Origin of the sequence: Pseudoxanthomonas sp. SGT-18, assembly GCF_003931645.1 — a bacterium.
GTDB lineage: Bacteria > Pseudomonadota > Gammaproteobacteria > Xanthomonadales > Xanthomonadaceae > Pseudoxanthomonas.
Genome location: NZ_RRYJ01000008.1, coordinates 107476 through 161889, shown reverse-complemented (window position 1 = coordinate 161889; position 54414 = coordinate 107476). Strand labels below are relative to the sequence as shown.

Here is a 54414-nt window from a genome sequence, read left to right as displayed (position 1 = left end):
TCCTCCAGGAAGACCACCCGGCGGGTCGCCTGGACGATGGCCGACACGTCCGAGGCCAGGAAGTTCTCGCCCTCGCCCAGGCCGACCAGCAGCGGGCAGCCCATGCGCGCGCCGACCAGGCGGTCCGGCTCGCGGCGGCTGAGCACGGCCAGGGCGTAGGCACCGGTCAGTTCCTTGACCGCCGCCTGCAGCGCGACCAGCAGGTCCTGGCCGGACGACATGTGGTGGTGGATCAGGTGGGCGATGACCTCGGTGTCGGTCTGCGACTCGAACACGTAGCCCAGCGCCTTGAGCCGCTCGCGCTGTTCCTCGTGGTTCTCGATGATGCCGTTGTGGACCAGCGCCAGCTCGCCGTGGCTGATGTGCGGGTGGGCATTGGCCTCGGTCACCCCGCCGTGGGTGGCCCAGCGGGTGTGGCCGATGCCGAGCACGCCGTGGAAGCCCTCGGCGAGGGCCGCCTGCTCCATCTCCGCCACGCGGCCGGTGCGGCGCACCCGGCGCACGCTGTCCGGATCGGCGACGGCGATGCCGGAAGAGTCATAGCCGCGGTACTCCAGGCGCTTGAGGCCCTCGACCAGGACCGGAACCACATCGCGATCCGCGATCGCGCCAACGATGCCGCACATGCCGTTCTTCCAAGCAGAAACAGGCCCGCGATTCTACCGGAGCGTACGGTCCGGCCGGCGCTGGCCCCGTCCGCCGCGCACGGGCGCAGTCAGGCGGCGGTAAGGCGCACGGCTGCCGCTGGCGCGCCGGCCCTGCGCCCGCAGTGCGCGCCGTGGCGGCGGTCGCATCCGCGCGGGGCCGACCGCGGCAGCCCGGGCCCGGCCCTGGATCCCGCGCGTGCCGCTCCGGCCGCGGCGCGCGTCCGGGTGTCCGCGCTCCGGGAGCAGTGTCCGGACAGCTGTCCGGCGGACACAGCGGACACCCGCGCCAGCGAAGACACGCTTACGGATCAATGGGTTGCGATTGGCACGCGTCCTGCTTTGGTAGCGCGTACCCAACACATCCGCCACCACACGATGATCCGCGACACCTCTGCCCAGGACCGTCCCCTCTCCCACACCGGCCGCGCCGCGGCCCTGCGCCGCTGGCTGCCGGCGGGCGCCGGCGCCCTGGTCCTGCTCGCGCTCGGCGGCTGGGTGGTTTCCGGCTGGAGCGCCGGCTCCCGTTCCTACGATGCCTCGCGCATCCGCATCGCCGAGGTCAAGCGCGGCGACCTGGTCCGCGACCTGTCGGCCGACGGCAAGGTGATCACCGCCAACAGCCCGGTGCTGTACGCGGTGGCCGGCGGCACCGTGTCGCTGAAGGTGGTGGCCGGCGACGTGGTCGAGAAGGGCCAGGTGCTGGCGGTGATCGACAGCCCCGAGCTGCGCAGCCGCCTGGCCCAGGAGGAATCCACCCTGGCCGGCATGGAGGCCGAGGCCAGCCGCGCCCAGCTGGACGCGCGCATCGCCAGCCTCAACGCGAGCAAGGCGCGGGACCAGGCGCAGATCGACCATGTCGCCGCCCAGCGCGACCTGGAGCGCTACGAGCGCGCCCATGCCGGCGGTGCGGTGTCCAACAACGAGCTGGCCCGCGCGCAGGACGAGCTGGAAAAGGCGCGCATCGGCCTGGATGCGGCGCGCAGCGACGCCCGCCTGCAGGAACAGGCCGCGGCCCTGGACGCACGCAACAAGCGCCTGCTGGCCGACCGCCAGAAGGCGGTGGTGGCCGAGCTGCAGCGCCAGGTCGAGCTGCTGACCGTGCGCGCCCCGTTCGACGGCCAGGTCGGCCAGGTGCAGGTCGCGCAGGGCACCAACGTGGCGATCAACGCGCCGATCCTGAGCGTGGTGGACCTGAGCGAGTTCGAGGTCGAGATCCGGGTGCCGGAGAGCTTCGCCCGCGACCTGGGCATCGGCGTGCCGGCGCAAGTCACCAGCCAGGGCAAGCCGTGGCCGGCCAAGGTTTCGGCGGTGTCGCCGGAGGTGGTCAACGGCGAGGTCACCGCGCGCCTGCGCTTCGACGAGGGCCAGCAGCCGCCGGGCCTGCGCCAGAACCAGCGCCTGTCGGTGCGGATCGTGCTGGACACCCGCGAGGACGTGCTGATGGTCGAGCGCGGCCCGTTCCTGGAGCAGGGCGGCGGCGGCTACGCCTGGGTGGTCAACGGCCGCAGCGCCGAACGCCGCCCGGTGCAGACCGGCGTCAGCAGCCTGGGCTACGTGGAGATCGTCTCCGGCGCCAGGGAAGGCGACCGCATCGTGGTCTCCGGCGCCGACCAGTTCGGCGATGCCGAGAAAGTAGCCATCCGTTGACGGCCGGTGATCCGTCATTGGTGACGGGTGATTCGAAGGGGCGCAGGCAATGGCGCAACCCGGTCACCAGCCAACCCGGGCCACCAATCGAATCACCAATCGAATCACCAGTCGAACCACCAATCACCAATCACCAATCACCAGTCACGAGGACAACGCCATGCTGGAAATGCGCCAGGTCTCCAAGGTCTACCGCACCGCGATGGTCGAAACCCATGCGCTGCGCTCGCTCGACCTGCACGTGCGCGAGGGCGAGTTCGTCGCGGTCACCGGTCCCTCGGGCTCGGGCAAGACCACCTTCCTCAACATCGCCGGGCTGCTGGAGACCTTCGACTCCGGCGACTACCTGCTGGACGGCGAGAACGTCCGCGGCCTGTCCGACGACGCCCGCAGCCGCCTGCGCAACCGCAAGATCGGCTTCATCTTCCAGGGCTTCAACCTGATCCCGGACCTCAACCTGTTCGACAACGTCGACGTGCCGCTGCGCTACCGCGGGCTGCCGGCGGCCGAGCGCAGGCAGCGGATCGAGAAGGCGCTGTCGCAGGTGGGCCTGGCCTCGCGCATGCACCACTACCCCTCGGAGCTGTCCGGCGGCCAGCAGCAGCGCGTGGCCATCGCCCGCGCCCTGGCCGGCGAGCCGCGCCTGCTGCTGGCCGACGAGCCGACCGGCAACCTGGACTCGCAGATGGCGCGCGGGGTGATGGAGCTGCTGGAGCAGATCAACGCCGAAGGCACCACCATCGTGATGGTGACCCACGACCCGGAGCTGGCCGCGCGCGCCCAGCGCAACGTGCACATCGTCGACGGCGTGGCCACCGACCTGTCGCTGGAACCCGCCCAGGGCCGGCTGCACCGCGCCGCGGTCGCCTGAGGAGGCCGCCATGTTCGCCTACTACTTCAACCTGGCCCTGCGCAGCTTCCGCCGCGACAAGGCCCTGACCGCGCTGATGGTGCTGGCCATCGCCCTGGGCATCGGCGCGTGCATGACCACGCTGACCGTGTTCCACGTGCTGTCCGGCGACCCGATCCCGACCAAGAGCGACCGCCTGTTCTACGTCCAGCTCGACCCGGCCGAGATGATGGGTTACACCCCCGGCGAGGAACCCTCCGCCCAGGTCACCCGCTACGACGCCGAGGCCCTGCTGCGCGAGAAGCGTGGCCTGCGGCAGGCGATGATGACCGGCGGCAACGTCTCGGTAACGCCCGAGCGTGACGGCCTGCCGCCGTTCCTGGGCACCGCGCGCTACACCAGCGCCGACTTCTTCCCGATGTTCGAGACCCCGATGCAGTACGGCCAGGGCTGGAGCGCCAACGAGGACGAGGCCCATGCGCGGGTCGCGGTGATCTCGAAATCGCTCAACGAGCGCGTGTTCGGCGGCGGCAACAGCGTCGGCAAGCAGCTGCGCCTGGACCAGGCCGACTTCACCGTGGTCGGCGTGATCGACGAATGGCGGCCCACGCCGCGCTTCTACGACATGTACAGCGACCAGTACGGCCAGCTGGAGGACGTGTTCCTGCCCTTCAGCACCTCGCGCGACCTGAAGATGTCCCGCAGCGGCAGCATGGACTGCTGGGGCGACACCGGCGGCGACTCCACCGGCCCCAACGCCCCCTGCGCCTGGATCCAGTACTGGGTCGAGCTGGAATCGGCCGGCAAGGCCGGCGAGTACCGCGACTACCTGGTCAACTACTCCGACCAGCAGCGCGCGGCCGGCCGCTACAAGCGCCCGACCAACGTGCGCCTGCGCAACGTGATGGAACTGCTGGAGTTCAACCGGGTCGTGCCTCGGGACGTGGTGATGCAGCTGTGGCTGGGCTTCGGCTTCCTGCTGGTGTGCCTGGTCAACACCGTGGGCCTGCTGCTGGCCAAGTTCCTGCGCCGCGGCAGCGAGATCGGCGTGCGCCGCGCCCTGGGCGCCTCGCGCAAGGCGATCTTCGCCCAGTGCCTGGTCGAGGCCGGCACGGTCGGACTGGCCGGCGGCATCCTCGGCCTGGTGCTGTCGCTGCTCGGCCTGTGGGGCGTGCGCCAGCAGCCGGCCAGCTACGCCGAACTGGCCCACCTGGACCTGGGCATGCTGCTGCTGACCTTCGTCCTGGCCGTGGTCGCCAGCGTGCTCGCCGGGCTGCTGCCCGCCTGGCGCGCGATGCAGGTCGCCCCGGCGATCCAGCTCAAGTCCCAGTAACCCCCACTTCCACGACGGGAGGCCGCGCGGCCTCCCCGGAGACAGACCATGGAAATCCGTCCCATCCTGTCCACCCTGCGCCGGCACAAGACCGCCGCCGCGCTGATCGTCATCGAGGTCGCGCTGACCTGCGCCATCATCTGCAACGCGCTGTTCATGATCAGCGACCGCATCACCGAGGTCCGCGAGACCAGCGGCCTGGTCGAGGACGAGCTGGTGCGCATCCAGATCACCAGCGTCGGCAACGACCCCGAGGAGGACGCGCGCACCCGCAGCGACCTGGCCGCGCTGCGCGCCCTCCCCGGGGTCAAGGCCGCCACGGTCACCAACCAGGTGCCGTTCGTGAACTCGTCCTGGGACTACGGCGTGCGCCTGGACGCCGACCAGCAGCAGGTCACGATGAACGCGGCCATGTACATGGCCGAGGAACAGTTCCTCGAGACCCTGGGCCTGAAGCTGGTCGCCGGCCGTGCGTTCACGCCTGACGAGTACAAGGACGCCGCCAGCCTGATGGCGGGGCTGTCCGAAGGCAGCCTCCCCTCGGCGATCGTCACCCGCAAGATGGCCGAGCGGCTGTGGCCGGGCGAGGACCCGATCGGCAAGGGCTTCTACAGCGGCGACGAGCAGCCCACCCGCGTGGTCGGCGTGATCGAGCACCTGGTCCGGCCCAGCCAGCTGGGCGGCCCCAGCGCGCGCGAGTACTCGGTGATCCTGCCGCTGCGCCCGCACTACAACATCGGCGGCAACTACGTGATCCGCACCGATCCCGACCGCCGCCAGGAGGTGCTGGAGGCGGCCAGGAAGGTGCTGCAGGCCAATGGTGCCGACCGCATCATCCTGGAGGACCAGACCAAGACCTTCGAGGAGCTGCGCTCGGATTACTACCAGGGCCCGCGCTCGATGGCATGGCTGCTGGGCATCGTCTGCGTCGCCCTGCTGCTGATCACCGCGCTGGGCATCATCGGCCTGGCCAGCTTCTGGGTGCAGCAGCGCACCAAGCAGATCGGCATCCGCCGCGCGCTTGGCGCCACCCGCGGCCAGGTGCTGCGCTACTTCCAGACCGAGAACTTCCTGCTGGCCTCCATCGGCATCGCCCTGGGCATGCTGCTGGCATTCGCCATCAACCAGGTGCTGATGGGCAAGTACGAGCTGGCGCGGCTGCCGCTGTACTACCTCCCCGCCGGCGCGGTGCTGCTGTGGGTACTGGGCCAGCTGGCGGTCTACGCCCCCGCCCGGCGTGCGGCCTCGATCCCGCCGGCCACGGCGACCCGCAGTGTATGAGCCGCCGCGCGCGCCAGCGGACGGCACGCAACGAACGCGCGACCCTCTGGTGCGCGGTCGCCGCGGCGGCGGTCGCCGTGGTGTGGCTGGCCTGCGTGTTCCCGGCCTCCACGCCCGGCGCCGCCACCGACCGCCCTGGCGCTCCCCGCCTCGCCGACGCCGGGCACGACCGCGGGTCGGATCGCGGCCACCCGCCGGCCGCGAGCAGGTAGCCTTTGCGGCACGCAAACAGGATCCGTCCCGAATACATGTCCACCATCCTGGTCATCGACGACAACCCCGCGGTCGCCACCGCGCTGGAAGTGCTGTTCTCGCTGCACGACATCGCCACCGTGCATGCCATTGGCCCGGAGGAAGGGCTGGCCCTGCTCGAGCGCGAGCCGGTGGACCTGGTGATCCAGGACATGAACTTCACCGCCGACACCTCCTCCGGCGACGAGGGCCGCGAGCTGTTCGCCGCGATCCGCGACCGCCACCCGGACCTGCCGGTGATCCTGCTCACCGCGTGGACCCATCTGGAAAGCGCGGTGGAACTGATCAAGGCCGGTGCCGCCGACTACGTGGCCAAGCCCTGGCAGGACGCCAAGCTGCTGGCCACGGTCAACAACCTGCTGGAGCTGTCCGAGGCGCGGCGCGAGCTGGACCAGCGCCGCCACGGCGAGCGCCGCCGGCGCGAGGACCTCACCCGCCGCTACGACCTGCGTGGCGCGGTGTTCGCCGACCCGGCCAGCGAGCGCGTGGTTGCGCTGGCCTGCCAGGTGGCGCGCTCGGAACTGCCGGTGCTGATCACCGGACCCAACGGCAGCGGCAAGGAGAAGATCGCCGAGATCATCCAGGCCAACTCGCCGATGCGCGACGGCCCGTTCGTGACCCTCAACTGCGGCGCGCTGCCGGCCGACCTGATCGAGGCCGAACTGTTTGGCGCCGAAGCCGGCGCCTACACCGGCGCCAACAAGGCGCGCGAGGGCAAGTTCGAGGCCGCCGACGGCGGCACCCTGTTCCTGGACGAGATCGGCAACCTGCCGGCGGCCGGGCAGATGAAGCTGCTGCGGGTGCTGGAGACCGGCCGCTTCGCGCGGCTCGGCTCCAACCGCGAACGCCAGGTGCGGGTACGCGTGGTCAGCGCGACCAATGCCGACCTGCCGGCGATGATCCGCGAGGGCGGGTTCCGCGAAGACCTGTACTACCGGCTCAACACCATCGAGCTGTCGATGCCGCCGCTGGGCGAGCGTCCCGGCGACGTGCTGCCGCTGGCCGAGCACTTCGGCGCCGGCGGCAAGCCGCTGTCGCCGGCGGCGGTCGCCGCGCTGCAGCGCCATTCCTGGCCGGGCAACGTGCGCGAGCTGCGCAACGTGATCCAGCGCGCGCAGCTGCTGGCGACCGGCCCGCGGATCGAGCCGGACGACCTGGCCCTGCCACGCGCGCAGGCCACCCGCCCGGGCCCGGCGCGCGAGCCGGAACGCGAGCAGATCGAGGCCGCCCTGCAGCGTGCCGGCGGGGTGATCGCCCAGGCCGCCGCGGAACTGGGCATGAGCCGCCAGGCGCTGTACCGGCGCATGGAGCGCCATGGCCTCAAGAGTCCCTGACCCGCGATGGTTCGCCGCACCCTGACCCTGCGACTCTTCCTGCGGCTGCTGCCGGTACTGGCGCTCGCCGCGGCGCTGCCGTGGGCCTTCGCCTACTGGATCAACCACGGCTGGATGCTGGCCGCGCTGTCGGTCGCGATCCTGCTGGCATTGATGTGGTGGAGCCTGCACCGCGCCCTGGCGCCGCTGCGGGCCCTGTTCCGCGCACTTGCCGGCAGCGTCAATACCTACCGCGACGGCGAGTTCAATTTCGGCGTGCACTGGGAGAGCCGCGACGAGGTCGGCGACCTGGTGCGCGCCCACTCCGCGCTGGGCGAGGTCCTGCGCCAGCAACGCCAGGAACTGGCGCAACGCGAGCTGCTGCTGGACACCATGGTCCAGAACACGCCGGTGGCGATGGTGCTGTGGGCCGAGGGCGGCGATGGCCTGGCGCGGGTGGTCTACGCCAACCTCGCCGCGCGCAAGCTGCTCAACGACGGCCGCAAGCTGGAAGGACAGCGCCTGGAGAGCGTGCTCGAGGGGCTGCCGGCGGAGCTGCGCGAGGCGGTGGCGCGCGGCGGCGACAGCCTGTTCGGGGTCAGCCCGGAAGGCGCGGAGGACGACGCCGGGGAAGAGGTCTACCACCTCTCGCGCCGCCGCTTCACCCTCAATGGCCGCCACCACGAACTGCTGCTGCTGCGCCTGCTCACCCCGGAACTGCGCCGGCAGGAGGTGCAGACCTGGAAGAAGGTGATCCGGGTGATCAGCCACGAGCTCAACAACTCGCTGGCGCCGATCGCCTCGTTGGCCCACTCCGGCGCCGAGCTGGTGCGGCGCGGCCGCCACGAGCGCCTGGCCGAGGTGTTCTCCACCATCGAGGACCGTGCCCGCCACCTGGAGGGCTTCATCCGTGGCTACGCGCGCTTCGCCAAGCTGCCGCAGCCGCAGCTGCAGGCGGTGGACTGGGAGGACTTCCTGGCGCGGCTGCAGCGCCAGATCGGTTTCGAGCTGGACGGCATGGCCGCCGACCTGCGCGCGCGGGTGGATCCGGCGCAGATGGAGCAGGCCCTGCTCAACCTGCTGAAGAACGCGCACGAGGCCGGCGAGGAAGCCGGCAACACCCAGGTCCAGGTGCGCCTGCGCCGGTTGCCGGGCTGGACCCGGCTGGAAGTGCTGGACCGCGGCCCGGGCATGAACGAGGCGGTGCTGCAGAACGCGCTGCTGCCGTTCTACTCGACCAAGCGCAACGGCACCGGCCTGGGCCTGGCCCTGACCCGCGAGATCGTCGAGGCCCACGGCGACCGCCTGTCGCTGCAGAACCGCGCCGACGGCGGCCTGTGCGTGGCGGTGATGTTGCCGGAGCAGTGAGGGCGCGGCCCCGGATGCGGCTTCCGGCCGTGCCGCCGCGCCCCTGGACCGTGGCGAGGCCCGGGCCGTCGCCACGGCCCGGCCACCTTGAAGCGCGATCCTCTACGCCTTCGGCTTCTTCACCGGACGCTTCCAGCCTTCGACCGTGGTCTGGCGCGCGCGCGAGACGGTCAGGGCGTCGGCCGGGGCGTTGCGGGTGATCACCGAACCGGCGCCGATCGTCGCGCCGGCGCCGATCTCCACCGGCGCCACCAGGGCCGAATTGGAGCCGATGAAGGCGCCGTCGCCGATCACCGTGGCCGACTTGTTCACCCCGTCGTAGTTGCAGGTGATGGTGCCGGCGCCGATGTTCACCCCCGCGCCCACCGTGGTGTCGCCCAGGTAGGTGAGGTGGTTGGCCTTGCTGCCCACGCCCAGCACCACCTTCTTGGTCTCCACGAAGTTGCCGATGCGCACGCCGTCGGCCAGCACCGTGCCCGGGCGCAGGCGCGCGAACGGGCCGATGTGCACGGCGCCCTCGGTGACCACGCCTTCCAGGTCGCAGTGCGCCAGCACCTCGGTGCCCGGGCCCAGGCGCACGTCCTTCAGGCGCACGAACGGACCGATGCGCACGCCGTCGCCCAGCTCGACCTCGCCCTCCAGCACCACGTCGACGTCGATCTCCACGTCGCGCCCCACCTTCACCGTGCCGCGCTGCTCGACCCGCGCCGGGTCCAGCAGGCGCGCGCCGGCCAGGCAAAGTTCGCGCGCGCGCCGCAGCTGGTAGGCGCGCTCCAGCTGCGCCAGCTGCCAGGGGTCGTTGGCGCCCTCGGCCTCGATCGGATCCTCGACCAGCACGATCTCCGCCGGGTTGTACTCGGCCGCGGCCATGGCGAACACGTCGGTGAGGTAGTACTCGCCCTGCGCGTTCTCGTTGGACAGCCGCGCCAGCCAGCGCTTCAGCGCGTCGGACTCGGCGGCGATGATGCCGGTGTTGACGATGCCGATGCGGCGCTCCTCGTCGCTGGCGTCGCGGTGCTCGACGATCTTCGCCACCCGCCCCTGCGGGTCGCGCACGATGCGGCCGTAGCCGGTCGGGTCGGCCGGCTCGGCCACCAGCACGCGCAGCAGGCCGTCGGCCTGCAGCAGGCGGCGCAGGGTGTCGGCCGAGGTCAGCGGCACGTCGCCGTACAGCACCAGCACGTCGGCCAGCTCGGGGATGCCGGGCATGGCCTGCTGCACGGCGTGGCCCGTGCCCAGCTGGCGGGCCTGCTCGGCCCAGGCCAGGTCGTCCTGGCCGGCGAAGGCCGCGCGCACCGCGTCGCCGCCGTGCCCGTAGACCACGTGGATGCCGGCCGGCTGCAGCTGCCGCGCGGTGTCGATCACGTGCGCCAGCATCGGCCGCCCGCCTACCGGCTGCAGCACCTTGGGCAGGGCCGATTTCATGCGCTTGCCCTCGCCGGCGGCGAGGATCACCACGTGCAGGGGCTGGGTCATGGAGCGGCGTCTACTGTGCGGAAAGGGCCATGATTCTATCCCTCGCGGCGCGGCGACCCCACGGTTCACGATCCGCGCAGGGCGCCGGTTTAGACTTCGCCCCGTCTCCAGCCTCCGGATCCGCCGTGCGAACGCTCCTCCTGCGCCAGGGCAGCCAGTACATCGCCTTCGGACTGCTGCAACTGGTGGTCGACTGGGCGGTGTTCGTGGCCGCCACCGCGCTGGGCCTGCATGCGGTGCCGGCCAACCTGCTGGGCCGCACCACCGGCGCCATGCTCGGCTTCTGGCTCAACGGCCGCTACACCTTCGCCGGCGGCGACGGCGCGCGCCTGGGCTGGCGCCGCTTCGGCCGCTTCGGCCTGCTGTGGATCACCATGACCATCGCCAGCACCCTGCTGGTCAACACGGTCGAGCAGCAGCTGGGCCTGCGCTGGGCGTGGATGGCCAAGCCGGTGGTCGAGGGCGGCCTGGCGGTGGTGACCTTCTTCCTGCTGCGCCGGGTGGTGTACCGCTGAGGCGCCTCTAGCGCTGGAGGAAGTTGCGCAGCAGGGCGTGGCCGTGCTGGGTCAGGATCGACTCGGGGTGGAACTGCACGCCCTCCACCGGATGCTCGCGGTGGCGCAGGCCCATGATCTCCTCCATCGAACCGTCCGGGTTCTCGGTCCAGGCGGTGATCTCCAGGCAGTCCGGCAGCGAATCCTTCTCCACCACCAGCGAGTGGTAGCGGGTGGCCTCGTAGCCGTCCGGCAGGCCGGCGAACACGCCCTTGCCCTGGTGCCGGATCGGCGAGGTCTTGCCGTGCATGATGTTGCCGGCGCGCACCACCTTGCCGCCGTAGGCCTGGCCGATGCTCTGGTGGCCCAGGCACACGCCCAGGATCGGGGTGGTCGCGCCCAGCTCTTCGATCACCTCCAGCGACACGCCCGCCTCGTTGGGCGTGCACGGACCGGGCGAGATCACGATGCGCTCCGGCGCCAGCTTCCGGATCTGGTCGACGCTCATGGCGTCGTTGCGCACCACCTCCACCTCCGCCCCCAGCGCCTGCAGGTACTGCACGAGGTTGAAGGTGAAGCTGTCGTAGTTGTCGATCATCAACAGCATGGTGGTTCCCTCACAGTCCCTGCGCGGCCTGGGCCACGGCGCGGAACAGCGCGCGGCCCTTGTTCATGGTCTCGTCCCACTCCTTCTGCGGGTCGGAGTCGTAGACGATGCCGGCGCCGGCCTGGACGTGCAGGCGGCCGTCCTTGATCACCGCGGTGCGGATGGCGATGGCGGTGTCGGCGTCGCCGTGCCAGCCGATGTAGCCGATGCTGCCGGCGTAGACGTTGCGCTTGATCGGCTCCAGTTCGCGGATCACTTCCAGCGCGCGGATCTTGGGCGCGCCGGACACGGTGCCGGCCGGGAAGGTGGCGCGCAGCACGTCGGCGTAGCTCAGGCCCGGCAGCAGCCGGCCGGTGACCTCGCTGACGATGTGCATGACGTGGCTGTAGCGCTCGATCACGAAGCGCTCGCCGACCTCGACGCTGCCCGGCTCCGACACCCGGCCGACGTCGTTGCGGCCCAGGTCGATCAGCATTACGTGCTCGGCGCGCTCCTTGGGATCGGCCAGCAGCTCCTGTTCCAGGGCCAGGTCCTCCTCCGGCGTGCGCCCGCGCGGGCGGGTACCGGCGATCGGGCGCACGGTGACCTGGCCGCCCTGCAGCCGCACCAGGATCTCCGGCGAGGAGCCGACCACCTGTACCTCGCCAGTGTCGAGGAAGTACATGTACGGCGAGGGGTTGAGCGCGCGCAGGGCGCGGTACACGTCCACCGGACGGGCGTTGAACGGCACGCTCAGGCGCTGGCTCAGCACCACCTGGAACACGTCGCCGGCGCGGATGTATTCCTTGGACTTCTCCACCGCCTCGATGAAGCCTTCGCGGGTGAAGCCGGAGACGAAGTGGCTCTCGTCCAGCACGTCGCGGCGCAGCGGCGCCGGGTAGTGGCCGGGCTGGCGCAGCTTGGCGACCAGGGCGTCCAGGCGTGCCTGCGCGGCGTCCCAGGCGCCGGGCTGGCGCGGGTCGGCATGCACGATCAGGTACAGGCGGCCCTTGAGGTTGTCGAACACCGCCAGTTCCTCGGACAGCATCAGGTAGATGTCCGGAGTGCCGATCTCGTCGCGCGCCACCGCGCCGGCCAGGCGCGGCTCGATGTAGCCGATGCACTCGAAGCCGAACCAGCCGACCAGGCCGCCGGTGAACCCCGGCAGGCCTTCCAGCTGCGGCACCGAGTACGAGGTGCGCAGGGCCTCGACCTCGGCGAACGGGTCCTCGACCTGGCGGCTGTCCACCACCTTCCCGTCCTCGCGCACTTCCATGGCGTGCCCGCGGAAGCTGACGGTGCGGCGCGCCGGCAGGCCGATGATCGAATAGCGGCCGAAGCGTTCGCCGCCCTCGACCGATTCGAAGAGATAGGTATGCGGCGCGTCGGCCAGCTTCAGGTAGACAGAAAGCGGGGTATCGAGGTCGGACAGGACCTCGCGGACGACGGGAACGCGGGTGTAGCGGGCTTCAGCGGCGTGGCGCTGGAACTGTTCGGACGTGATCAAGGCAGGCTTCCTTCCGGCAATACGGGGCATGGCAAACGACGGCATGGGGCCGCCATCGCCAAGCCTGGCGCGCGGAGGAGCGGTGGAGCCTGATCGTCTGGCCGAACATGCCGCCCACTTTACCCGCATCGGCGCGCGCGCGCAGCGCCTGCGCGTGGCTCAGGAAGGTTGCGAGAGCAACGGGCTGCCGGGCGGCAGGCGCATGCGCAGGCGCCCGGGCACGCATTCGACGCGGAAGCGGCGCGCCTGCAGCGGTTCGCCGTCGAGGTTGAGGGTGAACGGCCCGGCCAGCCCTTCCAGCTCCACCCAGGGCAGGCGCGTGCGCACCGCGATCCGTTCCAGCGCGGCACGCTGGCCGTCCCTGACCAGGGTACCGAGGGTGGAGGCCAGCTCGCCGGACAGCTCGGGGATCACGGTCAGCTCCAGCAGGCCGTCGTCGATCCGCGCCTCCGGGCACAGCTCGCGCCCGCCGCCGGCCTGGCGGCCATTGCCCAGCCCCAGCGCGATCAGCCCGCCCTCCCAGGCGAACCGCGGGCCGCGCACGCGTACTTCCACCGGTTCGATCCGGCCCAGCTTCGCGATCCCGGTCACCAGGTAGGCCAGTCCGCCGAGCAGGCTCTTGAGGCCCTCGTCGGTTTCCACCGTCACCTCGGTGCCGAAGCCGCCGCTGGCCAGGTTGGCGCACCAGTGGCGGCGGCCATCGGCCTCGATCCGGAGCAGGTCCACGTTCACCGCCGGTGCCTGCAGGGCCAGGTCAAGCGCGGCATCGGCCTCAGCGGGGATGCCGGCTGCGCTGGCGAAGTCGTTGGCCGTGCCCAGCGGCAGCAGCGCCAGCGCCGGCAGGGCATCGGCACCGGCGTCCTGTTCGGCCAGGGCCTGCGCGACCTCGCTGAGGGTGCCGTCGCCGCCGCCGGCGACGAGGGTGGCGGCGCCGGCCTCCAGCGCCTCGGCCACGTAGCGGGCGGCGTCGCCGTCCTCCCAGGTCACCCGCACGGCAACCGCGTGCCCCTGCCCGCGCAGCGCGGCCACGGCCTCGCGCACGGCGTCCTCGCCGGCGGCCTTGCCGTTGAGGACCAGCCACAACGCGGGGGGATGCGGATCGGCTGCAGGCATGCGGACACCCGTGGGAGAGGTGCGCACGCTAGCAACACCGCGCGCCGCCGGGCGTGAAGCCGCGGCCGTCATGCCCCGGTCATGCGTGCAGGGCACGCTCGGCCGTGCAGGAGGCCAGCCGGGGATGGACCCCCAACCGGGCCGGCGGCGCCGGCAGGGCGTGGCCGGCTGCCTGGCTCAGCCGCGCGCGGACTCCACCGCGGCCTTCATCCGCCCGATCACCTCGGCGTAGTGCGCGCGGGTACGCGGCTCGGCGAAGATCGCCGAGCCGGCGACGAAGGTATCGGCGCCGGCGGCGGCGATCTGGCCGATGTTGTCGGCCTTGACCCCGCCGTCGATCTCCAGCCGGATCGGCTTGCCGGTCTTGTCGATCATCGCCCGCACCGCGCGCAGCTTGTCCAGGCTGGAGGGAATGAAGGCCTGGCCGCCGAAGCCCGGGTTGACCGACATCAGCATCACCAGGTCCAGGTCCTCCAGCACCCAGTCCAGCACCTCCACCGGGGTGGCGGGGTTGAGCACCAGGCCGGCCTGGCAGCCGTGCGACCTGATCAGCTGGATGGTGCGGTGGACGTGGCGACTGGCCTCGGGGTGGAAGCTGATGAGGTTGGCGCCGGCGGCGGCGAAGTCCGGGACGATGCGGTCCACCGGCTCGACCATCAGGTGCACGTCGATGAAGGCCTGCACCCCGTGCTTGCGCAGCGCCCGGCAGACCATCGGACCGATCGTCAGGTTGGGCACGTAATGGTTGTCCATCACGTCGAAGTGCACCCAGTCGGCGCCGGCGGCCAGGACGTTGTCGACCTCCTCGCCCAGGCGGGCGAAATCGGCCGAGAGGATGGACGGGGCGATGACGGTGGGCTGCATGGTCGGCTCGCGGATGAAGGCGGACGGGGCCCCGGGCGCTCAGCGGCGCTTGCGCAGGGCGCGGATGCGGTCGTAGGCGGCGTTGATGGCGCGGGCGCGCTCCTCGGCCTGGGCGCGCAGCTCCGGCGCGGCCCCGGCGACGCGGTCGGGGTGGTACTGGGACATCAGCCGGCGGTAGGCCTGGTCGACCTCGGCGTCGCTGGCATCCGGCTCCAGCCCCAGCTCGGCGTAGGGGTTGCCGTGCCGGCGCAGGGCGAACCAGTCGGTATCGAAGGCATGGCCGACCAGCAGGCCGATGACCGCGCCGAACAGCGGATTGGGCCGGAACAGCAGGGCCCCGGCCACCAGCCCCAGCAGTTTTCCGTACCAGCGATTCATGCGGCGGCGCGCCCCGGAGGGGTCCACGTTGGGGAGCATGCGATTGTACGGCACAGCCGCCCCGGCTCGCCGTACACTGTGCGACCCGCCGCCGGCCGGGTACCGTTCGCGGCGGCCCCTGTCAACCTGAGCACTGCCCGGAGACTGCGTTGTCCACGACCCTGCTCCAGTCCGACCTCCCCGGCCTGCCGCTGCGCCACCGCGGCAAGGTGCGCGACGTGTTCGACCTGCCCCGCGAACGCATTCCCGACGCAGCCCTGGCTGCCGCCGGCCCCGGCGCCGTCTCGCCCGACGGCTACCTGCTGATGGTGGCGACCGACCGCCTGTCGGCGTTCGACGTGGTCCTGCCCGACCCGATCCCGGGCAAGGGCGAGATGCTTTGCCAGATCTCCAACTTCTGGTTCGCCAAGACCGCCCACCTGATGCCCAACCACCTCACCGGCATCGACGTGGCCGCGGTCCTGCCCGAGGGCGTGGACCCGGCGCTGTACGCCCGGCGCGCGGTGGTGACCCGCAAGCTCAAGCCGGTGCCGGTGGAGGCCATCGCCCGCGGCTACCTGATCGGCAGCGGCTGGAAGGACTACCAGCGCACCGGCAAAGTCAGCGGCATCGCCCTGCCCCCGGGCCTGCGCCAGGCCGAGCAGCTGCCCGAGCCGATCTTCACCCCCTCGACCAAGGCCGCCGTCGGCGACCACGACGAGAACATCGACTTCGATGCCATGGTGCGCGCGGTCGGCGCCGACCTGGCCGAGCGCGTGCGCGACGCCACCCTGCGCATCTACAAGTTCGCCGCCGCCTACGCGGCCGAGCGCGGCATCCTGCTGGCCGACACCAAGTTCGAGTTCGGCACCGACGCCGACGGCCGGCTGTACATCATGGACGAGATGCTGACCCCGGATTCCTCGCGCTACTGGCCGGCGGACGAGTACCAGGTCGGCATCAGCCCGCCCAGCTACGACAAGCAGATCGTGCGCGACCACCTGGAGACCCTGGACTGGGACAAGACCCCGCCGGGCCCGAAGCTGCCGGCCGAGGTGATCGAGCGCACCCGCGCCCGTTACGCCGAGGCGCTGCAGAAGCTGGCCGGCATCAGCGTGGACTGAAGCCAGCACCGCGCCCGCGAGGCCCGCAACCGCGGGCCTCGTGCTTTCCGGGCCCGGGGCGGGTGCGTACATGCGGCCGCCTGCCAACGGATGCAGGCGCCGCCGGCCGGGACGCAGCGCCGCGGCGCCGGGCCGGACTCTACCGGCGGTGTCGCGACGCGGCGGGAGGCGCGGCACATAAATGGCTATGCTCGCGGGCCAGCCACGCCCACCGCAGGTGAGCCCATGAGCCAAGCCCCGCATTCCGGGCCGACGCGGGCGATCGACCGCTACTTCGCCAGCTACTCGGCCGACCACCGCCACCCGCTCAACCAGCGCATCCACGTGGTCGCGGTGCCGGCCATCCTGTGGTCGGTGGTCGCCCTGGTCTGGTGCGTGCCGGTGTTCGGCACCTGGACCCGCACCGGGATCTGGGCGGCGCTGGCGATGTTCGCCGCCTGGTCTTTCTACAACCGCCTGTCGCGGCGGCTGGGCCTGGGCATGCTGGCGCTGTTCTTCTTCTGCGGCTGCGTGTGCCGGCTGATCGAGATGCGCCTGGGCCCGGGCGTGCTGCTGGCCGCCGCCGCGGCGGTATTCGTGTTCGCCTGGGTCGCGCAGTTCGTCGGCCACCACTACGAGGGCCGGCGTCCCAGCTTCCTCACCGACCTGGTCTACCTGCTGATCGGCCCGGCCTGGGTCATGGCCAAGTGCTACCGCCGGCTGGGCTGGCGTTACTAGGCGCTGCCGCGGCGCAGCACGCGGAGAGCACGCCGCCCGCTGCTAAACTCCCGGGTTCACCACGACGGCCCCCACGACCGCACGGATGATCCCGTTCCTGGAAGTCCTCCTCGCCCTGCCCTTCCTAGCAGCGGCGCTGCTGGCCCTGCTGCGCCCCCGTTCGCGGGCCGCCGCCGCGTGGGTGGCCGGCGCGGCCCCGCTGCTGGGCCTGGCGGTGCTGGGCTGGCTGACTCCTTCGGTGCTGCAGGGCTGGATCGTGCGCGGCGAGCACGCCTGGATCCCGCACATCGGCCTGGACTTCGACCTGCGCCTGGACGGGCTGGCCTGGATGTTCGCCGGGCTGGTACTGGCGATCGGCGCGCTGGTGGTGCTGTACGCGCACTACTACCTCTCCGCGCGCGACAGCGCGGTGCGCTTCTTCAGCTACCTGCTGCTGTTCATGGGCTCGATGCTGGGCGTGGTGCTGGCCGGCAACCTGCTCCTGCTGCTGGTGTTCTGGGAACTGACCAGCATCAGCTCGTTCCTGCTGATCGGCTTCTGGACCCACCGCCAGGACGCGCGCGAAGGCGCGCGCATGGCCCTGGCCATCACCGGCGGCGGCGGCCTGGCCCTGCTTGGCGGCGTGCTGCTGATCGGCCGCATCGTCGGCAGCTACGACCTGGACGCGGTGCTGGCCTCCGGCGAACTGATCCGCGACAGCGCGCTCTACCCCTGGGCGCTGGGCCTGGTGCTGGCCGGCGTGTTCACCAAGAGCGCGCAGTTCCCGGTGCACTTCTGGCTGCCGCACGCGATGGCCGCGCCCACCCCGGTGTCGGCCTACCTGCACTCGGCAACCATGGTGAAGGCCGGCGTGTTCCTGCTGGCGCGGCTGCACCCGGCGCTGGCCGGCAGCGACCTGTTCTTCTACCTGGTCAGCGGCATCGGTGCGGCGACCCTGTTGCTGGGCGCCTGGTTCGCGATCTTCCAGCACGACCTCAAGGGCCTGCTGGCGTACTCGACCATTTCCCACCTGGGCCTGATCACCCTGCTGTTCGGCCTGTCCACGCCGATGGCGGTGGTCGCCGGCGTGTTCCACATCCTCAACCACGCCACCTTCAAGGCCTCGCTGTTCATGGCCGCCGGCATCATCGACCACGAGACCGGCACCCGCGACATCCGCCGCCTGGGCAACCTGCGGCGGGCCATGCCCATGACCAGCGCGCTGGCGGTGATCGCCTCGCTGGCGATGGCCGGCATCCCGCTGCTCAACGGCTTCCTGTCCAAGGAGATGTTCTTCACCGAGGCGCTGGAGATCCGCGGCCACGCCTACATGCGCCTGGGCATCGCCGTGGCCGCGCTGCTGTACGGCATCTTCGGCGTGGCCTACAGCCTGCGCTTCGTCTACGAGACCTTCTTCGGCAAGGGACCGCGCGCCCTGGACCGCGAGCCGCACGAGCCGCCGCGCTGGATGAAGATCCCGGTCGAGGTGCTGGTGGTGCTGTGCATCGCGGTGGGCGTGTTCCCGGCCTTCACCGTGGCCCCGGTGCTGCACGCCGGCGTCGGCGCCATCCTCGGCGCGGCCATGCCCGGTTACAGCCTGGCGGTATGGCACGGGCTGAACGTGCCGCTGCTGATGAGCCTGTGCGGCATCGTCGGCGGCATCGCCCTGTACTTCGGCCTGCGCCGCCTGTTCGACCTGCACGCGATCGTGCGCGGCTCGCTGGGCCGGAACGTGTTCCGCTGGAACATGGATGCCCTGTACGGCCTGGCCAACCGTTTCACCACCCGGATCGCCAACGGCAGCGTCCAGCGCAGCATGCTGCTGCTGGTGCTGGCCGCGCTTGCCGCCGGGGTGGCGCCGTTCGTCGATTCCCTCGGTGGCGGCGCGCTGCCGGTGCTGCGCGCGCCCTCGCCGATGCCGCTGCTGGGCTGGTTCCTGTGGCTGGTGATGGTGGCCTGCACCGCGTGGACCATCCGCCTGTACCGGCAGCGCCTGCTGGCCCTGCTGGTCGTGGGCGGCATCGGCCTGATGGTCAGCATGGCCTTCGTGTTCCTGTCCGCCCCGGACCTGGCCCTGACCCAGCTGCTGGTGGAGATGGTCAGCCTGGCGCTGCTGCTGCTGGGCCTGCACTACCTGCCGCCGCGCTCGCCGCCGGAGCGGCGCCCGGCGCGGCGCTACCGCGACATCGTGGTGGCCGCCGCCGCCGGCCTGGGCGTGGCGGTGCTGGCGTACGCGATGATGGCCCGCGACCCGAGCCCGGACGCGGCCAGCGTGGAGATGCTGGCACGCTCGCTGCCGGAGGCCTACGGCCGCAACGTGGTCAACGTGATCCTGGTCGACTTCCGCGGCTTCGATACCTTCGGCGAGATCACCGTGTTCGGCGTGGCCGCGCTGATCGTGCACGCCCTACTGCGGCGCGCGCGGATGGCCCCGGAGAAGGTCATGTCCGGCGGCCCGGTGAAGCTGCCGGTGCCGGCCGACCTTGCCCAGCTGCTGTTCCCGCTGACCCTCACCGTCTCGGTATTCCTGTTCCTGCGCGGACACAACGCGCCCGGCGGTGGCTTCATCGCCGGCCTGGTGCTGGCGGTGCCGCTGCTGATCCAGTACGTGATCCAGGGCGCGGCCTCGGTCGAGTCGCGCTTCGGCTTCGACTACATCCGCTGCATCGGCATCGGCCTGGTGGTGGCGGCGGCCAGCGGCGCGGCTGCGTTCCTGTTCGGCGTCCCGTTCCTCACCAGCGGCCACCTGGAACTGGAACTGCCGCTGGTCGGCACCCTGGAACTGGCCAGCGCCATGGGCTTCGACACCGGCGTGTACCTGGTGGTGTTCGGCGGCGCCATGCTCATCCTGTCGATGCTCGGCACCATCCGCCCCTCGCGCACCACGGTGGCGCGGCTGGGCGTGATCGAGCCGGGCCAGCGTTCGACCCGTACCGGAGAACTGGGCTGATGGAACTGGCGATGGCGAGCGCGATCGGCATCCTCACCGCCGCGGGCGTGTACCTGCTGCTGCGGGCGCGCAGCTTCGACGTGATCCTGGGGCTGACCCTGCTGTCCTACGCCACCAACCTGTTGATCTTCTCCAGCGGGCGCCTGGTGACGGGCAAGCCGCCGGTGCTGCGCGAGGGCATGCCCGCCGAGCCGGCGTACTACACCGATCCCCTGCCCCAGGCCCTGGTGCTGACCGCGATCGTGATCGCCTTCGCCATGACCGCGGTGATCATCGTGCTGGCCATCCGCAGCCGCGCCGACAACCACAGCGACCACGTGGACGGCAGCCGCGCCGAGGCGGAATTCCAGCGCCGCGAGCAGTTGCGCCACGACGAGGCACGCCTGGCCGCGCACGCGGCCGAGCTGGTGGCGGGCAATGAATCGGTGCCCGCCCAGGGCGCGGTGGCCTCGCCCGACCGCGAGGGCCGCGCATGATCGCGCACCTGCCGCTGCTGCCGATCCTGGTGCCGCTGGTGGCCGCCGCCCTGGCACTGATGTTCGAGCACCGCCGCTTCGGCATGGCGCCGCAGCGGATCGTGGCCTGGACCTCGATGGGCCTGATGCTGGTGCTCGCCGTGCTGCTGGTGCGGGGTGCAGCCGGCGGCGAGGTCGGCGTATACCTGGTCGGCGACTGGCCGGCGCGGCTGGGCATCGCCCTGATGGTGGACCGGCTGGCGGCACTGATGCTGCTGGTGGCGGCGCTGCTCGGCATCGGCTGCCTGCTGCACGCCTGCGCCGGCTGGGACCGCCGCGCGCCGCATTTCCATGCCTTCTTCCAGTTCCAGATGATGGGCATCAACGGCGCCTTCCTCACCGGCGACGTGTTCAACCTGTTCGTGTTCTTCGAGATCCTGCTGATCGCCTCCTACGGGCTGATGCTCAGCGGCGGCCGCGGCGAGCGCCTGCGCGCCGGCCTGCACTACGTGTCCTTCAACATCGCCGCCTCGACCCTGTTCCTGGTCGCCCTGGGCCTGGTCTACGGCCTGCTGGGCACGCTCAACATGGCCGAACTGGCGGTGCGGGTGGCCGAGGTCGGGTCGCAGGACCGCGCCCTGGTCCAGGCCGCCGGTGGCCTGCTGCTGGTGGTGTTCTGTGCCAAGGCGGCGCTGCTGCCGATGTACCTGTGGCTGCCGGAGACCTATACCCACGCCCCGGCCGCGGTGGCCGCGCTGTTCGCGGTGATGACCAAGGTCGGCCTGTACGCGGTGCTGCGCGTGGGCTCCCTGGTGTTCGGCCTGGCCGGGCCGCTGGCCGGCTTCGCCTGGCCGGCGATGCTGGTGCTGGGCGCGATCACCCTGGTGCTGGCGGCGCTGGGCGTGCTGGCCGCGCGCCGCCTGCGCTCGCTGGCCGCCTACCTGGCGCTCTCGTCGGCGGCGACCCTGTTCATCGCCTTCGCCCTGGATAGCGCGGGCACGGTCGGGGCCGGCCTGTACTACCTGGTGCACAGCACCTTCGGCGGCGCGGCCCTGTTCCTGCTGGCCGACCTGGTGCGGCGCCGCCGCGGCGCGGCCAGCGACCGCAAGGACGTGGTCGCCGCCCTGCCCGGCTCCACCGTGCCGGCCGCCCTGTACCTGGTGGCCGCGGTATCGCTGGCCGGCCTGCCGCCGCTGTCGGGCTTCATCGGCAAGCTGGTGATGCTGGAGGCGGTACCCGATGGCCCGCGTACCTTCTGGGTGTGGCTGCTGGTGCTGGGCAGCAGCTTCATGATGCTGGTGGGACTGGCGCGCGCCGGCACCCGCCTGTTCTGGCGCCAGGAGCCGTGGCCCGACGCTTCGCCCGAACAGGTCGCCCGATACGTGCCGCGCGAGCAGATGCGCGAGGCGCCGAGCCGCCCGCTGGAGACGGCCGCCACGGTCCTCCTCCTCGCCTACGGCGTGGCCATGGTCCTGGGCGCATCGCCGATGCTGGAATACACCCGCGCCACCGGCACCCAGCTGCAGGCACCGGAAGCCTACGTCGAACAGGTGCGGGCGACGCTGCCGCAAGGGAGGATCCCGTGAGCACCCGGGAGCGCAAGCCGCTGCTGCGCCGCATCGTCCCGTCGCTGCCGCTGGCGGTGACGGTGTTCGTGTTCTGGCTGCTGATGAACTCGGAAGTCAGCGTCGGCCATGCGCTGATGGGGCTGCTGCTGGCGCTGGCCATCCCGCCGTTCGCCGCGCGCCTGGACCGCGAGTTCGCCCGCATCGGCCGGATCAGCGGCATCCCGCGGATGCTGTGCGTGCTGGCGCTGGACGTGGTCCGCTCCAACATCACCGTGGCCCGCCAGGTGCTGGGGCCGGAGGAGGAGATCACCCCCGGCTTCATCTGGGTGCCGCTGGACATCGGCAACATCCACGGCATCGCCGCGCTGACCAGCATGATCACCCTGACCCCCGGCACGGTGTCGGCCGCGCTGTCGGACGACCGCCGCTACCTGCTGGTGCACGTGCTCAACCTCAAGGACGCGGACGCCGTGATCCATGAGATCAAGACCCGCTACGAGGCCCCGCTGATGGAGATCTTCCCGTGACCCCGCAGGCACTGGTCGGCTGGGCCATCGTCGGCACCATGCACGTGACCGCCTTCGCCATGCTGCTGGCGCTGTACCGCCTGCTGCGCGGCCCCTCGGTGCCCGACCGCATCCTGGCCCTGGACACCCTCTCGGTGGCCGCGATCGCCCAGCTGATCCTGCTGGGCATGCACCTCAATACCGCGATCTACTTCGAGGCCGCGCTGATCATCGCCATGCTCGGCTTCGTCAGCACCGTGGTGCTGAGCAAGTACGTGCTGCGCAGGGACATCGTCGAATGAGCTGGGTCATCGCCATCCTGCTGGTCCTCCTGCTGGCGGCCGGCGCCTTCTTCATCCTGGTCGGCTCGATCGGCCTGGTGAAGTTCTCGGATTTCTTCAAGCGCCTGCACGCGCCGACCAAGGCCAGCACCCTGGGCGTGGGCTGCGTGCTGGCCGCCTCGATCGGCTACCACTGGCTGGGCGAGACCGACCCGCAGCCGCGCGAACTGCTGATCACCGCGTTCCTGTTCATCACCGCGCCGATCGGCGCGCACCTGATGGCCAAGGCGGCGCTGTCGCTGCACATGGCCGAACGCCCGGCGCAACCGGGCAGCGAACCGGTGGGCGAAGGTCGCGGGCCCGGCGAGGACGCCTGAGCGCGGTTCAGAGCAGCGCCAGCTCCAGCACGATCCAGGCAGCGAACACCGCCACCAGGACGCCGCCCTCGCCGCGCGACAGCCGGCGGTCGCCGCGCAGCATCGGCCAGGCCAGGGCGGCCAGGACCAGCAGCGCCGGCAGCTCCAGGCGCACGAACGAGGCCGGCAGGGCCAGCGGCTGCACCGCCGCGGTGCCGCCGACGACCAGCAGCAGGTTGCACAGGCTGGAGCCAAACACATGCCCGGCGACCATGTCGCCCTGGCCGCGCCGCGCGGCGGCGATGGCCGCGGCGATTTCCGGCAAGGTGCTGCCGATGGCCACCGGCAGCAGGCCCGCCAGCAGCGGAGTCAGGCCCCAGGCCCGGCCCAGGTCCAGGCCGGCGGACACCACCCAGCGCGCGCCGAACCACAGCAGCGGGATGGCGATGGCCAGGCGCAGCAGGTTGAGCCACGGCACGGTGCGGGTGGCGGCGTAGCCGGCGATGCCCTGTTGCACCTCCGGCGCCTCGCGGGCGGCGCGGCGCAGGACATGGGCCAGCGCCACGATGAAGGCGGCCACCAGCACCAGGCCGTCGATGCGGCCGACGTAGCCGTCCAGGCCCAGCAGCACCAGCACCAGCACCGCCGCCACCAGCAGCACCAGCTGCGGCAGCAGCAGGCGCGCGTGCAGCAGCAGCGGCGCCGCCAGCGCGGCCAGGCCCAGGGTCAGGCCGAGGTTGGCCAGGGTACTGCCGACTGCATTGCCCAGCGCCAGGTGGCCCTGCCCGATCGCGACCGCACGCAGGTTGACCGCCAGTTCCGGGATCGAGGTGGCGAACGCCAGCAGCAGCACCCCGGCCACGAACGGGCGCAGGCCCAGTCGTTGCCCCAGCCCGGACACGCCCTTGACCGCCGAGTCGCCGCCCAGCGCCAGCAGCAGCAGGCCCAGCGCGAATCCCCCCAGTGTCGCCACCATCGCAGTCCTCCCCGCATCGGGCCGGTTCCATGCGCGCGGGCCTGCACGCGCCGGGCGCAGCAACGCTCAGCCGCAGCCCTCGACGTAGTCCACCTGCGGTGGCAGGCCCACGCGCCAGGACCGTACCTGGCCGTCGGCATCCACCTCGAACACCAGCACCGCCGGGCTGCCGTCGGCCACCACCCGCAGGTAGCGCCCGCCCTCGACGTACTTGTGCGGGGCTTCCTCCACCTGCCCCGGGTACAGGGCGTGGATCTGTTCCGCGTCCATGCCGATGCGGCCACCACCGGGGGCCACCGCGCCGGCCTGGTCCACGTCCACCCGCACGAAGCGGCCACGCTCGATCATGAAGGCCGTGCCATGGCCGTGCTGCGGGCGTGGCCGCGGGAACAGGTAGTAGCAGGCCTGCGGATCGGCCGGATCGGCATCGCCCTCCAGCCCGCCCTTCCAGAGTTCGCGCAGGGACTCGGCGCCCTCGCCAAAGCGCACCGGGCCGAAGCCCTCGAAGCTTGTGGCCAGCGTCGCCAGCGCGGAGGCTGCATGCGGCACGGTGGCCGGCGGCACGTCGGCGCCCTCGGGACCGTCGTGGCCCTCGTCCTGCGCGGACCGGGCCATCGGCTCCCAGTCCGGCTCCTCCGCCTGCGCCGCCGTGTCCGGCGGACGCGTGCACGAGGCCAAGGCCAGCGCCAGCATCAGCAGGCAGGCATCGATCTTCCTGGTCGACGACGACATGGTTCCCCCGGGACGCGTCCGCATGGCCGGAGGCTGCGCCAGCGCCCGTCAAGGCCGGGCGAAAGCGCCGGTAGACGGGTCCGGGTCCGGGTCCGGGCCCCGGCTCAGGCCGGGGCGCGGAAATGCTTGCGCAGCCCGGCCCAGCACTGCAGGTACTCGCGCTGGCGGTGCGGCGCGTCCATGGCCTGCGCGGTCGGACGCAGCACGGCGCGGGTCTCGAACATGAAGGCCATGGTTCCGGTGATCACGTCCGGCTTCGACAGGTCGGCGGCCGAGGCCTTCTCGAAGGTGGCCGCGTCCGGACCATGCCCGCTCATGCAGTTGTGCAGCGAACAGCCGCCCGGCACGAACCCTTCCGCCTTGGCGTCGTAGGCGCCGTGCACCAGGCCCATGAACTCGCTGGCCACGTTGCGGTGGAACCAGGGCGGGCGGAAGGTGTGCTGCGCCACCAGCCAGCGCGGCGGGAAGATCACGAAGTCGACGTTGGCCGTGCCGGGCGTGTCGCTGGGCGAGGTCAGCACGGTGAAGATCGACGGATCGGGGTGGTCGAAGCTGATCGAGCCGATGGTGTTGAAGCGGCGCAGGTCGTAGCGCCACGGCACGTGGTTGCCGTGCCAGGCGACCACGTCCAGCGGGCTGTGGTCGATCGGCGCGCGCCACAGGTGGCCCTGGAACTTGGCCACCAGCTCGAAATCGCCCTCGAGGTCCTCGTACGCGGCCACCGGCGCCTGGAAGTCGCGCGGGCTGGCCAGGCCGTTGGAACCGATCGGTCCCAGGTCCGGCAGGCGCAGCGGGGCGCCGAAGTTCTCCAGCACGTAGCCGCGCGAGGCGCCGTCCGGCAGCTCCACCCGGAAGCGGATGCCGCGCGGCACCAGTGCCACCTGCTGCGGCTCGACCTCGACCACGCCCAGCTCGGTGGCGATGCGCAGCCGGCCCTGCTGCGGCACCAGCAGCAGCTCGCCGTCGGCGTCGTAGAAGTAGCGCCCGGCCATGTCGCGGTCGGCGGCGTACAGGTGCACGCCCACGCCCGCCTGCGCCGCCGGCGAGCCGTTGCCGGCCACGGTGTACAGGCCTTCGATGAAGTCGGTGGGCTGCGCCGGCAGCGGCAGCGGGTCCCAGCGCAGCTGTTCCGGGGTCACCGGGCCGCTGCCGAAGTCGTTGTGGAAGCGCGGTTGCGCGAACGGGGCGAAGCTGCCGTGCATCGACGCCGGGCGGATCCGGTACAGCCAGCTGCGCCGGTTGTGCGCGCGCGGCGCGGTGAACGCGGTGCCGGAGATCTGCTCGGCATAGAGCCCGTGCGCCACCCGCTGCGGCGAGTTCTGCCCTTCCGGCAAGGTCCCGGGAATGGCTTCGCTGGCGAACTCGTTGCCGAAGCCGGTCATGTACTGCAGTTCAGTCACAGCGTTCATCCTCGTTCGCCCTTGCGAGCCCCTCCCCGTCCCGGGGAGGGGCTTCCCTGTCACGCTGTCAGAGGACCCCGCGGCGCATCTGGTCGCGCTCGATGCTCTCGAACAGGGCCTTGAAGTTGCCCTCGCCGAAGCCCTCGTTGCCCTTGCGCTGGATGATCTCGAAGAAGATCGGGCCGATCGCGTTCTGGGTGAAGATCTGCAGCAGCTTGCGCTTGCCGGTCTCCGGATCGGCATCGATCAGGATGCGGTTGCGGCGCAGCCGCTCCACGTCCTCGCCGTGGTCCGGGATGCGCTGGTCGATCACCTCGAAGTAGGTGTCCGGGGTGTCGAGGAACTCGATCCCGGCCTCGCGCATCTTCTCCACCGTGGCGTAGATGTCCTCGGTGAAGCAGGCAATGTGCTGGATGCCCTCGCCGTGGTACGCCTCCAGGAACTCGTTGATCTGCGACTTGGGGTCGGCAGATTCGTTGAGCGGGATGCGCACCATGCCGTCCGGCGCGGTCATCGCCTTGGAGAACAGGCCGGTCTTGGCGCCCTTGATGTCGAAGTAGCGGATCTCGCGGAAGTTGAACAGCCGCTCGTAGTAGTCCGCCCACTTGGCCATGTTGCCCGGGTAGAGGTTGTGGGTCAGGTGGTCGATGAAGGTCAGGCCGAAGCCGGCCGGCTTCAGCTCCACGCCGGCTTCGTACTCGTAGTCCGGGTCGTGGATCGTGCCCTTGGCGTCGTAGCGGTCGACCAGGTACAGCATGCAGTCGCCGATGCCCTTGATCACCGGCGCGGCCACCGCCTTGCTCAGCTCGTCCTCGGCGGCGAACGCCTCGGCGCCGTTCTTCAGTGCCTGGGTGCGCACCCAGTCGGCCAGCTTCTTCACCCGGATGGCGAAGCCGCAGGCGCTGGGGCCGTGCTTCTCGGCGAAGCGCGCGGCGAAGGAATCCGGGTCTTCGTTCACCAGGAAGGTGCAGTCGCCCTGGCGGTAGGTGGTGATCGGGCGGGTGCGGTGGCGGGCCACGCGCACGAAGCCCAGCTTGCGGAAATAGTCGTGGAGATGTCCGGCCTGGCCGGCGGGCGCGGCGAACTCGACGAATTCGAAGCCGTCGATGCCCATCGGGTTCTCGAAGGTCGTTACCGACATGCCCACGGCGGGACCGGTGGCGGACGAAAGGACTTGCGGTTGCACGCTCATGATGGCTTCCTGATCGCTCCCCGCCGGGGAACGGGGGTCTGGGATTAGACCCTTTATAGTTACGTGTGCAACCACATGCAAGGTACCCTGCCGCAATGACTGCTACTGCCAGCCAAGACGCCACCGGGTCCGTTCCCGCCAAGGACGCATCCGGCCACGCCCAGCTCGAACTCGAGCGTTTCCTGCCCTACCGCCTCAGCGTGCTGTCCAACCGGGTCAGCCAGACGATCGCCGACATGTACCAGAAGCGTTTCGGACTGGCGATCACCGAATGGCGCGTGATGGCCGTGCTCGGGCGCTTCCCCGACCTGTCGGCCAACGAGGTCGCCGAACGCACGGCGATGGACAAGGTCGCGGTCAGCCGCGCGGTCGCGCGCCTGCTCGAGCGCAGCCTGATCAAGCGCGACATCCACAGCGACGACCGCCGCCGCTCGGTGCTGTCGCTGTCGGAGGTGGGGTACACGGTCTACGACGAGATCGCGCCGATGGCGCTGGCAGCCGAGGCGCGCCTGGTGGCCACGCTGGACGAGAACGAACGGCAGATGCTCGACCGCCTGCTGACCAAGCTCGCCGGCCCGGGCCTGACCGCCCTGCGCGAAGGGCACTGAACGCCGCCGCGGGGGAACGCGGACCAGGCGGCAGGGGACTGGAATCGGGGAAGGAGCCGGCCAGGGGCCGGATCAGGGCGCCGGGGGCGCCCAGGTCTCGAGGAATTCCCGGATGCGCGCCACGTCGGCGCGGGCGTCGTCACGCAGCAACGCGGCGCCCGGGCCGGCATGCAGGACCTGTGCGTCGGCGTCCAGTACCACCAGGTACGGCGCCGGCACGTCGGCCGCTTCCGGGTAGGCCGCGACGAAGCCGGCATTGCCCGGCGCGCGGCGGTCCACCCGCACCCACACGAACGCCGAATTGCGGCGCGAACGCAGCGCCGCGTCGCCTTCGATCCCGGCGGCCAGCGCCTCGCAGGGCGCGCAGTCCGACTCGCCGAACTCCAGCACGATGCGGCGGTTGCCGCGGCGCGCCTCGACCTGGGCGGTTTCCAGGTCGTCGGCGGGGTTGCGGGCCGGGTCGAACGCGGCCCGCAACCCGGCCAGGGCGGCGACGTCCGCCGCCGCCGGGGTGTTGCCGGAGGCCACCGGCTCGGTGGCGTCCGGCGCCGGCGCCTGCTGCGGCGTGGTGTCGACCGGCTGTGGCGGCCCGGCCGGGTGCCGGGAATCAACCCCGCATCCGCACAGGGCCAGGGCCGAAGCCAGCAACGCGCCGCGGGCGCCGTTCATCTCACTTCACTCCGTGCATCAGCTTCTGGATCAGCGGCGCGACCAGGAACAGCAGCACGCCGGCGCCCAGCAGCGCCCAGAAGCCGAAGGTGTAGCCGGCCAGCGCCGAGGCGGTGGTCATGCCGCCCTCGCCGCTGACGCTGGAGGCGAAGATGCCCGACAGGTTGTTGCCGATGGCGATCGACAGGAACCAGCCGCCCATGGCCAGGCCGGTCAGCTTGGCCGGGGCCAGCTTGGTGGTCATCGACAGGCCGATCGGCGACAGGCACAGCTCGCCCACCGACTGGATCACGTAGACCATGAACAGGGTCCAGAACGGGATCTTCAGCGTCTGCGGGTCAACCAGGCTGGACAGGGCGAACATCAGCAGCAGGAAGGCCAGGCCGTTGAAGATCAGGCCCAGGCCGAACTTGCGCGGGATCGACGGATTGGCGCGTCCCATCGCCACCCACAGCCAGGCCAGCACCGGGGCCAGGGTGATGATGGCGATCGAGTTCACCGACTGGAACCAGCCGACCGGGAAGATCCAGCCGCCGAAGTCGCGGTTGACGATGTTCTGGGCCAGGAAGTTGAACGAGCTGCCGGCCTGCTCGAAGAACATCCAGAACAGCACGTTGAAGCCGAAGATGATCAGCATCGCGACCACCATGTCGCGCTGCACCTTGCCCTCGCGGATGCCCTCGACCAGCAGCATGATCGCCGGGGCGATGAACAATGCGATCAGGATCCAGTTGAGCAGGCCGGCGTCGATGGTCAGCAGCGAGTAGAACACCGGGATCGCCACGAATGCGCCGACGATCACCATCGCCACGCGCCCCAGGCCGGTGGCATTGGCCGGCGCCGCGCCGATGCCCTTGAGCTGGGCGCGGCCGAACCAGAACCACAACAGGCTGAAAAGCATGCCGATGCCGGACGCAATGAACACCACCTTGTAGGCCGGCAGTTCCGGAGTACCGCCAAACATGCGCTCGGCCAGCCAGCCGGTCAGGATCGGGGCGATGAAGGCCCCGAGGTTGATGCCCATGTAGAAGATGGTGAAGCCCGAGTCGCGACGCTGGTCGCCGGTCGCGTAGACCTTGCCGACGAGGGTCGAAATGATCGGCTTGAACAGGCCATTGCCGACGATGATCGTGGCCAGGCCAAGCTTCAGCATGGTCTCGCTGGGCGCCATGATCATGAACAGGCCAGCGGACATGAAGGCCGCGCCGACCAGGATCGAGCGCTGGTAGCCGATGAGCTTGTCGGCCACGTAACCGCCGAAGATCGCCGCCGCGTACACCAGCGCCAGGTAGGCGCCGTACAGCTCGCTGGCCGGGGCCTCGCCCCTGGCGTCACCGCTGTAGAACTGGGCCACGATGTACAGGACCAGCGCCCAACGCATGCCGTAGAACGCGAAGCGCTCCCAGAACTCGGTCATGAACAGCATCCACAGGGGACGCGGATGGCCCAGGGTCTGGGGGAATTCGGGTAGGGAGGGCGTCTGCGGCGGGACCGCGGCCTTGGGCTCGACGACGTCGGCGCTCATGGATTTCCTTGCAAAAGAACGGACGGGACTTCACGGCGACGGGCGCCGGAACCGGGCGAGAATCACCGACCGGCCCCGGGTCGTCAATCGGCAAGCGCGGCAAACCCGCTGGACCGCCCCCGGGATATCCATTCAAAATCAGTGCGTTACGGCTGAAACCGGCGCCATGAGCGGTGCCACCCGGAGCGTGCCATGCTCGCCCGGAACCCGACGCGGCTCAGGTCCCGATGCTGGTCCGGACTTCGAACAGTTCAGGGAAGAAGGTCAGGTCCAGCGCCTCGCGCAGGAAGCCCACGCCACTGGAGCCGCCGGTGCCGCGCTTGAAGCCGATGATGCGCATGACCGTGCGCATGTGGCGGAAGCGCCAGGTCTGGAACTGGGTTTCCAGGTCCACCAGGTCCTCGCTGAGCGAGTACTCGCGCCAGTAGCGGTCGGTGTCCTCGTAGATGCGTTCGAACACCTGGCGCAGCGCCGGGTCGCTGACGTGCGGCTGGGTCCAGTCGCGTTCCGGGCGCAGGTACTCGCCCGGCACCGCGTGGCCGAAGCGCGCCAGGTACAGCAGGAACTCCTCGTACAAGCTGGGCCGCTCCAGCTCGGCGCGCAGCGCCGCCTGGCCTTCCGGGTCGTGGGCGAACACCTTCACCATCTCGGCGTTCTTGTTGCCCAGCAGGAACTCGATCGCGCGGTACTGCAGCGACTGGAAGCCGGAGGACGGGCCCAGCAGGTCGCGGAAGCCCATGTACTCCGACGGCGTCATCGTCTCCAGCACCGACCACTGCTCCACCAGCTGACGCAGCACCTGCTTGCCGCGCGCCATCACCTTGCGGCACTGCCACACCTGGTCCTGCTGCATGAACGCGCGCGCGGCCTGCAGCTCGTGCATCAGCAGCTTCAGCCACAGTTCCGAGACCTGGTGCTGGATGATGAACAGCATCTCGTCGTGGTGCGCCGGCTCGGACAGCGGCCGCTGCGCGGACAGCAGGCGGTCCAGCTGCAGGTAGCCCGCATAGGTCATGCGGCCCTGCAGGTCGGTGTGGATGCCGGGTTCGAGCGGGCGCTGGTTCTTGTTCAGGGTCATCGGTCGCGGCTGGCGCGCGCGGGAGTGCGCGCAAGGGGGCAAAGCGTACCGCAGCGCAGCAGGGATAACGCGGCCGAGCCTGTCACCATTCAGGGGAACTCGACGACCGCGTCCAAGTCCATGTACTGCAAGCGTTGTTGCGCTGCACGGCGGGTTTTCCCGACCGAGTCCGTACCATGTGCAACTTTCCTGTCCGCAATCGCGCGCAAGGGTGACTCCCCCGATGACACTCGCCGCCAGCTTTGAAGTCCATTACCTGCAGTACCTCGACGCCGACGGGCGCCAGGTCCGCGACTTCCCGCAGGACCTGCGCGACCCCGCCGTGCTGCTGCCGCTGTTCAAGCGCATGCTGTTCGTGCGCGCCTTCGACAGCAAGGCCATCGCCCTGCAGCGCACCGGCAAGCTGGGCACCTATGCGCCCAGCCTGGGCCACGAGGCCACCCATGTCGGCATCGGCGCGTCGATGCGCCGCGGCGACGTGTTCGCGCCGTCGTACCGCGAGATCGGCACCATGTTCGAGCGCGGCGTGCGCCCGCGCGACATCCTGATGTACTGGGGCGGCGACGAGCGCGGCAGCGACTTCCCGCGCGACAGCGACGCGGTGGCCGACTTCCCGATCTGCGTGCCGATCTCCACCCAGTGCCTGCACGCGGCCGGCGCCGCGCTGGCGTTCAAGCTGCGCGGGCAGCCGCACGTGGCCGTGGCCACCTGCGGCGACGGCGGCACCTCCAAGACCGACTTCTACGCCGCGCTCAACTCCGCCGGCGCCTACCAGCTGCCGCTGGTGCTGGGGGTGATCAACAACGGCTGGGCGATCTCGGTGCCGCGCAAGGCCCAGACCGGCGCCCAGACCCTGGCGCAGAAGGGCATCGCCGGCGGCCTGCACGTGCTGCAGGTCGACGGCAACGACCTGGTCGCCGTGCTCGACGCGATGCGCCAGGCCATGGACCGCGCGCGCGCCGGCGAGGGCGGCTCGGTGATCGAGTTCCTCACCTACCGCCTGTCCGACCACACCACCGCCGACGACGCGCGCCGCTACCGCGACGACGCCGAGGTCAAGGCCGCCTGGCAGCGCGAGCCGATCGCGCGCCTGCGCACCTGGCTCACCGCGCAGGGCGCCTGGAGCGAGGCCGAGGAGGCCGAGTGGAAGGCCGAGTGCGAGCGCCAGGTCAACGCCGAGGTCGACGCCTACCTGGCCACCACCGCGCAGCCGGTGGAAGCGATGTTCGACTACCTCTACGCCGATCCGCCGCCGGACCTGCTCGCGCAGCGCGCCGCGGCCATTGCCCTGGAGCAGCGCCATGGATGACATCCGCAGCCAGCGCGCCGAAAGCAGCAGCCTGGCCGGCGCCCACGCCGCCGCCGGCGTGGGCGATTCGGCGCCCGTCCACGCCAGTCGTGGTGGAGAACAGCCCATGAGCCAGACCCCGACCGCGACGCCGATCACCCTGATCGAGGCGATCACCCGCGCCCTGGCATGGGAACTGGAGCACGATCCGTCGGTGCTGGTGCTGGGCGAGGACGTGGGCGTCAACGGCGGCGTGTTCCGCGCCACCGCCGGCCTGCAGCAGAAGTTCGGCCCGCAGCGCGTGCTCGACACCCCGCTGGACGAGACCACCATCGCCGGCCTGTCGGTGGGCCTGGCCGCGCAGGGCATGAAGCCGGTGGCCGAGGCCCAGTTCGACGGCTTCGTCTATCCGATGCTGGACCACCTGGTCTGCCACGCCGCGCGCCTGCGCAACCGCACCCGCGGCCGCCTGCACTGCCCGATGGTGCTGCGCGTGCCGTGGGGCGGCGGCATCCGCGCGCCGGAGCACCACAGCGAGGCCAACGAGGCGATGTTCACCAACGTCCCCGGCCTGCGCGTGGTGATGCCGTCCTCGCCGCAACGCGCCTACGGCCTGCTGCTGGCCGCGATCCGCGATCCGGATCCGGTGATCTACATGGAGCCCAAGCGCATCTACCGCCAGTACAAGGAACTGGTGGCCGACGACGGCGAGGCGCTGCCGCTTGACGTGTGCTTCGTCCTGCGCGACGGCACCGACGTGACCCTGGTCGCCTGGGGCGCGCAGGTGAAGGAGGCGCTGGAGGCGGCCGAGGCGCTGGCGGCCGAAGGCATCAGCGCCGAGGTGATCGACGTGGCCACCCTGCGTCCGCTGGACTTCGCCACCATCGCCGAGTCGGTGTCGCGCACCGGCCGTTGCGTGATCGTGCAGGAGGCCCCGCGCACCGCCGGCTTCGGCGCGGAGATCGCCGCGCGCCTGGCCGAGGAGTCCATGTACGACCTGGTTGCCCCGGTGCAGCGCGTGACCGGCTGGGATACCCACATCCCGCTGTTCCGCCTGGAGATGAAGTACCTGCCCAGCGTGGAGCGGATCGTCGCCGCCGCGCGCGCCGCGATGGCCCACGGCTGAACCGTGCCGCGCGCGACCCCGTCGCGCGCGGTCCGTTACCTTGATGCCCCGGGACGGCATGCCGCGGCCGCGTGCCGCGGCCCGCTCCCGCCCGTCGATCCGCGCGATCGACCGACCGATTGAGAGAGCGACACGATGAGCCAGACCAAGACCTTCCACCTGCCCGACCTGGGCGAGGGCCTGCCGGACGCGACCATCGTCGAGTGGTTCGTCAAGGAGGGCGACATCATCCGCCTGGACGAGCCGCTGGTCTCGATGGAGACCGCCAAGGCGGTGGTGGAAGTGCCTTCGCCGGTGTCCGGCAAGGTCCTGCGCCTGGCCGGCAAGGCCGGCGACGTGGTGGTCACCGGCGCGATGCTGGCCGAGTTCGAACCCGATGCCAGCCTGCCGCAGCGCGCCGAGGGCCAGGACACCGGCCACCACCACGGCGCACCGGCGAAGCCGGCCAAGGCCAGCGCCAGCGACGACGGCGGCGAGCTGCCGGTGCAGCCGGCACCGTCGGAGGCGCGCGGTGGCGACGCCGGCACCGTGGTCGGCGCGATGCAGAGCTCCGACGCCGTGCATGCCGAGCGTGCGATCGCGGTCGGCGGGGTCAAGGCGATGCCGGCAGTGCGCGCGCTGGCGCGCAAGCTGGGCGTGGACCTGGCCCGCGTTGCGCCCACCGGGCCCGAGGGCACCGTGACCCTGGCCGACGTGAAGCAGGCCGCGGCCGATCCATCCCGTCTCCTCCCCTCCCGCGCGGGAGGCACCGGGGTGGCACAGCCCACCGCAGCGGCTGCCGCCTCCGCGCCCGCTCCTGCCGTGCACCAGCGCACCCCCGTCTCCGCCTCCGGCCGGCCCATGCGCACCCGCCCGCCGGGCGCCGACGCCGGCGTGGCCGCCAGCGGCCAGCCCGAGCAGCTCAAGGGCGTGCGCCGCAACATGGCGCGGGTGATGGCCGACGCGCACAGCAAGGTCGTGCCGACCACACTGGTCGACGACGCCGACCTGCATGCCTGGATCGGCAAGCAGGACATCACCGCGCGCCTGGTCCGCGCGATCGTCGCCGCGTGCAAGGCGGTACCGGCGCTCAATGCCTGGTTCGACGGCGAGGCGCTCAGCGTCACCCGCCATCCGCACGTGGACGTGGGCATCGCCGTGGACACCGACGACGGCCTGTTCGTGCCGGCCCTGCGCAATGCCGACATGCTCGACGCGCGCGGCATCCGCGCCGGCATCGACCGCCTGCGCGCGCAGGTGGAGGACCGCAGCATCCCGGCCAGCGAGCTGTCCGGCTACACCATCTCGCTGTCCAACTTCGGCATGTTCGCCGGCCGCTACGCCACCCCGGTGGTGGTGCCACCGTGCGTGGCCATCGTCGGCGCCGGCCGCCTGTCGCACGACGTGGTCGCGGTGATGGGCGGGATCGAGGTGCACCGCCGCCTGCCGATCTCGCTGACCTTCGACCACCGCGCCGCCACCGGCGGCGAGGCCGCGCGCTTCCTGCGCGCGCTGCTGGACGACATGGCCCTGCCGAACTGAGGCCGGCCGCCCGGGCTCCCCCGCCCCATGCGCGGGGGCCGGGCGTGGCGCGTGGCCGGGGGCAGGAGGCGGCGGGCGCTTCCGCCGCTTCATCCGCACCAGCCCCGCGCGGCGCTATCGTCGGGCTCCATGCCCGCCGGAGAGAGCCGCCATGCCGCACCACAGCCGCCTCAGCACCCGGGTGATCGACTGCAACGTCGACGACCTGCGCCCCGCGCTGGAGTTCTGGAGCGCGGCGCTGGGCAAGCCCATCGCCGACCCGGACGAGGACGGCGACGGCCGCTACGGCGTGCTGGCCACCGAGGAGGACGAGCCGCTCATCCTGCTGCAGAAGGTGGCGCACGAATCGCGCGTGCACCTGGACATCGAGAGCGACGACGTCGACGCCGAGGCCGACCGCCTCGAGCGCCTGGGCGCGCGCAAGATCGCCTTCGTCAAGCGCTGGTGGGTGATGGAGGCGCCCACCGGGCACCGCTTCTGCGTGGTGCGGCCGCAGCGCGAGCGCTTCGGCCGGCACCTCAATGCCTGGGATTGACCCCGCCGCTCAGCCACGCCGGCGGCTGCGGTCCAGCCACACTTCCAGGCCCTGGGCGTTGAGCTCGATGTCCATGCCCAGCAGGTCCAGCACCCCGGCCTCGTCCAGCGGCACGCCGTGGGCCTGGGCGCGCTCCAGGTAGTACTCCGACAGCGCCGCCACCAGCGCGCGGTGGCGGTCCGGGCCGCCGTCGCAGGCCTGGGCCAGCGAGACCATGGCGTCGATCTGCTCGTGCAGGTCCGCGGCTAGGCGGCGCACCTCGCCCACCGGGCCGTAGTGGGTCAGGTACATGCGCTCCGGCGCGCTTTCCAGCATGCGCCGAATCGAGGCCTGCATCGCCTCCGGCTCGAACTGCACCGGCGAGGAGGTGGGCAGGACGAAGGCGCGGCCTTCGCTGTCCAGCTGCCGGTAGGACAGGCCGAAGGTGTCGCCGGTGAACCAGCCGCGGCTGCGCTCGTCCCAGATGCACATGTGGTGGCGCGCGTGGCCGGGGGTATCCAGGCAGCGCAGGATGCGCCCGGCCAGGTCGATGGCATGGCCGTCGGCGGCCACCACCACGCGCGATTCCGGCACCGGCTCCAGGCTGCCGTAGTGGCGCGCGAACTGCTCCTCGCCGTACACCGCCATGGCCCCGGCCACCAGCCGCTGCGGATCGACCATGTGCGGCGCCGCGCGCGGATGCGCGACCAGGCGTGCGTTCGGCAGCTGGCGCATCAGCAGGCCCGCGCCGCCGGCGTGGTCGAGGTGGGCATGGGTCAGCACCACCCAGTCCACCGCCTCGGCGCCGAGCCCGGCGTCGGCCAGCGCCTGCATCAGCACCGGCACGCTGTGGTTGGTGCCGCAGTCGACGAACGCCGCCCGGCCCCGCTCGACCACCAGGTACGCGGCGTCGAAGGCAGGCCGGACATAGCCGGTGTCGAGGGTATGGATGCCGTGCGCGGCCGCCAGCTGCTGTTGCTGCATCGGGGAGCGGGGATGTGGGGGCGATGCAGGGGAGCCTAGTCAGCCCCCCTTGCCCGCACGATCCGGCTTTGGTCGTAGACGGCCGCCGGCGGCAGGCCACCGTTCACCTTGGTCGCGGCTCAGCCCTGCGCCGCCCAGCGCGCGGACAGGCGCATGCGCAGCGGGATCGCCAGTGCCAGCACCGCCAGGAACGCGCCGTAGGCGTAAAGCACGGCCAGCACCTGGCGCCAGATCGGGCCGGCGCCGCTGTAGGCCAGGCCCTCGTGGTAGCCCCAGTGCATGCCGCCGATGCTCAGCACCAGCGCCAGGACCAGCACGATGGCGTCGAACGCACGCCGCGCGCGCGGGCGCGGCGTGCGCGGGAAGAACCAGTAAAGACCGCCCAGCACGGCGAACCAGGGCAGGAACAGCAGCAGCGACAGCCAGGCCATCAGCCGGCCTCCGCCTCGGCCAGCTGGCGCAGGGCCTCGACCACCGCGTCCACCCCGGCCACGTCGGCGCCCAGGGTGCCCACGCGCTCGCCCATCAGCCCGACCGCGCCCTGCTCCAGCGCGTGCAGGGCATTGATGCCCTCGCGGCGCAGCCGGGCGATGCGCTCGCCGGCCTCGCGCGGGGACTCGGAGCCATCACCCTGCAGCAGCACGCGGCCGTCGGCGTCGACCAGCTTGAAGTGGAAGCGGCCGTCGGCCTCGCGGTATTGCTTGAACTGCGGCAGGCGCGCCGCCGGCTTCTTCTTCGGCTTGCCGGAGCCGGCGGCGGCCGCCGCCTGGAAGCCGCCCAGGCCGACCGCACGCTGCAGGCCGTCGAGCAGCGGCACGGTGGTCTCGCGCGCCTTGCGCGCGCCCTCCTGCAGGATCTCCTCCAGCTGCGCCGGCCTGGCGATCAGCTGCGCGTACTGCTCGCGCAGCGGCGCCACCGCTTCCTCGATGCGCAGCACCAGGCGCTGCTTGGCGTCGCCCCAGCCGATGCCCTCGGCGAAGGCGTGGCGCATCTCCTCGGCCTGCTCCGGCGTGGCGAAGGCCTGGTACAGCTGGAACACGGCCGAACCCTCGGTGTTCTTGGGCTCGCCGGGCGCGCGCGAGTCGGTGACGATCGACATCACCAGGCGCTTGAGTTCGGCCGGCGGTGCGAACAGCGGGATGGTGTTGTCGTAGCTCTTGGACATCTTGCGGCCATCCAGGCCCGGCAGGGTGGCCACGTTCTCGTCGATCTGCACCTCCGGCAGCACCAGCGGCTCGCCGGACTGGCCGGTGGCCTGGCGCCAGGCCTCGCCGTAGAGGTGGTTGAAGCGCTGGCCGATGTCGCGCGCCATTTCGATGTGCTGGATCTGGTCGCGGCCCACCGGCACGCGGTGCGCGCCGAAGGCGAGGATGTCGGCCGCCATCAGCACCGGGTACATGTACAGGCCGGCGGTGACGCCGGCATCCGGGTCCTCGCCCGCCTCGTTGTTCTTGTCCACCGCCGCCTTGTAGGCATGGGCGCGGTTGAGCAGGCCCTTGGCAGTGACGCAGGTCAGCAGCCAGGTCAGCTGCGGGATCTCGGGGATGTCCGACTGCCGGTAGAACACGACCTTCTGCGGATCCAGGCCGCAGGCCAGCCAGGTCGCGGCGATCTCCAGGCGCGAGCGTGCCACCCGCTGCGGATCGTCGGCCTTGATCAGGGCGTGGTAGTCGGCCAGGAAGAAGAAACTCTCCGTGCCCGGTGCGCGCGAGGCGGCGATGGCGGGACGGATGGCCCCGGCGTAGTTGCCCAGGTGCGGGGTGCCGGTGGTGGTGATGCCGGTGAGGACGCGGACGGTCATGGTGCAGGCAAGGGGAAGAAACACGCCGATTCTACCCCCTGCCCCGGTTGCGGCGGGCGGACACGGAAAGGCCCGGGGCGGCGGATCGCCGCGCCCGGGCCCAAGGCACCGGCCTTAGTGGCGGTAGCGCTGGTCCAGGGTGGTCTCGAAGTCGCGGACCTCGCGCTCGGCGCGGTCCTTCTCCCAGCCATAGCGCTCCTGCAACTTGCCGGCCAGGTACTCGGCATTGCCCTCGGCCACGTCGAACACGTCGTCGGTGAGGTCGCCCCACTTGGCCTTCATCTGGCCCTTCAGCTGCTTCCAGTTGCCGGCGATGATGTCGCGGTTCATGCGTGCTCCTTGTTGGGGGGTCGGGACCCGGCGGTCGCCGGGTTGGGGCCAGCATCGCCGGTTGCGCGTTTCCCGGCGGTCCAGCCGCCGTGAGTGCGCGGTTACGCGGCGCCACGCGCGGCGGAGCATTCAGGCAGACAAAAAGGCGGGGCCTTGCGGCCCCGCCTGCAACTCCATCTGCGCACGTCCTGTGCCGGGCGCGTCCTGCGCTCACCGCATCCGTTCGAGCTTCCCGCTCAGCACTTGCCGTCCTTGCAGTCCTGGGCCTTGTCTTCGAGCTTTTCCCCGCCCCGCTGGATGTCCTTGCCCGCGCCGGCCATGGTGTTGCACGCGGTAAGCGCGGAAATCGAGAACAGGCTCAGCAGGGTCAGGGCAACGATGCGCTTCATGGTGGGCTCCCTTTTCGGTCCCGCGCGCCACGCACGGGATGGGCCCCACTTTTCCGGGAACGCCGTCGAACCGGCGTGAAACCGCGCGGCGACGGACGCGACTGGTGCTCAGTCGCGCATCAGCGTGGACTTGCCGAACAGGCTCTCGACCAGGTCCACCGCCAGCTCGGCGGTGGCGTTGCGGTTGTCCAGCACCGGGTTGAGCTCGACGATGTCCAGCGAACCCATGCGCCCGGTGTCGGCGATCATTTCCATCACCAGCTGCGCCTCGCGGTAGTTCACCCCGCCGGGCACGGTGGTGCCCACGCCCGGGGCGATGCCCGGGTCGAGGAAGTCCACGTCGAAGCTCACGTGCAGGTGGGTGTCCGCGTCCACGCCTTCCAGCGCCTGCTGCATCACCGCCTTCATCCCGACCTCGTCGATGTAGCGCATGTCGTAGATGTCCAGGCCATGCTGCTTGACCAGGCGCTTTTCCTCCGGATCCACCGAGCGGATGCCGATCTGCCGCACCTGCGCCGGGGTGATGGCCGGGCCCTCGCCACCGAGGCGGGTGAGCGCGTCCGGGCCGATGCCGCACAGGCAGGCCACCGGCATGCCGTGCACGTTGCCCGAAGGGGTGACCTCGCTGGTGTTGAAGTCCGCGTGCGCGTCCAGCCACAGCACCCGCAGCTTCTTCCCGGCCTGGCGGCAGTGCTGGGCGACCGCGGCGATCGAGCCGATCGCCAGGCAGTGGTCGCCGCCGAGCATCACCGGCATGCGTCCGCGCCGCAGCTCGGCCAGGGTGGCCTGCATCAGCGCGCGGTTCCATTCCACCACCTGCTCCAGGTGGCGGTAGCCGCCCACCGGTGGCTGCCAGGGGTTGGGCGGGCCGGCGAGGTTGCCGGTGTCGAGCACGTCCACGCCGCGCGCGGCCAAGGCCTGGCCGATACCGGCGATGCGCAGCGCATCCGGGCCAAGCGACGCGCCGCGGTGCCCGGCGCCGATGTCGGTGGGAACGCCGATGAGGGAAACAGGGGGATAACTGCGGGCCATGACGGTATCCGTTGAAACTTTTCCCGAGTCTAGCCGGGTGACCGTACGGACACGCGCCGCGCTGCAGCAGACGCCGGATTCACGCCCACGGTGCTATTGAAGGGACATGCTGACCACCCTGACGCCTCCCGTCGCTCCTTCGTCCCCACCCCTGCCGGCCAGTTTCCTGCCGGCCATGGCCACCGCGGACGAACCGCCGCCGTTCAACGTGCCCCTGACCGTACTGGCCGAAGCCAACGGCCGCAGCGAGATCTTCCACGGGTTCCACGACGGCGAGGCCTGGTATGCCTACGACCTGCCAGCCAGCGGGCAGTGGCAGGTGGTGGCCTGGCAGGCCGGCTACCGGCCATGGCCGCCGGGCTTGCCGGATGGCGTGCGGTTGCCGGTCCCGGCGCCGTTGCACCGGACCTGCGGGCTGGTGCCCTGAGCGTCGTCCCGGCAGCGGCCGGGAGCGGAAAGTGGTGCCGCTTGTCCGGATCGAACGGACGACCTACCGCTTACAAGGCGGTTGCTCTACCAGCTGAGCTAAAGCGGCGCGGCCGGCGATTCTAGCGCAGGCGTCCGCGCATCGTCCGCCAGGCCGGGGATGCGGCTGCAATCGATCTGGCGCGCTTCGCCCGCCTGGGCGCGCACTTCCTCCGGCCGTGCGGTGGCCAGCAGCAGCCACCAGCGCGGAGGCGTGGCCCGGCCGGCAGTGCGCAGCTCGGCCGGAAAGCCAAGCTGGCGCATGGCCGCGACCCGGCGCTCGGCCATGTCGCGGTTGCGGAAGGTGCCCAGCGCCACCGCGTTGGCCTCGCCGCCCTGGTGCAGCACCAGCACGTCGTCGAAGCCGGCACCCCGCAGGCGGCGCACCGTGGCTTCGGCCTCCTCGCGGCTGGGGACCGGGGGCAACAGCACCCGGTACATCTCCGCATCGCCCGGTTCCTCCTCGACCTGCAGGCCGAGCAACAGCGGCTGCAGCCGCGCGCTGATGCCGTTGGCCTCGGCGCGGCTGCGGAACGGGCCGGCGCGCAGGCAGGTGTGTGCGGGCGCGGCCGGCTGCAGCGCAGGCGCTGGGGCCGCGGCGACATCGAGGGTGCGCACGATTTCCAGCGGGGCGATGCCCGGCGGCGTGGCCGGCGCCGAGGCTGGCGCTGGTTCGGGGCGCAGCAGCCACCAGGCGGCCACGCCGAGGTTGAGGACGGCCAGGACGACGATGAGGGCGCGGGCGATCATGCCCCGATTCTAGGGGAGCACCGCAGCGCGGTGGCCGCCGGCGGTCAGGAGGATGCCGCCGCGTCCAGCTGCGCGCGCGCCCAGATCGCCAGGCCTTCGATCACCAGCGCCGGCCGCAGCCGTGCCTGCGGCAGCAGCGGCGCCAGCGCCCCGGCGCCGCCGCCATGCAGCAGCAGCGCCGGCTCACGCCCCAGGCGCAGGCGCGCCTGCTCCAGCGAGCGCAGCACCAGGGCCACCGCGGCGCCGTCGCAGCCGGAGGCCAGCGCGTCGGCGGTATCGTCGGCGAACTCGGCATAGGCACCGCCGCTGGCCGGAAGCTGCGCCGCGCGCGCGTGCAGCATCTCGCGCATCAGGGTCGGCGAGGGCGCGATGCGGCCACCGTGGTGGCGCCCGCCGGCGTCAAGCAGATCGATGGTCAGCGCGGTGCCGACCCCGGCCAGCAGCACGTCGCCGCCGTCCCGGTGCGCGGCCAGCAGCGCCAGGAAACGGTCCACGCCAAACCGCTCCGGGTTCGGATAGGCCACCCGCACCCCGGCGCATTCGGCCTGGGTGCGGGCCAGGCGCACCTCGTCGAAGGCCGCGTGCAGGCGTTCCAGCACCGCCGCGGTCATGGCCGGACCGGCGACGCTGGCCACCCAGGCCCGGCGTCCGCGCGGGACCGGGGCGCGGTGCAGGTCCTCGCCATGCGGCCAGGCCTGGGCCTCGCCCGGCGCGCCGCCGTCCCAGGGGGCGGCCTTGAAGCGCGTGTTGCCCAGGTCGAACAGCCAGTCGCTCATTGCCTTCTCACGCTGACCTCGCCGGCGTGCACGCGGCGCTCGCCGGCGCTGGTGGCCACCCGCAGGGCCCCATCCGCGGCCAGGCCCAGGGCCTGTCCCTCGAAGTCGCCGCGGCTGTCCAGCACCCGCACCGGATGCCCGGCCAGCACGTCCAGCGCAGCGTAGCGGTCCAGGAACGGCGCCAGGCCCTCCTCGTCGAACAGTTCCAGCGCCGGCAGCAACGCGTCCAGCACGGCGATGGCCACCGCATTGCGCGACGGTACCCTGCCGCCAAGCCGGGCCAGGTCGGTCCACGGCTGGTCGATGCCGTCGGCCGGCCCGAGGTCGACGTTGATGCCGATCCCGACCACCGCGTGCACCGGACCGCCGTGCTCGCCGCCGCCCTCGACCAGCAGGCCGCCCAGCTTGCGGCCGTCGGCCACCAGGTCGTTGGGCCACTTCAGTCCGACCTCGGCATGGCCGCAGCCACGCAGGGCCTCGGCCACCGCCACCCCGGCCACCAGGCTCAGCCCGCCGAGGCGGGCCAGGCCGCCCTGGAAGCCACGCCGCACCGACATGCAGACCTGCCCACCCAGCGGCGACACCCAGCGCCGGCCCAGCCGGCCGCGGCCGGCGTTCTGGCGCTCGGCCAGCAGCACCTCCACCCCGGGACGCGGCGGCCGCCGCAGTAGTTCGGTATTGGTCGAATCCAGGCTCCAGGCCACGTCCAGTGCGTGCAGCGAAGCGGCGGCCCGCGGCGCCAGCCCGGCGCGCAGGCGCGCCGCATCCAGCAGCTCCAGCGGGCTGTCGAGCACGTAACCGCGCCCGGGCCGGGCCTCGATCCGCGCCCCGGCCGCCCGCAGGCCTTCGATGCGCTTCCACACCGCCGCGCGGGTGATGCCGGCGTCGCGTGCCAGCACGTCGCCCGAACTTCCGCCGGCGGCCAGCCGCCGCAGCAGCTCCCGATCGTCCACACCCTGCTCCGTGAATACTGCGTAGCGGGCGATTATCCGGCATCCGCCGCCCCCGCGTCCGGCGCACGGTCCCGATCCGCGCTATATTCGGGATCTTGCCCGGCCAACCGGACCGACCCATGCGCCGATTCGCCCCGCTCCTGCTGCTGACCATCCCGAGCCTGTGCTGGGCCAGCCCCGAGCTGCCGGGGCCGGAACAGAAGCACGGCGCCTGCGTCTATGCCCGTCCGGACACCACCGCGGCCGCACCCGCCGGGGACGAGGCGCCGCAGGCGCGGCCAACGGTGCCGGCGGCGGCACGCACCACCCCGCGCGCCAGCGCTGGTGGCGGCGGCGGCGATTCGGACGCGGTCATGCCGCGCGCCCGCGGCGGCCGCTGGCACAGCTTCCTCCCGGGAATGTTCCGCTGATCCGCAGGCTTTCGCGCTGGCTGCGCCTGGGTGCGGCACCCATCGACGAGGACCTCTGGCAGCACGCCTGCCAGGCCCTGCCGTGGGCGCGCGGGCTGGACCCGGAGCGCCGCGAACGCCTGCGCGCGCTGGCGACCCGCTTCCTGCACGAGAAGACCATCACCCCGCTGGGCGGGCTGGAGCTGGCGCCCGCCGAGCAGGTGCTGCTGGCGGCGCTGTGCTGCCTGCCGCTGCTGGAGTTCGGCGCCAGCGGGCTGCGTGGCTGGTCGCAACTGCTGGTCTACCCGGATGCGTTCCGGGTGCGCCGCAGCCACGTCGACGCGGCCGGCGTGCTGCACGAATGGGACGACGAACTGGCCGGCGAGGCCTGGGACCATGGCCCGCTGGTGCTGTCCTGGGCCGACGTGCAGGCCGACCTGGAGGAGCCTGACACCGGCTATTGCGTGGCCGTGCACGAGATGGCGCACAAGCTGGACGTGCTGGACGGCGAGCTGGACGGCACCCCGCCCCTGCCCGCCGCCTGGCACCGGCAATGGGCGCGCGATTTCCAGCGCGCGTACGACGGCTTCTGCGCCGAGGTCGACGCCGGCGCGGAGACCGCGATCGACCCGTACGCGGCCGAGGCACCGGAGGAATTCTTCGCGGTGGCCACCGAGTACCACTTCTCCGCACCAGCAGTGCTGGAGCAGGAGATGCCGGAAGTGGCCGCGCACCTGGCCCGCTTCTACGGCCCCTCGCCCCTGCGCGCCGCGTAGCCCGGACAAGCGAAGCGCATCGGGCTACGCCCTTGCGAATCCCGAATCACCAATCCCGAATCCCGGCTCTCAAAGCCCCGGCGGCAAGGTGACCTCGAAGCGCGCCCCGCCCAGCTCCTGGGAACGGGTGACCTGCAGTTCGCCGCGGTAGTCGCGCACCAGGTCCTGCACGATCGACAGGCCGATGCCGTGGCCCTGCACGCGCTCGTCGCCGCGCACGCCGCGCTGCAGCACCTTGGCCACGTCCTCCGGGGCGATGCCGGGGCCGTCGTCGTCCACCGCCAGCAGCAGGCCGGCGCGGCGGTTGGGCGCGGTCGGGCCCGGGCGCGCGGTCAGCACCACGCGGCGGTTGGCCCACTTGAACGCGTTCTCCAGCAAGTTGCCGAGCAGTTCCTGCAGGTCGCCGGCCTCGCCGTAGAAACGCGCGTCCGGGGCGATGTCGAACTCGCACAGCACGCCCTTGCGCGCGTAGACCTTCTCCAGGCCGCGCACGATCTCCTCGGCGGTGGACTCGATCGGCACCGGCGCGGAGAACAGCTTGTGGCCGCTGGAGGCGGCGCGCGCCAGCTGGTAGGAGACCAGGTCGTTCATGCGCCGCAGCTGCACGTCCAGTTCCTGGCGCAGGGTCTCCTCCGGGCCGCCGGAATCCAGCTGGGTGCGCAGCACCGCCAGCGGCGTCTTCAGGCTGTGCGCCAGGTCGGCCAGGGTGTTGCGCTGGCGCTCCAGGTTCTCGCGCTCGGAGTCGATCAGCGCGTTGATGCTCTCGGTCAGCGGCTCCAGCTCGCGCGGGTGGTGCTCGCTCATGCGCTGCAGCTGGCCGCGCTGGACCTTGGTCAGCTCGGCGATCACCCGCTGCAGCGGGCGCAGGCTCCACTGCAGGATCAGCGCCTGCAGCAGCAGCAGGATCAGGCCGGCGCTGCCGAGGTTCATCCACAGCGCGCCGCGGAACACGCGCACCTGGGCATCCAGGGTCTGCGTGTCCTCCATGACGTAGATGGTGTACGGGAACTCGGCCTCGGGCCCGCGCTCGCCCCAGACCAGGCCGATGCCGTAGCGGTAGACCTCGCCGGCGGTGCCGTCGATCTGGGTCACCTGCAGCGGGCCGTCGAAGCGCTCCTCGCGCGGCTCGAGGATGTCGCCCTGGTCCGGCAGCAGCGGACCTTCGGCCGACATCGAGGCCCAGCGCCCGTCGGGCAGCACCACTTCGGCGTACAGGCCGCTGCCGGGACGGTGGAAGCGCGGATCGGGTCCGACCTCGGGCGTGTACAGCGAACCGTCGCGGCCGAAGTCGATGTTGTCCGCGTACGCCATGGCGTAGCTCTTCAGCCGCTGGCGCAGGTTGTTCTGGGCGGTCTCGGCGAAGGAGCGGTCCAGGGCCACGCCGGCCAGCATCAGGAAGGCGACCAGGCCGATGCTGGCCGCCATGAGCTGGCGGGCCTTGAGCGAACGCGGCCGCCAGGGGCGGAACCGGGGCCTGGTGCTCCCTTCCACGAGACCCGGCTACCGCGGCTCAGCCTTCGTTGCGCGGGATCGCGAAACGGTAGCCGCGGCCGCGCACGGTCTCGATCGGCTTCAGCTCGCCTTCCGGGTCGAGCTTCTTGCGCAGGCGGCCGATGAAGACTTCCAGCACGTTGGAGTCGCGGTCGAAGTCCTGCTGGTAGATGTGCTCGGTGAGGTCGGCCTTCGAGACCAGCTCCCCGGCGTGCATCATCAGGTACTCCAGCACCTTGTACTCGTAGCTGGTGAGGTCGACGTTGCTGCCGTGCACGGTGACCGTCTGCGCGGCCAGGTCCAGCGCCACCGGGCCGCACTCCAGCACCGGCTTGCTCCAGCCGGCGGCGCGGCGCACCAGCGCGTTGAGGCGCGCCAGCAGCTCCTCGACGTGGAACGGCTTGACCAGATAGTCATCGGCGCCCTGCTTGAGGCCCTCGACCTTGTCCTGCCAGCTCGAGCGCGCGGTCAGGATCAGCACCGGGAAGTTCTTGCCCTCGTCGCGCAGCGCCTTGATCAGTTCCATGCCCGACATCTTGGGCAGGCCCAGGTCAATGATGGCCACGTCGAACGGGACCTCGCGCCCCATGTACAGGCCTTCCTCGCCGTCCTGCGCGGCATCCACCGCGAAGCCCTCGCGCTTGAGGCGCGCGGCCAGGGTCTCCCGCAGCGGGGCCTCGTCTTCGACCAGAAGGATTCGCATGCACTCTCCCTGAGTTGCAGTGTGGGACCGGCCTTTGGCCGGGGCCCCATCGTCTAGCGGGTTTCGTGATCGTCGCGTCGCGATGCGCGGCGGCCCCGCTCGCCGGGGCCCGGGTCATCCATATAGCGGACCCGGCCGCGATCGTCCATGTACTTCACGCGGGTGATGTTGCGCCCCTCGTAGGGCACCAGCTCGGCGCCCAGGATCTGGCCGCCGGTGGAGCGCTGCACGAAGCGTACTGCCTCCGAGAGCGAGCGGCGCGATGCCCGCAGCTCGGCGGCGCCGGCTTCCTGCGCGTCCCGCTGCGGGCGCTCGGCACGGGGCGGCCCGCCGGCGCGCACGCCGGCCTCCGGCCCGACCACGGGCGGCCGGGCCGCCGCCACGAGGGGCAGGCCGGCCAGCAGCAGGGCGGTGGCGAGGCGGCGCGGAGCGAACATCGTTGCAATCCTAACTAACGGCGTGGGTCTTTGATACGGCTTCCACGCACGAAAACATGCGTCGAGGCCAGACCCTTGGCTGGAAAGGCATGTTCGTGAGAATGCAGTGAATCCGGTCTGAACTTATCCACATGCCACCGGCGGCCGTTCAGCGCAACAAGCCGCCATTTTCCCGGCGGTTCGCGCGGGATCCGCTCAGGCCACCGCGGTCGCGCCGGCGGTGGCATCCAGCGCCTGCTCCACCAGCTCCCAGCCTGCACCAGGACGGTGCGCGCCCTCGCTGAGGACCTGGCGGAACAGGCGGCCGCCGGGCTGGCCATGGAACAGGCCAAGGACATGCCGCACCACGTGCTTGAGCGGCAGGCCCGAGGCCAGCTGCCGCTCCACGTAGGGGCGCAGGCGGCGCAGCAGGGTGGCGCGTCCGGCCAGCTCGCCGCCGTACAGGGCCACGTCCAGCCGGTGCAGCAGGTAGGGATCGTGGTAGGCGGCGCGGCCCAGCATCACCCCGTCCACGTGCGCCAGCTGCTCCTGGACCTGTGGCTCGGAGGCGATGCCGCCGTTGACCAGCACCTCCAGGTCCGGACGCTCGCGCTTGAGCCGCCAGGCCCATTCGTAGCGCAGCGGCGGCACCTCGCGGTTCTCCCTGGGCGACAGCCCCTGCAGCCAGGCATTGCGCGCATGCACCACGAAGGTGCGGCAACCGGCCGCGGCCACCGCTTCGACGAAGGCGGCGAAGCGCTCATACTCGTGGTCCTCGTCCACGCCCAGCCGGCACTTCACCGTTACCGGCACCTCGCGGCCGTCGGCGCGGGCACCCTCGATCATGGCCGCCACGCACTCGGCCACCAGCCCCGGCTCGCGCATCAGGCAGGCACCGAAGCGGCCGGCCTGGACCCGGTCGGAGGGGCAGCCGCAGTTGAGGTTGACCTCGTCGTAGCCCCACTCCACGCCGATCCGGGTGGCCTGCGCCAGTACCTCCGGCTCGCTGCCGCCCAGCTGCAGCGCCACCGGGTGCTCGGCCGGGTCGAAGCCCAGCAGTCGCCCGCGGTCGCCGAGCACCACCGCGTTGGCGTGCACCATCTCGGTGTACAGCCGCGCATGCGGCGCCAGCAGGCGGTGGAACACCCGGCAGTGGCGGTCGGTCCAGTCCATCATCGGCGCCACGGACAACAGCGGCGCTTGGCTTCTCAAGGAATTCATCGTTTTACCTGACTTTTCGGGGCCTGCTCTTGCCCGGAGGCGCCCGCGTTTTCCCTCGGTTTCCCGGCGGGATGTACCATTGGTGCACCACGAAAGGCCTGGTACACCATGCCCACCTACCAGCAGAGATCCGGCAGCTGGCGCGCCATTGTGCGCCGCAAGGGGCACAAGCCCCAAACCCGCACCTTCCCGACAAAGTCGGCGGCCAAAGTATGGGCGGAGCGGGTGGAACGCGAGCTGGCCGAGATGGAGGCCCGGGGCGGGCACCCCAATGATGACCTCACGATCGCCCAGCTGATCGACTGGCGCGTAGAGGAAGTGGCCGCGGTCAAGCCGGTGTCCAAGACCCAGGCCGGGAACATGTCACGCCTACGCGAGAGCCTGGGCGAGGTTGTGGCCAGGAAGCTCACCGCCAACCATGTCATCGAGCACGTGCAGCGGCGGATCGCCGGCCAGCACATGCTCCCGAACGGCCACCTGGCCCCGCCCTGCGCGCCTGCCACCATCAATGTCGAGCTGGGGTACCTCAGCGAGCTCCTGAAGCTGGCAAAGCCAATGAAAGGGGTCGCCACGATCGGCGACCCCGTCGCGGAGGCCAGGCCCGTTCTTCGCCTGCTCAAGATGGTTGGCAAGTCCAAGCGTCGCGACCGCCGGCCCACGCCCGATGAGTTGAGGCGGCTGCACGCCCACTTTGCAGAGTCCGCGTGGCGGTCGCAGATCCCCATGAACGATCTGGTGGAGTTCGCGATCGCGTCTGCGAAGCGGGAGGGCGAGATCTGCCGCCTGCTGTGGTCCGACCTGGACGAAAGCAATCGCACCCTGCTGCTGCGCGACGCCAAGCACCCGCGCAAGAAGGCAGGCAATCACAAGCGATTCCCGCTCCTGGGGACGGCTTGGGACGTCGTGCAGCGCCAGCGCCGAATCGACGGCGAGGACCGCATCTTCCCCTACAACTCCAAGTCCGTCGGAACCTCATTTACCCGTGCCTGCAAGGCGCTGGGGATCGAAGATCTCCATTTCCACGACCTTCGCCATGAGGCAACGTCGCGCCTCTTCGAACAGGGGTACGACATCCCGGAAGTCGCCGCGGTGACACTCCACGAGTCGTGGAATGAGCTGAAGCGCTACACCCAGTTACGACCCGAGTCTTTGCACCGCCCGCGCCCCAAGGCCTGACAGGCGCAGTCAGACTTGCACTGGCATTTCGCTGTATACGCGCCCGGCGAGGCTACGCCCGTTCGCCTTCTTCGACCGCTTGACCCCATCGGCGCCGTAAGCGCCCCACGTTCGGCACGAGCCACGGGTTGATGGTGGCGACCCGCTTCTACGAGAACGTGGAGGGCCCCGACGGCAAGAACCGGGTGCTCGAGTTCACCCCGCGCGATGGCGAGCCCATGCTGGTGGCCTGCCTCTGGTCGCACTGGAAGGACCCGGCTGGCCACGAGCCGGACCTGCTGAGCTTCGCGGCCATCACCGACGAGCCGGAGCCGGAGGTGGCCGCTGCCGGCCACGATCGCACCATCATCAACATCAAGCCGGAGCACGCCGATGCGTGGCTGCAGCCCAGCGGCGACCTGGCGGCGATGCAGACCATCTTCGACGACAAGCGCCACCCCTACTACGAGCACCGGATCGCCGCATGAAAACCCGAGCCGAGATCGACGCCGAACTGCAGCGGCTGGAGCAGCGCCTGCCCTGCCTGGTGGACGAGTGCGAACCTGACGAGGTGCTGGAGGCCTTCGCCTGCGAGGCCGAACGGCTGGTTGAGCACGCGCCGGCGGACCAGGTCGAGCACATCCACGCGACCATCAGCTGCATGCTTGCCGCCGCCGGGCTGATCCCGGGCGATAACGAAGGCGAGAACTGCGCTTCCTAGGCCCCACAAGAACTCAGTTGGGCCGGACCTTGATCCCGTTCTTTCGCCACCGAGTCGCAAGCCATTCGAACTCTTGATAGACGGTAGGCTGGCTTCTCTTTTTTCTGATGGCCGTTATGAGAGCGGCCGTCTCATCGTAGGTCCCCACGACCATCGTGCACCAACACTTCTTGAGCATGTGCTCGTCATAGATGCCGGCTTGTATGCCAACACTCATGGTTTCGAAGTGATTGAGCACATAGCGGACTGCGCGTGCGTCCTCGCTTTCGAATTGATCCGCAAGGGACTGGATGTTCTTGTCGTGGGCGTTAAATCGCTCGCGGATCACAGCGTGACCCCGTTGCAGCACATCGTCGCCTCGTGACTGAAACAGCAAGGCCGCGCTTTCACGCTTCCTGGCTACGCGGCCGGAATGGATGATAGCGGCGCCGGCGATGATCACGCCGACAGCCACCACCAAAGTGTTCGAGACACCTACCCAGAACGTATCCATTGCTTCCCCTCAAGCAAAAAAAAAGCTACCCGCCAACGAGGCGGGTAGCTCTTATGACTTAGAAGCCCCCAATAACGTCCTTCATGTCCAACCTCCTCGCTAACGCCTTTCGGCCTTGGACACCCGCAGCACTTGCTGCGACCAGGAAGCTTCCCCAGCTCCCATGGCGAAATATTAACCCGACTGTTATTCAATTTGCGTAACGACAGTGGAACCAAAAGTTGTATGTCAAGGCGGCGAATCTCAGAACGCACTGAGACGCCGGATCACGACGTGCCTTGCGGGCGTCTCGCGTGCCATGGGGAGTGGCGCGGCCGGCGCGGCGCCACCCGGGGGTGGGAGCGCCGCAGGTCGATTCTCTGCGGCATGCGTCGCAGGAGCCGAGACCAGCCTCCCCGCCCATCCCTGGAACGGGGCCGCACCGGGTGGATGTCCCGCTGCTGCGGGTCCCGGGCGTTGGCCGGCGAGGAGGGATTGTGGCGAACGGGTCGCGCAATCGGTATCAGCGGAAAGCGTTGCGACGGGTCCGAAAATTCCTACACGGCGTTGCTCACAGCAGCTGGGCCTGGCTGTCGTCCCAGTTCTTGATGATCAGCTCCCCAGCCGGCTCCCGGCCCTCGCGCGCGATCGTGTAGCGGATCTGGAGCGGGATCAGGGTGAACCCCTCGAACACCCGCCGTATATCGGGGTGGTCGTTGATGGACAGGACCACCTTGCCCTGCGCAGACCGCATCAACTCGGCCATGCGTTCGTACTCGGCGAAGGGAAACTCGATGCCATATCCCTCGGTCTGCCAGTACGGCGGATCCAGGTAGTGGAGCGTCCCCGGCCGGTCGTAGCGCTGCAGGCAGTCGTGCCACGGCAGGTGCTCGACGATGACGTTGGCCAGGCGGATGTGGGCCGCGCTCAGCTCTTCCTCGATGCGCAGCAGGTTGAGGCGCGGACCGCTGCCGCTGGCCACGTAGCCAAAGCTCTGGCCCTGAACCTTGCCGCCGAACGCCAGCTTCTGCAGGTAGTAGAAGCGCGCCGCCCGCTGGATGTCGGTCAGCGTCTCGGGGTGTTCCATTTGGGCCCACTCGAACATCTGGCGCGAGACCAGCGCCCAGCGGAACTGCCGGACGAACTCGTCCAGGTGATGGCGCACACACCGGTAAAGCCGCACGAGGTCGCCATTGAGGTCGTTCAGGACCTCCACCGGCGCCGGCTGTGGCCTCAGCAGCAAGGCTGCCGCCCCACCAGCGAACGCCTCGACGTAGCACTCGTGCGCGGGGAAGTGTGGGTACAGGTGCTTCAGGAGCCGGCGCTTGCCGCCGGGCCAGGGAATGATTGGATTAGGCATGTCTCACCATTTGCGATAGTCGGGGCCGAGACTGCCCGCCCCCCGCGGGGGTGACAGGGCCTCGGCCAATGCCAGGTGGTGAGTTCACCTGTGTTGCGGCGGTGGAGCGGCGCTTGCCGGCGTCGCTCCACCGTCCTGTTCTGGGGGTGGTCTTAACGATATTGCGAGGGGGCTCAGGTGGGCGAGGCAGCTAGCCACGCCTATCCGGATAAGAACCCGTAGGCCCGGGTGCCCAAACCCGGAAACGCGCTCGCGGTGACGAACTTCGCCAGGTAGGGCATGCCTTGGTTGTGATACTGCCGCGGGATCGTGGCTGCGTACCTTCTGACTGCGGACGCGGACGGGTTTCGGACAACGACGACGAGGGCCATCGGTCACTCCCACAGCATCGCGAGGAATGCTCGCGTTGTGGACGACGCAATGCCGCTGGTGAATCGGTCGTACGTTAAGGGCGGCAAGGCGATGTAGGTGCGAGGCGCGTTCCCCACGAGCGCCACGTTGAACGTGTCAAACCGACCCATGACGTTAGACAGCACGCCGCAAATACCGTGCATCGGCATGATTTCCGGGAGCGCGTGCCATGCCAGGTACGCCGGCAGTTCTCCTCCGATGGATGTACCCACTCCGTACGGCTTAAGCAGACACGCCTCGAAGTCGAAGTCGGTGCTCACGGCCTGCACTCGCGGCAAAGAGAATCGCATGTTGGCCACCGACGAGGATGAAGAAACGGTCGAAGTCGCTGATCCGGTAGTGGTGGTCAGAACGGTAACGCCGTAAGCGTCGGCAACTCCATCAGCGCTGCACGTCCGGCACACTGCGACGGAAGGACCGTTGTTGCCACCGTAGTTTCCGAAGACGCCGAAGAACCCGTCAGTAGCGCAGGCGCCCAGAACGCCCAGAGCGGTGCCAGAGGTGAAAGTGGAGTTAGCGGCCGGGCCGCTGTATATGACCCCTGACATAACGCCCGCGTTAATCTCGGACGCCACCGTCACTGTGCACCCGGCTTTATTAGTGCTCGTGCCGGAGGTGGATACATCCGCAAAACGGAAGCGGATGAAAATCGGCGCGACCGCCTGCATCGCATCGTTCATGCGGAAGATAAACGTGGCTTGGGTGCCCCACGGGTGCGTTTCCGGGTCCGCCTGCCCCGGGTCGTCGGTCTGCACCAACCCCACGAACAGCATCAGGTCGAGGAACTGACGCATGAAGTTGCGCCAGTTGGCCTCGGTGCCGACGTTGTTGCTGATCTCGATCATCTTCTTCATTCGCGGATTCCTTCTAGCAAAATTGTTGCCCTCCTGATTTCTTCACACTCGCTCACGTAGAAGCGAATGACCTCTCCTGATTCGATTTCATCCCGCCAGTCGCTGAAGTCGGTGCTCTCGTACTTGATCTGCGTGAACAGCGAGGGCGGCGACGCGCCGGTGATGCTGTCAGCCGGCGTCGCCGGGAACTGCGCCCACGGAACCGACCACACACCGACTACCAGCCTGCCGATCCGATCCGCCACCACAGACACCCGCGTCAGCCGGCAGCCGTACGGAACGCGCACATCGCAGAAGGAACCTGGCGCGATCTCCACGTTGCCGCCATCGAAGGTGGCGCCGAAGTACGCGCTACTGGCTGGGCCCGGCGGCCCCGGAGGCCCGAGGTTTCCAGGTGGGCCGGGCGGCCCGTTGATGTTGGCCACCACCCCGTACGTGCCATCGGCACGCTCATAGACGTCGCCAGAATCGGCATCCAGGTAGAAATCGCCATCATTGCCCAGCGCATCCGGGGGCGTGCCCGACCCGCTTCGCCAGATTGCGCCACCTCCGGCGGCGCCGATGTAAGGGAGCTGGAGATAGCTGGCCATGCCGTCTCCGAGCTTCATCTTCCCCGTGTCGGTCTCGACAATGAGCTCGCGTGCCAGCGGCACCTCATTGACCGCCGCGAGGTTTGCGGCGGTGCCGCCTCGCACCCGGAAGCGGTAGGGAATCACCTCGTCCGTCACGGCAGCACCTCCCCGCCATCGATGATCACCTGCACCGGCGTCCAGGTTGGCGCGGCGATCGTGTTACCGGTGGCGGCGTCTGCCGTATAGGCGAGTGGCCACACATGGCGCTGCCAGCTCGGGCCAGCGTCGTTGATCGCCCATGCTTCGATCACGATGTCTCCGTTGAAATCTAGGTCAATAGTCGCGGTGCCGCCGGCGATGTCAGCGCGCTCAACGAGGGTGGTGTCGCCCGCACGCACGCGGAGGCCCCAGCGTGTGTCAGCAGAGGGCGGGATACCGGCGGCCTCGTGGTCGACGAGGGCGTCGGCTTGGGCAACCCGGTCCCGCGACGCCCACGTCACCGTCATCGCACCGGTAGCGGCCGCGGGCATGAAGTCTCCGTTGATGCGCAGTCTCCCCATGGGGTACGGCAACGCTGCGCGACCGACGATGGCTACGGTGCTGGTCGGCGCCGAGGCGAGCGGCAGAAGGTCGCTGGAGGCGCGGGTAAGCGCGCGCATCTCCACGCTGGCGCCCGAGGGGCGCTCGGCCGGATCCACTGCGAGGTCGGCATCGTAGAACCAGATCCGCTGGCCAGCGGC

At 70.7% G+C, this 54414-nt stretch carries 55 protein-coding genes, 1 tRNA gene and 2 pseudogenes (2 of these 58 cut by a window edge); 25 read left to right on the top strand and 33 right to left on the bottom strand.

What is annotated here, in order from left to right:
- Nucleotides 1-626 carry the start of a glutamine--fructose-6-phosphate transaminase (isomerizing) gene (gene glmS, locus EIM47_RS12215; protein WP_125077057.1) on the bottom strand. 1207 nt of this gene lie to the left of the window's left edge, so the window shows 626 of its 1833 coding nt (coding positions 1-626); its start codon is at nt 624-626; the stop codon falls past the left edge of the window.
- Nucleotides 627-1022: 396 nt separating this feature from the next.
- Here glmS and EIM47_RS12210 point away from each other — a divergent pair, with 396 nt between their 5' ends.
- The 6 genes from EIM47_RS12210 (at nt 1023) to EIM47_RS12185 (ending at nt 8691) form a co-directional block, all read left to right on the top strand.
- Nucleotides 1023-2294: an efflux RND transporter periplasmic adaptor subunit gene (locus EIM47_RS12210; RefSeq protein ID WP_125077056.1), complete on the top strand. Its 1272-nt coding sequence runs from the start codon at nt 1023-1025 to the stop codon at nt 2292-2294.
- 160 nt (nt 2295-2454) lie between these two features.
- Nucleotides 2455-3165 carry an ABC transporter ATP-binding protein gene (locus EIM47_RS12205; RefSeq protein ID WP_019397984.1) on the top strand — a complete coding sequence of 237 codons (711 nt, stop codon included), beginning with the start codon at nt 2455-2457 and terminating at the stop codon, nt 3163-3165.
- Between the two features lie 10 nt (nt 3166-3175).
- Nucleotides 3176-4477, top strand: coding sequence for an ABC transporter permease (locus EIM47_RS12200; protein ID WP_125077055.1), 1302 nt, complete (start codon nt 3176-3178; stop codon nt 4475-4477).
- 48 nt (nt 4478-4525) lie between these two features.
- Complete coding sequence (locus EIM47_RS12195; RefSeq protein ID WP_125077054.1) at nt 4526-5758, top strand: FtsX-like permease family protein; 1233 nt, start codon at nt 4526-4528, stop codon at nt 5756-5758.
- A 248-nt stretch (nt 5759-6006) separates the two neighbouring features.
- The gene (locus EIM47_RS12190; protein WP_125077053.1) at nt 6007-7344 is read left to right on the top strand and encodes a sigma-54 dependent transcriptional regulator; all 1338 of its coding nucleotides are present in this window, start codon (nt 6007-6009) and stop codon (nt 7342-7344) included.
- A gap of 6 nt (nt 7345-7350) precedes the next feature.
- Nucleotides 7351-8691 (top strand): ATP-binding protein, encoded by a 1341-nt coding sequence (locus EIM47_RS12185; protein WP_125077052.1) that lies wholly within the window; start codon nt 7351-7353, stop codon nt 8689-8691.
- 102 nt (nt 8692-8793) lie between these two features.
- On the opposite strand, the gene glmU is transcribed toward EIM47_RS12185, so the two are convergent.
- On the bottom strand, nt 8794-10167 hold the full coding sequence (gene glmU / locus EIM47_RS12180; RefSeq protein WP_125077051.1) for a bifunctional UDP-N-acetylglucosamine diphosphorylase/glucosamine-1-phosphate N-acetyltransferase GlmU: 1374 nt from the start codon (nt 10165-10167) through the stop codon (nt 8794-8796).
- A 125-nt stretch (nt 10168-10292) separates the two neighbouring features.
- Here glmU and EIM47_RS12175 point away from each other — a divergent pair, with 125 nt between their 5' ends.
- The gene (locus tag EIM47_RS12175; protein ID WP_019397990.1) at nt 10293-10682 is read left to right on the top strand and encodes a GtrA family protein; all 390 of its coding nucleotides are present in this window, start codon (nt 10293-10295) and stop codon (nt 10680-10682) included.
- Between the two features lie 7 nt (nt 10683-10689).
- On the opposite strand, the gene EIM47_RS12170 is transcribed toward EIM47_RS12175, so the two are convergent.
- The 5 genes from EIM47_RS12170 to EIM47_RS12150 form a co-directional block, all read right to left on the bottom strand.
- Nucleotides 10690-11268: an aminodeoxychorismate/anthranilate synthase component II gene (locus tag EIM47_RS12170; RefSeq protein ID WP_026010388.1), complete on the bottom strand. Its 579-nt coding sequence runs from the start codon at nt 11266-11268 to the stop codon at nt 10690-10692.
- Between the two features lie 10 nt (nt 11269-11278).
- Nucleotides 11279-12754, bottom strand: a complete 1476-nt coding sequence (gene trpE / locus EIM47_RS12165; RefSeq protein ID WP_019397992.1) for an anthranilate synthase component I — start codon at nt 12752-12754, stop codon at nt 11279-11281.
- Nucleotides 12755-12913: 159 nt separating this feature from the next.
- The gene (gene yegS / locus EIM47_RS12160) at nt 12914-13867 is read right to left on the bottom strand and encodes a lipid kinase YegS (RefSeq protein ID WP_125077050.1); all 954 of its coding nucleotides are present in this window, start codon (nt 13865-13867) and stop codon (nt 12914-12916) included.
- A 177-nt stretch (nt 13868-14044) separates the two neighbouring features.
- A complete protein-coding gene (rpe, locus tag EIM47_RS12155) occupies nt 14045-14731 on the bottom strand; it encodes a ribulose-phosphate 3-epimerase (protein ID WP_019397994.1) in 687 nt (228 codons plus the stop codon).
- Between the two features lie 39 nt (nt 14732-14770).
- Entirely contained in the window at nt 14771-15109 is a 339-nt protein-coding gene (locus EIM47_RS12150; protein ID WP_026010389.1) for a DnaJ domain-containing protein, read from the bottom strand.
- Nucleotides 15110-15258: 149 nt separating this feature from the next.
- On the opposite strand from EIM47_RS12150, the gene EIM47_RS12145 reads away from it, so the two are divergent.
- The 8 genes and pseudogenes from EIM47_RS12145 (at nt 15259) to EIM47_RS12110 (ending at nt 23045) form a co-directional block, all read left to right on the top strand.
- Nucleotides 15259-16212 (top strand): phosphoribosylaminoimidazolesuccinocarboxamide synthase, encoded by a 954-nt coding sequence (locus EIM47_RS12145; RefSeq protein WP_019397996.1) that lies wholly within the window; start codon nt 15259-15261, stop codon nt 16210-16212.
- Nucleotides 16213-16437: 225 nt separating this feature from the next.
- A complete protein-coding gene (locus EIM47_RS12140; RefSeq protein ID WP_019397997.1) occupies nt 16438-16929 on the top strand; it encodes an Mpo1-like protein in 492 nt (163 codons plus the stop codon).
- Between the two features lie 85 nt (nt 16930-17014).
- On the top strand, nt 17015-19858 hold the full coding sequence (locus EIM47_RS12135) for a monovalent cation/H+ antiporter subunit A (protein ID WP_125077049.1): 2844 nt from the start codon (nt 17015-17017) through the stop codon (nt 19856-19858).
- Nucleotides 19858-20181: pseudogene (locus tag EIM47_RS12130) on the top strand (Na+/H+ antiporter subunit C); the annotation flags it as partial. The gene EIM47_RS12135 and the pseudogene EIM47_RS12130, both read left to right, overlap by 1 nt.
- 152 nt (nt 20182-20333) lie before the next feature.
- Entirely contained in the window at nt 20334-21899 is a 1566-nt protein-coding gene (locus EIM47_RS12125; protein ID WP_164514607.1) for a monovalent cation/H+ antiporter subunit D, read from the top strand.
- On the top strand, nt 21896-22408 hold the full coding sequence (locus EIM47_RS12120; protein WP_028915463.1) for a Na+/H+ antiporter subunit E: 513 nt from the start codon (nt 21896-21898) through the stop codon (nt 22406-22408). The genes EIM47_RS12125 and EIM47_RS12120 overlap by 4 nt, the downstream gene beginning before the upstream one ends.
- 38 nt (nt 22409-22446) lie before the next feature.
- On the top strand, nt 22447-22689 hold the full coding sequence (locus EIM47_RS12115) for a K+/H+ antiporter subunit F (protein WP_232207892.1): 243 nt from the start codon (nt 22447-22449) through the stop codon (nt 22687-22689).
- Nucleotides 22686-23045 carry a Na+/H+ antiporter subunit G gene (locus tag EIM47_RS12110; protein ID WP_125077046.1) on the top strand — a complete coding sequence of 120 codons (360 nt, stop codon included), beginning with the start codon at nt 22686-22688 and terminating at the stop codon, nt 23043-23045. Before EIM47_RS12115 ends, EIM47_RS12110 begins: the two co-directional genes overlap by 4 nt.
- 7 nt (nt 23046-23052) lie before the next feature.
- Here the strand turns inward: EIM47_RS12110 and EIM47_RS12105 are convergent, their stop codons facing one another.
- From EIM47_RS12105 to hppD, 4 genes are all read right to left on the bottom strand, one after another.
- The gene (locus EIM47_RS12105) at nt 23053-24000 is read right to left on the bottom strand and encodes a sodium:calcium antiporter (RefSeq protein WP_125077045.1); all 948 of its coding nucleotides are present in this window, start codon (nt 23998-24000) and stop codon (nt 23053-23055) included.
- Between the two features lie 66 nt (nt 24001-24066).
- Nucleotides 24067-24732: a hypothetical protein gene (locus tag EIM47_RS12100; RefSeq protein WP_125077044.1), complete on the bottom strand. Its 666-nt coding sequence runs from the start codon at nt 24730-24732 to the stop codon at nt 24067-24069.
- 104 nt (nt 24733-24836) lie between these two features.
- The gene (gene hmgA, locus EIM47_RS12095; protein WP_125077043.1) at nt 24837-26141 is read right to left on the bottom strand and encodes a homogentisate 1,2-dioxygenase; all 1305 of its coding nucleotides are present in this window, start codon (nt 26139-26141) and stop codon (nt 24837-24839) included.
- Nucleotides 26142-26199: 58 nt separating this feature from the next.
- Nucleotides 26200-27324, bottom strand: a complete 1125-nt coding sequence (gene hppD, locus EIM47_RS12090; protein ID WP_028915466.1) for a 4-hydroxyphenylpyruvate dioxygenase — start codon at nt 27322-27324, stop codon at nt 26200-26202.
- A 95-nt stretch (nt 27325-27419) separates the two neighbouring features.
- On the opposite strand from hppD, the gene EIM47_RS12085 reads away from it, so the two are divergent.
- On the top strand, nt 27420-27932 hold the full coding sequence (locus EIM47_RS12085; RefSeq protein WP_019398008.1) for a MarR family winged helix-turn-helix transcriptional regulator: 513 nt from the start codon (nt 27420-27422) through the stop codon (nt 27930-27932).
- A 72-nt stretch (nt 27933-28004) separates the two neighbouring features.
- Here the strand turns inward: EIM47_RS12085 and EIM47_RS12080 are convergent, their stop codons facing one another.
- The 3 genes from EIM47_RS12080 to EIM47_RS12070 form a co-directional block, all read right to left on the bottom strand.
- Nucleotides 28005-28601 carry a hypothetical protein gene (locus EIM47_RS12080; RefSeq protein ID WP_125077042.1) on the bottom strand — a complete coding sequence of 199 codons (597 nt, stop codon included), beginning with the start codon at nt 28599-28601 and terminating at the stop codon, nt 28005-28007.
- A 1-nt stretch (nt 28602) separates the two neighbouring features.
- Complete coding sequence (locus tag EIM47_RS12075; RefSeq protein ID WP_125077041.1) at nt 28603-30126, bottom strand: oligopeptide:H+ symporter; 1524 nt, start codon at nt 30124-30126, stop codon at nt 28603-28605.
- A 217-nt stretch (nt 30127-30343) separates the two neighbouring features.
- On the bottom strand, nt 30344-31204 hold the full coding sequence (locus EIM47_RS12070) for a tryptophan 2,3-dioxygenase family protein (RefSeq protein WP_125077040.1): 861 nt from the start codon (nt 31202-31204) through the stop codon (nt 30344-30346).
- Nucleotides 31205-31427: 223 nt separating this feature from the next.
- Between EIM47_RS12070 and pdhA the strand changes: the two genes are divergently transcribed.
- The 4 genes from pdhA to EIM47_RS12050 all read left to right on the top strand — a co-directional run bounded on the left by pdhA (nt 31428) and on the right by EIM47_RS12050 (nt 35674).
- Nucleotides 31428-32513 (top strand): pyruvate dehydrogenase (acetyl-transferring) E1 component subunit alpha, encoded by a 1086-nt coding sequence (gene pdhA / locus EIM47_RS12065; RefSeq protein WP_028915470.1) that lies wholly within the window; start codon nt 31428-31430, stop codon nt 32511-32513.
- On the top strand, nt 32506-33618 hold the full coding sequence (locus EIM47_RS12060; protein ID WP_019398013.1) for an alpha-ketoacid dehydrogenase subunit beta: 1113 nt from the start codon (nt 32506-32508) through the stop codon (nt 33616-33618). Before pdhA ends, EIM47_RS12060 begins: the two co-directional genes overlap by 8 nt.
- A 135-nt stretch (nt 33619-33753) precedes the next feature.
- Nucleotides 33754-35139 (top strand): dihydrolipoamide acetyltransferase family protein, encoded by a 1386-nt coding sequence (locus tag EIM47_RS12055; RefSeq protein WP_125077039.1) that lies wholly within the window; start codon nt 33754-33756, stop codon nt 35137-35139.
- Nucleotides 35140-35290: 151 nt separating this feature from the next.
- Nucleotides 35291-35674 carry a VOC family protein gene (locus EIM47_RS12050; protein WP_125077038.1) on the top strand — a complete coding sequence of 128 codons (384 nt, stop codon included), beginning with the start codon at nt 35291-35293 and terminating at the stop codon, nt 35672-35674.
- A 9-nt stretch (nt 35675-35683) separates the two neighbouring features.
- Here EIM47_RS12050 and EIM47_RS12045 read toward each other — a convergent pair whose 3' ends face one another.
- The 6 genes from EIM47_RS12045 to rocF all read right to left on the bottom strand — a co-directional run bounded on the left by EIM47_RS12045 (nt 35684) and on the right by rocF (nt 40189).
- Entirely contained in the window at nt 35684-36637 is a 954-nt protein-coding gene (locus EIM47_RS12045; protein ID WP_125077037.1) for an MBL fold metallo-hydrolase, read from the bottom strand.
- A 119-nt stretch (nt 36638-36756) separates the two neighbouring features.
- Complete coding sequence (locus tag EIM47_RS12040) at nt 36757-37068, bottom strand: hypothetical protein (protein ID WP_019398017.1); 312 nt, start codon at nt 37066-37068, stop codon at nt 36757-36759.
- Nucleotides 37068-38438: a tryptophan--tRNA ligase gene (locus tag EIM47_RS12035; protein ID WP_125077036.1), complete on the bottom strand. Its 1371-nt coding sequence runs from the start codon at nt 38436-38438 to the stop codon at nt 37068-37070. Before EIM47_RS12035 ends, EIM47_RS12040 begins: the two co-directional genes overlap by 1 nt.
- Nucleotides 38439-38552: 114 nt before the next feature.
- Entirely contained in the window at nt 38553-38768 is a 216-nt protein-coding gene (locus tag EIM47_RS12030) for a CsbD family protein (protein WP_019398019.1), read from the bottom strand.
- A gap of 236 nt (nt 38769-39004) precedes the next feature.
- Nucleotides 39005-39157, bottom strand: coding sequence for an entericidin A/B family lipoprotein (locus tag EIM47_RS12025; protein ID WP_019398020.1), 153 nt, complete (start codon nt 39155-39157; stop codon nt 39005-39007).
- Between the two features lie 108 nt (nt 39158-39265).
- On the bottom strand, nt 39266-40189 hold the full coding sequence (rocF, locus tag EIM47_RS12020) for an arginase (protein WP_019398021.1): 924 nt from the start codon (nt 40187-40189) through the stop codon (nt 39266-39268).
- A gap of 106 nt (nt 40190-40295) precedes the next feature.
- Here rocF and EIM47_RS12015 point away from each other — a divergent pair, with 106 nt between their 5' ends.
- Complete coding sequence (locus EIM47_RS12015) at nt 40296-40616, top strand: hypothetical protein (RefSeq protein WP_240626227.1); 321 nt, start codon at nt 40296-40298, stop codon at nt 40614-40616.
- Between the two features lie 32 nt (nt 40617-40648).
- On the opposite strand, the gene EIM47_RS12010 is transcribed toward EIM47_RS12015, so the two are convergent.
- From EIM47_RS12010 to birA, 4 genes are all read right to left on the bottom strand, one after another.
- A tRNA-Thr gene (locus tag EIM47_RS12010) sits at nt 40649-40724 on the bottom strand.
- Nucleotides 40715-41404: an SPOR domain-containing protein gene (locus tag EIM47_RS12005; RefSeq protein WP_125077035.1), complete on the bottom strand. Its 690-nt coding sequence runs from the start codon at nt 41402-41404 to the stop codon at nt 40715-40717. Before EIM47_RS12005 ends, EIM47_RS12010 begins: the two co-directional genes overlap by 10 nt.
- A 44-nt stretch (nt 41405-41448) precedes the next feature.
- Nucleotides 41449-42180, bottom strand: coding sequence for a type III pantothenate kinase (locus EIM47_RS12000; RefSeq protein ID WP_125077034.1), 732 nt, complete (start codon nt 42178-42180; stop codon nt 41449-41451).
- Nucleotides 42177-43133 carry a bifunctional biotin--[acetyl-CoA-carboxylase] ligase/biotin operon repressor BirA gene (birA, locus tag EIM47_RS11995; protein ID WP_028915475.1) on the bottom strand — a complete coding sequence of 319 codons (957 nt, stop codon included), beginning with the start codon at nt 43131-43133 and terminating at the stop codon, nt 42177-42179. Before birA ends, EIM47_RS12000 begins: the two co-directional genes overlap by 4 nt.
- Nucleotides 43134-43509: 376 nt before the next feature.
- Between birA and EIM47_RS11985 the strand changes: the two genes are divergently transcribed.
- On the top strand, nt 43510-44298 hold the full coding sequence (locus EIM47_RS11985) for a M90 family metallopeptidase (RefSeq protein ID WP_026010393.1): 789 nt from the start codon (nt 43510-43512) through the stop codon (nt 44296-44298).
- A 69-nt stretch (nt 44299-44367) separates the two neighbouring features.
- On the opposite strand, the gene EIM47_RS11980 is transcribed toward EIM47_RS11985, so the two are convergent.
- From EIM47_RS11980 to dusA, 4 genes are all read right to left on the bottom strand, one after another.
- Entirely contained in the window at nt 44368-45789 is a 1422-nt protein-coding gene (locus EIM47_RS11980) for an ATP-binding protein (protein ID WP_125077033.1), read from the bottom strand.
- Between the two features lie 19 nt (nt 45790-45808).
- The gene (locus EIM47_RS11975) at nt 45809-46492 is read right to left on the bottom strand and encodes a response regulator transcription factor (protein ID WP_019398028.1); all 684 of its coding nucleotides are present in this window, start codon (nt 46490-46492) and stop codon (nt 45809-45811) included.
- 53 nt (nt 46493-46545) lie between these two features.
- Nucleotides 46546-46929, bottom strand: a complete 384-nt coding sequence (locus EIM47_RS15765) for a hypothetical protein (protein WP_205948720.1) — start codon at nt 46927-46929, stop codon at nt 46546-46548.
- A 195-nt stretch (nt 46930-47124) separates the two neighbouring features.
- Complete coding sequence (dusA, locus tag EIM47_RS11965; RefSeq protein WP_125077032.1) at nt 47125-48129, bottom strand: tRNA dihydrouridine(20/20a) synthase DusA; 1005 nt, start codon at nt 48127-48129, stop codon at nt 47125-47127.
- 108 nt (nt 48130-48237) lie between these two features.
- On the opposite strand from dusA, the gene EIM47_RS11960 reads away from it, so the two are divergent.
- The 3 genes and pseudogenes from EIM47_RS11960 (at nt 48238) to EIM47_RS11950 (ending at nt 50005) form a co-directional block, all read left to right on the top strand.
- Nucleotides 48238-49305 carry a site-specific integrase gene (locus EIM47_RS11960; protein WP_125077031.1) on the top strand — a complete coding sequence of 356 codons (1068 nt, stop codon included), beginning with the start codon at nt 48238-48240 and terminating at the stop codon, nt 49303-49305.
- A gap of 110 nt (nt 49306-49415) precedes the next feature.
- Nucleotides 49416-49772: pseudogene (locus EIM47_RS11955) on the top strand (SOS response-associated peptidase family protein); the annotation flags it as partial.
- Complete coding sequence (locus EIM47_RS11950) at nt 49769-50005, top strand: hypothetical protein (protein ID WP_125077030.1); 237 nt, start codon at nt 49769-49771, stop codon at nt 50003-50005. The pseudogene EIM47_RS11955 and the gene EIM47_RS11950, both read left to right, overlap by 4 nt.
- 13 nt (nt 50006-50018) lie before the next feature.
- Here EIM47_RS11950 and EIM47_RS11945 read toward each other — a convergent pair whose 3' ends face one another.
- The 5 genes from EIM47_RS11945 to EIM47_RS11925 form a co-directional block, all read right to left on the bottom strand.
- On the bottom strand, nt 50019-50498 hold the full coding sequence (locus EIM47_RS11945) for a DUF4760 domain-containing protein (RefSeq protein WP_125077029.1): 480 nt from the start codon (nt 50496-50498) through the stop codon (nt 50019-50021).
- Between the two features lie 550 nt (nt 50499-51048).
- Complete coding sequence (locus EIM47_RS11940; RefSeq protein ID WP_125077028.1) at nt 51049-51837, bottom strand: DNA adenine methylase; 789 nt, start codon at nt 51835-51837, stop codon at nt 51049-51051.
- Between the two features lie 374 nt (nt 51838-52211).
- Nucleotides 52212-53102 carry a hypothetical protein gene (locus EIM47_RS11935; RefSeq protein WP_125077027.1) on the bottom strand — a complete coding sequence of 297 codons (891 nt, stop codon included), beginning with the start codon at nt 53100-53102 and terminating at the stop codon, nt 52212-52214.
- Complete coding sequence (locus EIM47_RS15695; RefSeq protein WP_205948719.1) at nt 53099-53830, bottom strand: hypothetical protein; 732 nt, start codon at nt 53828-53830, stop codon at nt 53099-53101. Before EIM47_RS15695 ends, EIM47_RS11935 begins: the two co-directional genes overlap by 4 nt.
- Nucleotides 53827-54414: the end of a VWA domain-containing protein gene (locus EIM47_RS11925; RefSeq protein ID WP_125077026.1), read on the bottom strand. Its footprint extends 2667 nt past the window's final position; 588 of the gene's 3255 nt are visible here — the last part of the coding sequence; its start codon lies beyond the right edge, outside the window; the stop codon is at nt 53827-53829. Before EIM47_RS11925 ends, EIM47_RS15695 begins: the two co-directional genes overlap by 4 nt.

What these genes read in the sequence shown, in the direction of transcription:
- EIM47_RS12210 (WP_125077056.1), top strand. Translation starts at nt 1,023, where the DNA reads ATGATCCGCGACACCTCTGCCCAGGACCGTCCCCTCTCCCACACCGGC.
- EIM47_RS12205 (WP_019397984.1), top strand. Translation starts at nt 2,455, where the DNA reads ATGCTGGAAATGCGCCAGGTCTCCAAGGTCTACCGCACCGCGATGGTC.
- EIM47_RS12200 (WP_125077055.1), top strand. Translation starts at nt 3,176, where the DNA reads ATGTTCGCCTACTACTTCAACCTGGCCCTGCGCAGCTTCCGCCGCGAC.
- EIM47_RS12195 (WP_125077054.1), top strand. Translation starts at nt 4,526, where the DNA reads ATGGAAATCCGTCCCATCCTGTCCACCCTGCGCCGGCACAAGACCGCC.
- EIM47_RS12190 (WP_125077053.1), top strand. Translation starts at nt 6,007, where the DNA reads ATGTCCACCATCCTGGTCATCGACGACAACCCCGCGGTCGCCACCGCG.
- EIM47_RS12185 (WP_125077052.1), top strand. Translation starts at nt 7,351, where the DNA reads ATGGTTCGCCGCACCCTGACCCTGCGACTCTTCCTGCGGCTGCTGCCG.
- glmU (WP_125077051.1), bottom strand. Translation starts at nt 10,167, where the DNA reads ATGACCCAGCCCCTGCACGTGGTGATCCTCGCCGCCGGCGAGGGCAAG.
- EIM47_RS12170 (WP_026010388.1), bottom strand. Translation starts at nt 11,268, where the DNA reads ATGCTGTTGATGATCGACAACTACGACAGCTTCACCTTCAACCTCGTG.
- yegS (WP_125077050.1), bottom strand. Translation starts at nt 13,867, where the DNA reads ATGCCTGCAGCCGATCCGCATCCCCCCGCGTTGTGGCTGGTCCTCAAC.
- rpe (WP_019397994.1), bottom strand. Translation starts at nt 14,731, where the DNA reads ATGCAGCCCACCGTCATCGCCCCGTCCATCCTCTCGGCCGATTTCGCC.
- EIM47_RS12150 (WP_026010389.1), bottom strand. Translation starts at nt 15,109, where the DNA reads ATGAATCGCTGGTACGGAAAACTGCTGGGGCTGGTGGCCGGGGCCCTG.
- EIM47_RS12140 (WP_019397997.1), top strand. Translation starts at nt 16,438, where the DNA reads ATGAGCCAAGCCCCGCATTCCGGGCCGACGCGGGCGATCGACCGCTAC.
- EIM47_RS12135 (WP_125077049.1), top strand. Translation starts at nt 17,015, where the DNA reads ATGATCCCGTTCCTGGAAGTCCTCCTCGCCCTGCCCTTCCTAGCAGCG.
- EIM47_RS12115 (WP_232207892.1), top strand. Translation starts at nt 22,447, where the DNA reads ATGCACGTGACCGCCTTCGCCATGCTGCTGGCGCTGTACCGCCTGCTG.
- EIM47_RS12110 (WP_125077046.1), top strand. Translation starts at nt 22,686, where the DNA reads ATGAGCTGGGTCATCGCCATCCTGCTGGTCCTCCTGCTGGCGGCCGGC.
- EIM47_RS12105 (WP_125077045.1), bottom strand. Translation starts at nt 24,000, where the DNA reads ATGGTGGCGACACTGGGGGGATTCGCGCTGGGCCTGCTGCTGCTGGCG.
- EIM47_RS12100 (WP_125077044.1), bottom strand. Translation starts at nt 24,732, where the DNA reads ATGTCGTCGTCGACCAGGAAGATCGATGCCTGCCTGCTGATGCTGGCG.
- hmgA (WP_125077043.1), bottom strand. Translation starts at nt 26,141, where the DNA reads ATGAACGCTGTGACTGAACTGCAGTACATGACCGGCTTCGGCAACGAG.
- hppD (WP_028915466.1), bottom strand. Translation starts at nt 27,324, where the DNA reads ATGAGCGTGCAACCGCAAGTCCTTTCGTCCGCCACCGGTCCCGCCGTG.
- EIM47_RS12085 (WP_019398008.1), top strand. Translation starts at nt 27,420, where the DNA reads ATGACTGCTACTGCCAGCCAAGACGCCACCGGGTCCGTTCCCGCCAAG.
- EIM47_RS12080 (WP_125077042.1), bottom strand. Translation starts at nt 28,601, where the DNA reads ATGAACGGCGCCCGCGGCGCGTTGCTGGCTTCGGCCCTGGCCCTGTGC.
- EIM47_RS12075 (WP_125077041.1), bottom strand. Translation starts at nt 30,126, where the DNA reads ATGAGCGCCGACGTCGTCGAGCCCAAGGCCGCGGTCCCGCCGCAGACG.
- EIM47_RS12070 (WP_125077040.1), bottom strand. Translation starts at nt 31,204, where the DNA reads ATGACCCTGAACAAGAACCAGCGCCCGCTCGAACCCGGCATCCACACC.
- pdhA (WP_028915470.1), top strand. Translation starts at nt 31,428, where the DNA reads ATGACACTCGCCGCCAGCTTTGAAGTCCATTACCTGCAGTACCTCGAC.
- EIM47_RS12060 (WP_019398013.1), top strand. Translation starts at nt 32,506, where the DNA reads ATGGATGACATCCGCAGCCAGCGCGCCGAAAGCAGCAGCCTGGCCGGC.
- EIM47_RS12055 (WP_125077039.1), top strand. Translation starts at nt 33,754, where the DNA reads ATGAGCCAGACCAAGACCTTCCACCTGCCCGACCTGGGCGAGGGCCTG.
- EIM47_RS12050 (WP_125077038.1), top strand. Translation starts at nt 35,291, where the DNA reads ATGCCGCACCACAGCCGCCTCAGCACCCGGGTGATCGACTGCAACGTC.
- EIM47_RS12045 (WP_125077037.1), bottom strand. Translation starts at nt 36,637, where the DNA reads ATGCAGCAACAGCAGCTGGCGGCCGCGCACGGCATCCATACCCTCGAC.
- EIM47_RS12040 (WP_019398017.1), bottom strand. Translation starts at nt 37,068, where the DNA reads ATGGCCTGGCTGTCGCTGCTGCTGTTCCTGCCCTGGTTCGCCGTGCTG.
- EIM47_RS12035 (WP_125077036.1), bottom strand. Translation starts at nt 38,438, where the DNA reads ATGACCGTCCGCGTCCTCACCGGCATCACCACCACCGGCACCCCGCAC.
- EIM47_RS12030 (WP_019398019.1), bottom strand. Translation starts at nt 38,768, where the DNA reads ATGAACCGCGACATCATCGCCGGCAACTGGAAGCAGCTGAAGGGCCAG.
- EIM47_RS12025 (WP_019398020.1), bottom strand. Translation starts at nt 39,157, where the DNA reads ATGAAGCGCATCGTTGCCCTGACCCTGCTGAGCCTGTTCTCGATTTCC.
- rocF (WP_019398021.1), bottom strand. Translation starts at nt 40,189, where the DNA reads ATGGCCCGCAGTTATCCCCCTGTTTCCCTCATCGGCGTTCCCACCGAC.
- EIM47_RS12015 (WP_240626227.1), top strand. Translation starts at nt 40,296, where the DNA reads ATGCTGACCACCCTGACGCCTCCCGTCGCTCCTTCGTCCCCACCCCTG.
- EIM47_RS12005 (WP_125077035.1), bottom strand. Translation starts at nt 41,404, where the DNA reads ATGATCGCCCGCGCCCTCATCGTCGTCCTGGCCGTCCTCAACCTCGGC.
- EIM47_RS12000 (WP_125077034.1), bottom strand. Translation starts at nt 42,180, where the DNA reads ATGAGCGACTGGCTGTTCGACCTGGGCAACACGCGCTTCAAGGCCGCC.
- EIM47_RS11975 (WP_019398028.1), bottom strand. Translation starts at nt 46,492, where the DNA reads ATGCGAATCCTTCTGGTCGAAGACGAGGCCCCGCTGCGGGAGACCCTG.
- EIM47_RS15765 (WP_205948720.1), bottom strand. Translation starts at nt 46,929, where the DNA reads ATGTTCGCTCCGCGCCGCCTCGCCACCGCCCTGCTGCTGGCCGGCCTG.
- dusA (WP_125077032.1), bottom strand. Translation starts at nt 48,129, where the DNA reads ATGAATTCCTTGAGAAGCCAAGCGCCGCTGTTGTCCGTGGCGCCGATG.
- EIM47_RS11960 (WP_125077031.1), top strand. Translation starts at nt 48,238, where the DNA reads ATGCCCACCTACCAGCAGAGATCCGGCAGCTGGCGCGCCATTGTGCGC.
- EIM47_RS11950 (WP_125077030.1), top strand. Translation starts at nt 49,769, where the DNA reads ATGAAAACCCGAGCCGAGATCGACGCCGAACTGCAGCGGCTGGAGCAG.
- EIM47_RS11945 (WP_125077029.1), bottom strand. Translation starts at nt 50,498, where the DNA reads ATGGATACGTTCTGGGTAGGTGTCTCGAACACTTTGGTGGTGGCTGTC.
- EIM47_RS11940 (WP_125077028.1), bottom strand. Translation starts at nt 51,837, where the DNA reads ATGCCTAATCCAATCATTCCCTGGCCCGGCGGCAAGCGCCGGCTCCTG.
- EIM47_RS11935 (WP_125077027.1), bottom strand. Translation starts at nt 53,102, where the DNA reads ATGAAGAAGATGATCGAGATCAGCAACAACGTCGGCACCGAGGCCAAC.